The following is a 55,629-nucleotide window of genomic DNA, read 5'->3' on the forward strand; positions in this document are numbered from 1 at the left end:
GAACGACCAGCAGGACGACGACGCCGCGGACGAGAACGACGAGGAAGCGACTGAAACCGTCTCACAGGCCTCGGCGTTAGCGATGTCGATCGACGAGGCAAACGCCGACACCGTGACGATCGGTGATGCACAGGACCTCGAAGCGATCGCTGAGGACGATGAAGATGTCGACGACAACGGCGCCGACGACGAAAACGATCAGCAGGACGACACCGACGAGAACGACACAGAAAATAACGACGACCAGCAGTCGATCGCCGTCCTGGGTTGATCCTCACGGACTGGCGCTGATCGACAGTTGAAAGTCGTTTCCCTCGAGCGACGCTCGGCCGCTCCCCTCGGAGGCGGCGACTGTGTCCGGACGACCGACGACAGTCCGGATGGCCGAACACTGTCTTCTTTTTGACTCGGCCGACGACGTCCAGTTCGTGTCCGTTTCGAAAGCGGTCACTCGTTGCTCAGCCGATAGTACGAGAGCGCGAGGACCGTCCGGGCGTCGCGAATCTCGCCCTCGAGAACCGACGCGGTCAGCTCCTCGAGTTCGATCGTCTTCACGCGAATGCTCTCGTCGTGGTCGAGTTGCTGTTCGGCGGTCGGCAGACAGCCGCGAGCGACGAAGACGTGCATGAGCGAGTTGGCGATTCCGTTGGCCGGTTCGACGGTGACCAGCGCCTCGAGTCGATCTGCTTCGTGGCCCGTCTCCTCGGCGAGTTCGCGACGAGCGGCCGCCTCGAGGTCGTCGTCGTCCGGCTCGGTGCCGCCGACGGGGAGTCCGCGATTGATCCGGTCGACGGCCTGTCGCCACTCTTCGATGCAGACGACGTCGCCGTCGGGGGTAAACGGGAGCACGCAGACACTCGGCGGCTCCGAGACGTAATCGAACTCGGTCTCGGTGCCGTCGGGAAGCTGAACGGATTCGTTAACGATATCGAAGCCCGGACAACTGTACGCTACCCGGCTGTCGAGGGTCTCCCAGGCGAGCGGATCTGCCGTCATACGCGCCCGTACGCCGATGATCGTCAAAAGCGTCCCGTTACGCGGTCGGGGAGAAGACGGGCCGACTCTCGCCGGAGAAAGCGGCGGTGTACGTTTCGACGGCACCCGTTTCGGCCACGCTCGGCGCTGTACCTGCTCTATAACAAAACCACAGATCGGTGAACGTCGGTATTCAGAGGATGATCCATGGATCAGTTAACTGGATTTCAGCGTGACTTGCTGTACGTGATCGCAGGAAAAGACCGGCCGTCAGGCCAGGAGATTCTCGACGATATCAACCACTATATCGACCAGCCGGTCACGCACGGCCGACTGTATCCGAACCTCGACACGCTCGTCGAGAAGGAACTCGTCGAGAAGGGACAGCTCGACCGCCGGACGAACTACTACGCGTTGACGCCGAAGGGCCAGCGGGTCTTACAGCGCAGACAGGAGTGGGTCGACCAGTACGTCGACGTCTCGAGTAGCCACTAATCGTCACTGTACACCTGATCGCACGATTGCTGTGCGATCAGTGTGCAAATCGTTACAGTTGTTGGACGCCTAGGGGAGTTATCGCGTTCTCTTTAGACTTTGTTGTGAACGTACGTCCTGGCGGTCCCTGTGACAGTTGGTGCAGTGACTCAATTCGGTTTTCGGGCGAACAGTATTTCTGCGGCGTGTTGGTGGGGTTCCCCACTCGAATCGTCATCGAAGATGAGTTCTTCTCTCTCGAGAATCTCCCACTCACCGTAACACTCCGACAACTCCCCCTTTTCGTAGAAGTACTCGTTGTCTGTCCAGTCCGGTGGCGTCGGTATCTCGGGGTGGTCGACGAACGCGAACAGAGCGTGTATCCCCTCGGTGACCGTTTGCTCTTTGAAATGCGTAAACTGCCGGTCGCGGTTCTCGGGTCGAATGTACTGAATCGTGCCGGCTGAGTAGACGACGTCGATCGGTTCGGGGAGAGTAACGTCGTTCGCATCCGCTTCAATTGTCCTGAGCGTTACGCCCCTGCGTTCGGCGAGCCGTTTCGCTTTCGCCAGCCCGTTGGGCGAGACGTCCAATGCATACACGTCCCATCCTCGCTCGGCGAAAAAGACCGCATCTCGGCCTTCTCCGGCACCGATATCGACGATTTCGGGGTTGGGTCCCACGTCCCGTGCCAGTTCGGTCGTTCTCCTGGCCATCTCGTTCGGTTCTGTTCCCCAGTAATATTCCTCTCGACCGTACACACGTTCTCGCTCTCCGTCTCGCATGATCAAGAGCTACTTTCTTCAATAGTTATACTGTACGGTCTGTTTGCGGACCGACTCATCGGCTGGTTCAATCAGAGAGTATCGACAAACGACCGTCTCGGGATCACTTGCGGCCGTAACCGTGTACGTTCCCAGCGGAATCTCGAGGCACGGGAACCGACCCCATACTCGACGTCTGCGAGAACGACGTCGTCGTCCGCGTAGATGTCGACGTTCGATGTGTCCGGGGAGACGTGAGCAACTCGGATCGCCTCGACGTCGTCAGAATACGTGTCGGCTCGCCCGTCGCCCTCGTGTTCATCGACGGCGAGTACCGTTGCATAGATCACCGCTTTACCGCTTCGGTGTTTTCGACACTGGAACCGACCGCTGATAGGCGTTCCGTACTGGGTCGCAACCGAACCCTACAGGCATCCCGCGACGGCGTCTCTGGCTCCGAGACTGCTCACGAAAACTGTCTGCCCCGCTTCACTCGAATGCGACGGTCGAGAGATCGGCCTCGAGGTCCTCGACGTGCTCGTTGAAGGCGTCGACGAACGCCGGGACGTCGTCGACGAGTCGCCGAAGCTCCGTCGCCGACGGCGGGCCGTACTGCGAGAGGAGATAAACGCCGTCCGAGCCGCCGACGCGCAGATATGAGACGGCGTCACCGTCCCACTTGAGCTCCCAGCGCGTGCCGCTGATCGTCGTCGCGTACGTGCCGTATTCGCCGTCGTAGCGGTGGAGTTCGCCCGCCATGGTGGTTGCCACCCCGCGAATCCGGTCGACGATCCGATCCCGTTCGGCCGTCAGTTCGGCCGTCGAGGAGACGGCTGGAAAGTCGGCCGACACGTCGTCGAACAGCCCCTCGAAGGACGCGACGTACTCGTCGTAGGCGGCGACGAACGCATCGTAGTCGTCCATCGCCGTCTCGAGTTCGCCGGGGTCGGGCGGCTGTTTGCTCGAGACGACGTAAATCTCCGAGCCGGATTTCGGGTCGAACCGAAGGTACTGGACGTCACCCGCCTCGTACTTGAGCGTCCAGCGGCCGGCGTCGGTCTCGAACGTCTCGCTTCCGTAGTCGCCACCCTGAAAGAGCGCGAGCTCTCGAGCGATCTCGCCGGCGTGGGTTCGGACGCGCGTCGCGAGTTCGTCCCGCCGCGTTGCGACGTCGCCGAGCCCGTCAACGTCGTCCCCGAGGTCGTCAGTCATCGTCGTCTCCGAGGGGACAGAGGCGGGTAACGGTTGCGTTCTGGTGATAAGAAGTGTCCGTCGGTTCGACGCCGATCAACCGCCGCCCGGTTCGTCTTCGTCGTCCATTTCCTGTCCGTTTCCAGTTCCTTCTTCGGCGTCTGGGCCGTTTTCGTCGGGTGCTTCCTCGCCGGGTTCCTCCTCGCCGGCTGGTTCGTCCGGGTCGGCCTCGTCTTCTTCCTCGCCGGGGCCGCCACAGCCGGCGAGAGCCATCGTCGATACCGCGGCGGCCGCAGTTCCGAGCAGTCTGCGACGCGTCTGTCGAGTGTTCGAGTCCATACCACGCCCTTCCGCGGCCACCGGATTAAGAAACGAGCAGACATGTGCGTGGTCGGCTGGGACGTTTTGCGGTGTGATCCTCGGCGCGTTCGAACCCGTACTGACTTATGCTCGGCTTCCCAGAACGGGGTATGGAATTCGCAGTATCGCGCGACGGACGAGCCCTGGTGACGCTTCACGAAGGAACCGATACGACCGCTCGTGACGAAGCGAGAGCGACGTTCGTCGACGCCCTCGAGGCGCTCGAGGCCGAGGGGCCGATCGCCGAGTGGGAGATCACGGACGTCGAGATCCACGAGCCACCGACCGCACCGTTCGAACCGTACACCGTCGAACTCGCGTTCGTGGCGACTGCCGCCGTCGAGGCCGACGACACCGATCGTGCGGCCGAGATTGGTGCGACCGCGATCGACGAGGCCCTCGAGACCGCCGACGTCGGCGCAATTTCGTACACCGCTTCGCCGACAGCGTCTGCTGACTGAGACGGACTGCCGTGAATCGTTACCGGTCGATCGCAAAACGGCGGGCGATCGGACCGGCAAATCGGTACAGCAAACCGTACCACCGGAACTGACCGACAGTGAACCGTATCAATCATCGCGGACCGTACGAGCCGTCCGTTGGCACTGACTGACGGCCGACTGCCCGGCCCGCGACCGATCGCCCGGACTTATGTCCTCCCGGGACGACCACCGCGTATGGAGATCGACCTTCGTTTTTTCGCGACGTTTCGCGATGCGGTCGGCGAGAAAGAGCGAACGCAGACGTTCGACGAGGACGCGACGGTCGGTGACGTCCTCGCCACCCTCGAAACCGAGTACGACGGTCTCGAGGGCCAGTTGCTCGCAGACGGGACGATCCGTGATCAGCTGAGCGTGTTGAAAAACGGCCGCGACGTCGTGCACATGAACGACGCGGGAACGGCGCTCGAAGACGGCGACGTGCTGTCGGTGTTCCCGCCGGTCGCCGGCGGCTGATACGGATTCTTGTAACGATGTATCGGCGGTGAGTCGAACCGTGTGAGACGAGTCTCGGTGGAGGAGTGCAGCGAGTCCACCGTTGCAACCGCCGGCCTGGATCGCGGTTGTGCCGGAGATGACTGACAGTAAACCGTATGACGGCGACCGGCTGACCCGTACGTTTTTATCGGTGACGGAACATCTGTCGGCAATGGTATTCCAGTTGGTCGAAGAGTTGTTGTTCGGAACGCTCCTCGATCGAACCGACCGAAGCGGGCCCCGGTGGGCGGGACTGTTCCTCGGCGTTCTGTGTCTCCTGTTCTCGGCCGTCGTCGGGCTGTGGATCGGACCGCACTACGGGATCGCACTGGCGGTCGTCGGATTCACGTTGACCGTCTTCTGCGTTTGATACCGTCGGACAGACCGGCTTCTCGGGAATCTCCGCCCGACAGCACGAGTGAGGGAGTCTCCCGGACCCGCCGCTGTGACCTGCGTTCCGGCGGTACCCCGTCCTCCCGCGACGGATCGTTTACGAGACCCATTTACGCGTCGTCTTCCTGGGACCGTCCATGGGTCCCGAAGGCGACGTCGGCGAACGCGATATCGATCGCACTCGAGCCGACGGTACGGACGAAACGGGCGCCCGATCGGTCGACGAACGATCCGACGAGAGCGACGACGCCCCGCGACGCGTGACGTTCTCTCGCGAGGGGATCCGAACCGGGTTCGCCACGACGGTTCCGATCGCTCTCGGCGTCGGGGGATACGGGATCGCCTTCGGCGTGCTGGCGAATCAGGCTGGGCTGAGCGTCGCCGAGGCGGCGCTGATGAGTGCGACCGTCCTGGCCGGGGCCTCACAGATCGTCGCCGTCGAACTCTGGGCGGATCCGATTCCCGTCGCGGCGGTGCTGTTTACCGTCTTCGCGATCAACCTGCGGTACTCGCTGATGGGGGCGGCCCTCGAGCCGTGGTTTCGCCAGCTCTCGCCGAAACAGATCTACGGCAGTCTCTACTTCATGGCCGACGAGAACTGGGCGCTGACGATGCGCGATCTCACGTCGGGGAGCGGTCGCGGCGCGTTCTTGCTCGGTAGCGGCATCGCGATGTGGGTGTTCTGGGTCGGCTCGACGATCGTCGGGGCGGTCGCCGGCGGCGTCGTCGGCGATCCGACGCGGTACGGCTTCGATTTCATCCTCGCGGCCGTCTTCGTCGCGCTCGCGGCCGAACTCTGGGAGGGGCGCTCGTCGCTTCTCCCCTGGCTCGTCGCACTCGGCGTCGCCGTCGCCGCCGCCGAACTCGTCCCCGGCCGGTGGTACATCCTCCTCGGCGGCCTCGCCGCCGCCGTCGTCGAGGTGATCCGCTATGACGGGTAACGGCCTGCTCGAGTGGGAGATGCTTGCACTCGAGCCGATCGTGGTCGGCGTCGTCCTGGCGATGGCCGTCGTGACCTACCTCACGAAAGTCGGCGGCATGTGGCTCGTCCGCCACGTCGATCTGAGCGAGCGCCTCGAGGCCGGCCTCTCGGTGTTGCCCGGCGCGATCGTGATCGCCATCCTGGCGCCGGAACTCGCGGCCGGCGGGCCGGCGGAGTGGGGTGCCGCGGGCGTCGTGTTGCTCGTGATGTGGCGCACCGACAGCATTCTGCTGGCGCTGTGTGCGGGGGTTGCCGGCGTGGTGTTCTTGCGCGCGCTGGTGTGACTGCGAGCGCTTCGGCAATCGGTCGCCTTTCGACTCCGACCGGGCGATACTATATCCGTTCGACGGTCGAACGTGAGGTATGCCAGAGCGAACGCGGATCGAACGCTCCTTTCGCGGCATCTCTGAGCGACTCGCGATCCGGTACCTGCGGAACCTCGAGGGCGAGCGAATCGACGAGGATACCGTCGCCGGCGAGGGGTGGACGGCGACGATCTCGGCCGAGCAGGTCGGCGTCGGGCCGACGCTGTCGCTGACCGAGGTGACGGTCGTCTTCGAAGGCGACGAGGAATCCCTCGAGTCGCTCGTCGAGGAGTTCGCCCGGAAGGCGATGCGTGCGGGTGGATAGATGGCTGACGTTCCGATCGACGGGCAGGTGCTCTTGCTTACGGCCGCGAAGGCGAGCGTCCCGCCCGCTCGACTGCCGGCGCTCGTCGAGCGTACACAGGCGTTGCTCGAGGCTGACCTGGAGCGCTACCGCCGAACCCACGAGCGCGTCTACGCCGGCGAGAACTGCGAGGCGTTCCTGGTCGCCGAGGGCCACTGGGAGCGACTCGGCGACCGTCTGGGGGTTAACGATCGCGCTCGTGGAGCGATCCGCAGGGCTCACGAAGAGCAGTTGCGCCGAATTGGACGGCGCACCGGCCGCGAGGCGGAGTTCGAATCGGCGCTCGAAATTCGCGAGCCGGTGCTCGTCGGCGTCGGGACGACCGAACGCGTCGACGAATAGCGCTCTGCGCGTTCGATGGCAACTATAAAGAGCGTGTTTCCCCTCTTCTCGGCCATCGAGACGATGGCCATCGACCACGAGACCGAAATGACCGACGCGGAGGTGGACGCGTTTCTCGCTCGTCACGAGACGGGAGTGCTCTCGCTCGCACGGACCGACGAGCCGTACGCGATTCCGATCTCCTACGGCTACGACGGCGACGACCGTCTCTTCTACATGCGAATGGTGTCGACGCCCGAAAGCGAGAAGCGAACGTTCCTCGAGTCCGACCCCGGCGCACGGTTGGTCGTCTACGACGAACGGGAGTCGACGTACCGAAGCGTCATCGCGACGGGAACCCTCGAGAACATCCCGCCGTCGGAGCTAACGCCGGACCAGATCGCCCAGTACGGCGATGCGAAGCGACCGCTGTTCGAAATCTGGGCGGAAGGAAAGCGGGACCTCGACATCGAACTGTACCGATTGACCCCGGAATCGGTAAACGGCCGTCGAACCGAGGTCGACCGAGCGGAGAGTGCCTGACGGCGCCGATCACGCCCCGACGACTAGTGGCGTTCCAAGCCTGAACTGATGAGCGAAATCACGCGGTGGACGTCGATTTCGCCCATCAGTCGACGCTTGGGAGGGTCCTAGTTGGTCGACTGCTTTGGCGCGAACGCGGCTCCCGTGACGCTGGATCCACAGACTGGACAGCCGTGGGTCAGCGTCGCCTCGCGCATCTCCTCGTTGACCTCGATCGCTTGTCCGCAGTCGGGGCAGGTGAATTCGTATCTGCTCATGAGGGGGAGTCGAGTGGCGTCCGGTACGTTACTAGCTCCGCGTCGGTATATATAGGATTGCGGTTCAGTTCCGCACTCCAGTAGTTCCCGAAGCGTTCTTACGTCTGTTCGATTCGCGTCCGCTCTCATCTCGAGCGAGTCCGTTCGAACGCCGGCCGCTCGTGAGTCGTTACCGCGTTTCGTCGTCGAGGATCGCATTGAGGAGCTTCGTCTGGGCCGCCGCGACGTGTTCGGCGAACGTCGTTCCCGTGATCTCGAGTTCCTCGGCGACCTCCCCGGCGTTGGCCCGTTTCGGGTGGTCGAAGTAGCCCATTCGGTGGGCGGTCTCGAGGACTTCGCGCTGACGGTCGGTTAGTGCGCTCCGGTCGACGAAGACGAGGTTTCGATCGCCGCCGTCCTGTTGGGACTGGAGGAGTCGCTGGACGTCGAGGTTCGAACACAGACGCGTTAGTTCGCCGATGATCGACTGGAGCGCCTCCATATCCGCCGCGTGAAAGGTGAGGTACAGCGACGAGCCGCGGCTTCGGACGTCGGTTACGGGGGAGTCGAACCGTTCGACGGCCTCGCACGGACACCCTCTGTGGAGGTCGCGTTCGAACCGGTAGACGGAGCCGGAACCGTACTCGAAGATCGCCGAGAGGTCGACGTCTGCGTCGGCCAGTTCGCGGGACTCGTCGAGATCGCCGTCGGACTCGAGAACGAACTCCTCGGTGACGCGGTCGGGATCGTCCGGGTTAGCGCTTTTCGACACGGAGTGTGCCCGTCCGTCGACCGCCTCGGAGGCGCGGGTGACGACACACTCCGGCGGATCGTCAATTTTCACCTCCGCGCGAATCCCCGTCGCCATCTACGGTTCGATGATCGCTCCGTTCAAGTAAACCCTCCGTCCCGTGGGGCGAACTACCGCCGCCTAACTGAGGATATCCGACCCGATATAAAGTGCCCTGTATTTAGTGGGACTCATTTGGAGGGTCCTCCCCCGCTACGACGAAGTAACGATGCCCGCTTCCAACGCCGATGTCGCTCGAGGATGGCCGACCGAACGCGAAGAAACCGACGCTCAGGCGGTGCTCACCGCGCTCGAGGACGACGCCTGTCGAGCCATCCTCGAGGCGACGGATCACGAATCGTTGACGGCGACCGAACTCTCCGAACGCTGTGAGATTCCGATGTCGACGGCCTACCGCAAGGTGGAGATGCTCGCCGACGCCGACCTCGTCGAGGAGCGCGTTCGGATCAACACCTCCGGCAAGCACGCCACGGAGTATCACACCTGTTTCGACGACGTGGTCGTCTCCGTCGCCGACGGCGGATCGGTCGAGGTCGAGCTCACGAAGCCAACGCCCGACTCCGAGTCCCCACACGCCGTCGCGGGCGACTGATCGTCCGTCTGTCGAGTCGATTCGACGGTCCCGTATCAGTTCGTCTACGCCGGAGCGTCCGCTTCCAGTGGCTCGAACGCGGTCGCCTCGCTCTTGTACCGTCGGAAGAGTCCGTCGGCCCACGCGAGCGCTTCGGGGTCGTCGGTCGCGGCGGTCACGGCCGGGTAGACGGTCCCGTCGTCGAACCCCACGAGTACGAGGACGTCGTCGTCGAAGATACTCATCGTGAACGGGAGGTCGGAGTGCGTGTATATGGCGGATCCGTCGGCCCCGACGACCGTCTCGAACGCCTCGTCGGTCGCGTTCCTGTCGGCCTGAAGCGCCAGCGGCGTACAGACCAGTTCCATCTCGAACCCGCCGCCGGCGTTCTCGGCTCCCTCTTGAGAGACGACGGGCGGACACCCGTTGGCCACGAATCCGCGGAAGCGGTCGGCCGCGCTGAACCGCTCGACCCAGTTGTCAGTCGGCCGATTCGGATGATCGGGTGTCGCGACCGCGAGGTCGGCGTCGGCGAAGTAGTCGACGTGCCGGGTGAATTCGGTGGCCGTGACCCGCTCGAGCAGCGGCTCGAGGCGATCGACGGCTTCGATCGTGCGCTCGAAGCGCTCGACGGCGTCGGCGACGGCGCGTCCGGGGCCGGTCGTCAGGTATCCCCGCGGCGTCTGCTCGAGTAGATTTCGATCGACGAGCCCGGTCGTCCGTCGGTACGCCGTCGCACGCGAGATGTCGAGTTCTTCCTGCAGTCGCGACCGATCAGTCGGCCGATCGCGAGCGGCGGCGAGCAACGGCGCCTGATTGAGCAATCGGCTGTACTCCCCGTCGTACTGATTCATAGCGCTAGCTATGGGTTAAATTCCCTAAGTGTTTCGGTCGGTAGAATGAGCGTCTGAGAACGTCGAATTGCCCCCTCGCGGCCCGCGGCGACGTCGGCGAAATCTCACGGCGTGAAACATCGTCTCACCCAATGACTATATTCTGTCATGACTACTACGTCGAAAAAATGAACGACGGGGGACCCTCGAGAGCGTCGCGGCGATGGACCGCGGTCGGTCTCGCGGTCGTGGTGGGGTGTGTGATACTCGGGATCGGACTGACCGGCGCGGCGGCGGCCGAGTCGACGAGCCAGGACGACCTCGAGGCGATGGACGGGACCGGGACGAGCGACGACCCGTACGTCATCACGAACGCGAGGCAGTTGCAGGCGATGGAACAGGACCTGGGCGCGCACTACGAACTGGGTGACGACGTCGACGCCTCGGACACCGCCGAGTGGAACGAGGGAGCGGGCTTCGATCCGGTCGGCAACGAGTCACAGCCGTTCACCGGCGATTTCGACGGGAATGGGTACGCGATCGACGGCCTGACCATCGACCGGCCCGACGAGAGTTACGTCGGGCTGTTCGGCTATCTCAGCGCCCACGCTGACGACGTCGCGCTGACGAACGTGTCGGTCGACGGCGACACGCGGGTCGGCGCGCTGGCCGGGCACTTCAGGGGAACGGAGACCGACATGTCCGTGTCGGGTGCCTCGGTGACCGGGACGGTCGACGGATCGAGCGACGTCGGCGGACTCGTCGGCCGAACGGCAGCAACTGACGGGGTCGCGGGGGCCGCAGGCGTCGTGGAACGATCGTCGGCGCACGTGACGGTCGACGGAACGACGGCGGTCGGCGGCCTGGTCGGCAATCTCTCGACGACCGGGACCTCTGTGGACCACGCGTCGACGCACGGCACTGTCACCGGGGAGATGGACGTCGGTGGCGTCGTCGGGCGCGCCCCCGGCGTCAGTATGGAGAATTTGACGTCGACCGCGAGCGTGGACGGGACCGAGCGGGTCGGCGGACTGATCGGTACGTACGACGTTCCCGGAACTGCGGTCGCTTTGTGGTCTTCCAACGCGTCGGGCGACGTCGCGGGGAACGAATTCGTGGGCGGCCTGATCGGGAAAGCCGAGGTCAATCTGGACCCGGACTACGCTTACGATAGGAGCGACAGCCATATATTGGACGTCGAAGCGACCGGCAACGTGAGTGGAGACCGTCACGTCGGTGGATTGATCGGGAAAAACGGCATCAAAGTGTTCGACTCACGTTCGATGGGGACCGTCGTCGGCTCGGAGCGCGTCGGTGGCCTGGTCGGAACGAACGCCGGCTACGCCAAGCTGAATAACGTGACGGCAACCGGTGACGTACACGGAACCGCGGCCACCGGAGGGCTGGTCGGCCACTTCCACGGTGGCGACCAGGACGACCCAACATACGCAACCGACGCCACCGACCCGTTGGAATCGGACGACAAATTCAACGGTGTCGATACGGGTGAGCCGCTGTACGTCGCCGACGCCACCGCGACCGGTGACGTTTCCCTCCCGCCGGAGGAGGACTACGGTTCGGAGTCGGGTGGCTTGATCGGCACACAGAACGGTGGTTCGGTGTGGAACGCGGTGGCGACCGGTGACGTGGCTCACAGCAACGACGCCGGTGGTCTCGTCGGATACGCCGAGGGTGGCCTCGTCGCGCGATCGCTCGCGACCGGAGACACCCGGGAGGTGCGGCTTCAGGATGGAAACCTCGTGGGCAGCAACAACGGTGGTCTCGTTGGCTACACGACTGGTAACGTGACGAAATCCCGGTCGACAGGTGACGCGTCTGCCGACTCGATGGTCGGTGGCCTCGTCGGACAGACGGCAGGCGTCGTCGCGGACTCGACGGCGAGTGGAAACGTTACCGGCATTGGAACGTACTATGTCGGCGGAGTAACCGGCGGGTACGGTAGGATCGTCGACTCCTTCGCGACCGGTACGGTAACTCCGGAGACATATACACAGTCGAGGTTTGGTGGGCTGGCCGGAGGCAACTTCACGCAAGAAGGCGCACCCTCGGAGATTCGCGACTCCTACTGGGACCGGAACTCGACGAACCAGACCACCGGGGTCGGCTACGGATCGGAAGACGGCGCGACGGGACTCACGACCGCTGAAATGACCGGCGCCGCTGCCGAGTCGAATATGGGACTCGAGTTCGCAAGCACCTGGCGAACCACGAACCGCTACCCACAGCTCTCGTGGCAACCCGATTTCGACGTTGCGATAACCGAGACGAACGAACCGGTGACCGGCGGCGATAATCTGACCGTCACCGCCGAGGTCACCAACACCGGTGACCGGATCGACGAACAGACGGTCTGGCTCACCGACTCCGGATTCGAGGAAGAAGAGCGCGATTCGGTCGACGTCCTGCTCGAGTCCGGTGAAACGAAAACCGTGACCCTCGAGTGGGAAACCGACGTCCGCGAGGAGGGAACCGGCGACGTGACGGTTGCGAGCCCCGACGCGACAGCGACCGAGACCGTCACCGTCGAAGCGGTGGAGTTCGGCCCTGGAGGGATGCTCGGCAGCGGCACCAGCGACGATCCGTACGTGATCACGAACGCGACGCAGTTGCAGGCGATGGAGCAGGACCTGGGCGCGCACTACGAACTGGGCAAGGACGTCGACGCCTCGGACACCGCCGAGTGGAACGACGGCAAGGGCTTCGATCCGGTGGGCACCGAGTCCGAGCCATTTACCGGGCACTTCGACGGGAAGGGCCACACGATCGACGGCCTGACGATCGACCGGCCGGACGAGAGCGACGTCGGCCTGCTCGGCCAGGTCGACCAGACGGCCGAGTCGGTCAGTGAACCGGAGTTTTCCAACGTGACGCTCACGAACGTCTCCGTCGTCGGTGACGAACGCGTCGGCGGGGCCGTCGGGCGAGGCCTCGAACTGAACGTCGAGGACGTACACGTTCAGGGGGCCGTCACCGGTACCGAGAGCGTTGGCGGCTTGGTGGGAAAATTGGATCGGGATAGGGTGACCGACTCCTCGACGACCACGGACGTAAGCGGGGAGAACGCGGTTGGCGGAATCGTCGGAAACATCTCAGACGGCGGAGTCGAGTATTCTTGGGCGTCCGGGAACGTGACAGGCGGTGACCGGGTCGGCGGCGTCGTCGGTTCGCTCGTCGGCGACGATCCGGTGACGTTGGGGGTAGGGTGGTCGAACGCGTCGGGGGAGGTGACCGGTGAGGAGTTCGTCGGTGGCCTGGTCGGCGTAGCCAAGGATGGAGATGAAGCCGGGAATAATGGTGTGGTGCTGGAATCGGAGTCGACCGCGCGGGTGAGTGGGCAGCGCCACGTCGGCGGCCTTATCGGCTTCAATCAGGTCCGCCTGTACGACTCGACGGCTCGCGGGACCGTCGACGGGCGAACGCAGGTCGGCGGACTGATCGGAACGAGCGAGGGACGAAACACCGGTTGGTACGTCGAGAACGTGACGGCGACCGGCGACGTGAGCGGTCATAGCGACGTCGGCGGGCTGATCGGGGTCTTCCGGTCGACGAGCCCGTCCTACCCGGCGTACGTCGAGGACGGGGTGGCGACGGGGGACGTTCGCATCGACGACCAGTACTCCGCCCCCTACGAACGCTTCGGCGGGCTGATCGGCACGCAGTACGGCGGCGAGGTGCGCGACTCGACGGCGACCGGCGACGTGACCGGCCAGAACTTCATGGGCGGCCTGATCGGCCAGGCCGAGGGCGGGAGTGTGACGAGATCGCTGGCGACCGGAGACCTCGAGGGGAACGCCTTCTCCGGCGGACTGGTGGGCAACGGGACCGGCGTGGTGACCCACTCGCGGTCGACCGGCGACGTCGACGGAACCGGCGTCCTCGGTGGGTTCATCGGCCAGTCGGGCGGGACCGTCGAGAACTCGCTCGCATCCGGTGACGTCACGTCCAGCACGTCCGGAAGCGGGGGACTGGCGGCCACTCGTGGAACGTACGTCGACTCCTTCGCCACCGGCGAACTGTCCGGTGACGGCATCGAGGGCGGACTGATCGGGAGAAACGAATCCCATTACGGCGTCTCGACGCCGTTCGTCCTCGACGACGCCTACTGGGACGTCAATACGTCCGGGACGACGACCGGCATCGGGGACGGCGGCGGAGCGCCGACTCCCGAGGAAGGCGAGGCCATCGGACTCACGACCGCCGAGATGACGGGAACGGCCGCCGAGACGAACATGGGTCTCGAGTTCGGGAGTACGTGGCGGACCACGAACCGCTACCCACAGCTCTCGTGGCAACCCGATTTCGACGTTACGATCGCGGACACGAACGAACCCGTGACCGGCGGCGAGAACCTGACGGTGACCGCCGAGGTCACCAACACCGGCGACCGGACCGACGAACAGCCCGTCTGGCTCACCGACACCGGGTTCGAGGATACGGAGCGGGATTCGGTCGACGTGCTGCTCGAGCCCGGCGAGTCGAAAACGGTGACCCTCGAGTGGGCAACCGACATCTACGAGGAGGGTGACGGTGACGTGACGGTCTCGAGTCCGGACGCGACTGCCACGCAGAGCGTCACCGTCGAGGCGCAGGACTTCGGTCCGGCGGGGATGATCGGCAGCGGCACATCGGACGACCCGTACGTCATCACCAACGCGACGCAGTTGCAGGCGATGGCACAGGACCTCGGAGCGTCCTACGAACTGGGCAACGACATTAATGCCTCGAACACCGCTGAGTGGAACAGCGAGCAGGGGTTCGATCCCGTGGGCAACGAGTCCCACCCGTTCACCGGCGAGTTCGACGGGAAGGGCCACACGATTGACGGCCTGACGGTCGACCGGCCAACGGAGAGTTACGTCGGGCTGTTCGGATATTTTGAGACGGACGGGAGCGAACGCGTCAGCGACGTGATGCTGACGAACGTGTCGGTCGACGGCGACACCTACGTCGGCGGGCTGGCCGGACGGGTCCTCGCTTCAGAAGTATCAGCAACGCCAGTGGCGGAGGTATCGATACACGGTACGGTCAACGGCTCGACCCACGTCGGTGGGCTGGTCGGTTATGCCGCGGAGAGTCAGGTCACGCTGGAACAGGTGGCTTCAGACGTGAGCGTGACCGGCACGACTGAAGTCGGGGGATTGATCGGCACGCTCGACGGGCCGATCATCGAGTATGCGACTGCGAGCGGCGACGTAAGCGGGACGGACGACGTTGGCGGCCTCATTGGGTACATGCCCAGCGGCGCGCCGTATTATTCCTCGGCGAGCGGCGACGTGACCGGCCGCGACCGGGTCGGCGGCTTGGTGGGTAGGCTCGAAGGCCCGGGTGCAGTGGTGGATTCGGACGCCTCGGCCACTGTACAGGGCACTGATTACGTCGGTGGTCTGATCGGCCAGACCGACAGTAACTATTACCAAAGTGCTGCCGCAGTGCAGGAGAGTCGTGCGACCAGCACGGTGAGCGGACAGCGTCACGTTGGTGGGTTGATCGGGTCGAACACCGTCGGGGTGAGCGATTCGATAGCGAGTGGAACCGTCGAGGGGCGAATGCGCGTCGGCGGTCTTGTAGGGACGAACGACGCAACGAGCGAGTCGGGTGAAGCACCGTACGCCCCACTAACCAACGTGACCGCACACGGTGACGTGAGTGGTCAGGGCGACACCGGCGGCCTCGTCGGCGTCTTCAAAGTGGTCTATCCGACCGATCCGGAGTATTCGTACGTTGAAGACGGGACGGCAACCGGCGATGTCAGTGTCGACCTCGATGCGACCGTGGGCTCGAAAGAACAGGTCGGTGGGCTAATCGGTGCGCAGTACGGCGGTGCGGTACGCGATTCGTCGGCGACCGGTAACGTGACTGGTCGCTCAGAGACAGGCGGGCTGGTCGGCTACGCCGAGGGCGGTACCGTGACGAGAGGACTGGCGACAGGCACCGTCGAGGGAACCATATTTACTGGTGGACTGGTCGGCAACACGACGGGAGTGGTGACCCACTCTCGGTCGACCAGTGATGTCTCCGGTTCGTCTGTCAAGGGTGGGTTAATCGGACAGTCGAGTGGCGTCGTAGAAAATTCCTCTGCATCAGGCGACATTACAGGTAGATTGGGTGGGGGTCTAGGCGGTGCTGTCGGAACCTACGTCGACTCTTTCGCCACGGGCGAGGTGTCCGAAGCAGATCCCGGCGGTGGACTGATCGGGGTCAATAGCTCCTATTTCGTCGATCCGTCGTTTATCCTCCGTAACACCTACTGGGACGTCAACACGTCCGGGATGACCGACGGAATCGGAGATGGGGCGGGAGAAAAAGTACCAGAAGAGGGCGAGGCCATCGGACTCACGACCGCCGAAATGACAGGAACGGCAGCCGAGTCGAACATGGGACTCGACTTCGGGAGTACGTGGCGGACCACGAACCGCTATCCACAGCTCTCGTGGCAACCGGACTTCGACGTCTCGATCACCGAGACGAGCGCACCCGTCACTGGCGGCGAGAACCTGACCGTCACCGCCGAAGTCACCAACACCGGCGACCGAACGGACGAGCAGACCGTCTGGCTCACCGACACCGGATTCGGGGATACGGAACGGGATTCGGTCGACGTGCTGCTCGAGCCCGGCCAGTCGAAGACCGTGACCCTCGAGTGGGAAACCGACGTCTACGAGGAGGGAACCGGCGACGTGACGGTCTCGAGTCCGGACGCGACTGCCACCGAGACCGTCACCGTCGAGGCGCAGAATTTCGGCCCGGCGGGGATGGTCGGTAGCGGCACCAGCGACGATCCCTACGTCATCACGAACGCCACGCAGTTGCAGGCAATGGAACAGGACCCCGAGGCCTCCTACGCGCTCGGGAACGACATCGATGCCTCGAACACCGCCGAGTGGAACGACGGGAAGGGCTTCGATCCGGTCGGCAACGAGTCCGAGCCGTTCATCGGCGATCTCGACGGGCGTGGGCACACGATAGACGGGCTGACCATCGACAGACCGACCGAGAGCGACGTCGGGCTCATCGGCTACACGGAAAACCTCGGTTCCGCTTCCGGCATGGAGATCAGCGACGCCACGATGACGAACGCGACGGTCGACGGCGACGATCACGTCGGGATTCTCGTCGGAAATGCGAATCCCGGTCCGGACATCTCGAACGTCCACGTGCAGGGGGCCGTCATCGGGACAGACCGGGTCGGCGGCGTGGTCGGCCAGATGTACCTCGGGGACCTGACTGACGTGTCGGTCAACACGACTGTGACTGGCAGGAACAACGTCGGTGGCCTCGGTGGGTTCGTCAGGGTCGACAGTCAGCACATCTCGGTCGAAAGCACCGTCGACGGCGAGCATCGCGTCGGTGGCGCCTTCGGGACGAAGGAGTACGACACGTCGAACGTTTCGGTGACGACCGACGTCACCGGAGCCAGCGGCGTCGGCGGACTCGCAGGCGTCACGCCGGAATTTTTCAGAGACGTTCGGCAATCCTCGGCCAGTGGCACCGTCACCGGGACCACGAACGTCGGGGGGCTGATCGGTGAGACCACGGTCGTGGACGTCGTGGATTCGTCGTCCAGTGCGACCGTCGACGGCGGGCAGAACGTCGGCGGGCTCGTCGGCAACGTTAGCGACGCCGACCGGCACTCGGCACTCCGGGCGACGGTACGGAACTCGACGGCCTCCGGCGACGTCTACGGCGAGCAATACGTCGGCGGCCTCGTCGGCGTGATCAACGGTGGCGACTACTCCAATGGCGTGTGGAGACACGGACTGGTCACCGACAGTTCCGCGACCGGCGACGTGTACGCATACAACGAGAACTACGATGGGGACGAATACGTCGGTGGACTCGTCGGGATCATGCGCGACAGCCCCGACGCCGACGACTCGCCCCGCATTCAGGACTCCTGGGCGAGTGGCACGGTCGGCGGCGTCGACACACGGCCGATTATGGCTGGCGGCCTCGTCGGCTCGGTCGACGCTGGCACCGTCGCCCGCTCCTCGGCGACCGGCGACGTCGACGGCATTATTGAGGTGGGCGGACTGGTCGGCAGCAACTCCGGGACGATCACCACGTCGAGGGCCAGCGGCCACGTCGACGGGAACGAAATTGTGGGCGGACTCGTTCCGGTAAACATGGGGACCGGAACCGTCGAGCACTCGTCGTCGACGGCACAGGTCGATGGTGGCCCCCAATGGGATACTGGCGGGGTCGTCGGGTTGAACTTTGGCGGCGAGGTGAGCGACTCCTGGGCGGCTGGTCCAGTGTCCGGTGGCGGCGATCTTGGAGGCGTGGTAGGAGACAACCAGGGAACGGTCAGTGACTCCTACTGGGACATCAACGCGACCGGCCGGTCGGGCGGCGTCGACGGCGATCCCGACTACCCCGGCGTGACCGGGCTCACGACCGACCAGATGACCGGCCCCGCCGCCGAGGGCAACATGCCGGCCCTCGACTTCGCGAGCACGTGGGAGACGACCAACCGCTACCCACACCTCGAGTGGCAGCCGGCCTTCGACGTCGCCATCGAGGACACCAACGCGCCGGTCTCCGCCGGTGAGAACGTCACGGTCACCGCCGAGGTCACCAACACCGGCGAGATGGCCGACGGACAGACGATCTGGCTCACCGACACCGGATTCGGGGACACAGAGCAGGACTCGAGGACGGTCGCGCTCGAGCCCGGCGAGTCGAAAACCGTGACCCTCGAGTGGCAAACCGACGCCGGCGACGTGGGCGACGGAGCCGTGACCGTCTCGAGTCCGGACGCGACGGCCACCGAGACGGTCGAGGTCACCGAGCCGGTCGTCGACGCCGATGCCTCGAGCGTCGCGGCCACCTCCCCGCACGTCGCCGACGGGAGCGACGCCGCGACGGTCACGGCGACGGTCGTCGACGACAACGGCGATCCGATCACCGGGCTCGCGGCGAGCGATCTCGACGTCACGATCGGCGGCGACGCGACGGTCGCAGCCGACCCCACCGAGACGGAGCCGGGCGTCTACGAGTTCACCGTCACCGACGAGATGGTCGAATCGGTGACCGTCTCGATCACGGCCGACGGCGTCGCGCTCGCCGACGAGCCGACGATCGAGTTCGTCGACCCCCCCGAAGCGGCCTTCGACGTGGCGATCACGGACACCACCGCGCCCCTCACGGCGGGCGAGGAGCTGACCGTCACCGCGAACGTCACCAATACCGGCGACGTCGCGGACACCCAGACCGTGACGTTGACCGACACCGGCTTCGACGACGCCGAGCGGGACTCGGTCGACGTCACACTCGAGGCCGGGGAGTCCAACGACTCGGTCACGCTCGCGTGGCAGACCGACGCGGCGGACGTCGGCGACGGGCTGGTGACGGTCGCGACCGCGAATGCAACTGACACCGAATCGGTCTCCGTCGTCGCCCCGGAACCCGACGAGGCGGTACTCGCGATCGGCGACCTCGACGCCCAGTTCACCGACGCCACAGCGGGCGAAGCGTACGGCATCGTCGAGATTCCAATCGAGGAGATTGCCGGGATCGAAACCGAGAATCTCTCCGTCTCCCTCGAGATCACCGGCGACCAGTCGGGTGTCGTCTTCGAGGAGACGAACGAGAGCCTCACACTCGAGGGGAGCCAGCAATTGGCAACGTTCGACGTCGGAACGCTCGAGGCGGCCGACGAGTACACGGCGACCGTGAGCGCCGACGCCGACAACGCGGACGAATCGACCGAGTCGACGGCGTTTACGGTCGAACCGACTCCCGAGTCGGCGTTCTTCGACGTCGAGGTCGTCGAGACGAACGCGCCCGTCACGGCGGGGGAGGAACTGACCGTCACCGCGACCGTGACGAACACCGGCGACGCCGTGGATGCACAGTCGATCGCGCTGGTCGACGCTGGCTTCACGAATGCCGAGCAGGATGCGCTCGACGTGAACCTCGAACCCGGCGCGTCGAACGACTCGGTGGTGCTCACGTGGCCCACCACAGCCAAAGACGTCGGGACGGGAGCGCTGACGGTCCAGAGCGCCGACGACTCGTCGTCGGTCGGCGTGACCGTCGAGGAACCCGCCCCCGACGAAGCGACCCTCGAGATCGGCGAGTTCGCCGACCAGTTCCCCGACGGAACGGCCGGCGACGACTACGGGGTGGTCACCGTTTCGGTCGACGAAACGGCCGGCGTCGAAACCGACTCGCTTACCGTCACGCTCGAGGTGAGCGGCGAGAGTGAGGCCGAACTCGTCGCCGAGACGATCGCCGACCGGGAACTCGAGGGCCAGTCCGGGGAGTTCGCGTTCGACGTCGGAACCCTGCCCGAATCCGACGAGTACACCGCGACGGTCACGGCCGACGCCGACAACGCCGGCGACGTCACTCGGGAAGCGACGTTCGCACTCGCGGAGCCGTACGCACCGTCCGCGTTCGACGTGGGCGACCTCGAGCCCGACGTGGCCACGCTCGAGCGGGGCGAGACGTTCGACGTGTCGGCCACCGTCACCAACACCGGTGAGACCCACGCCGAACAGGTCGTGGAACTTCGCCTCGACGGCGACGGCGTCGCCACCGAGACGGTCGCTCTCGCGAGCGAGGGGGCCGAAACGGTCGAGTTCACCGACGTCGAGACGGCCGATCTCGAGCCGGGTACCTACGAATACGGCGTCTTCAGCGAGGACGATAGCCGGACCGGATCGCTCACCGTCGAGGCGGCCGCTCCGAACGAGGCCGTCCTCGCGATCGGCGAGTTCGGCGACGAACTCCCCGTCCAGCGGGCCGGATACGAGTACGGAACCGTCGCGGTGCCGGTCGAAGAGACCGGCGGAGTGGCGACCGAGAACCTCACCGTCACCCTCGAGATCGTCGGAGAGCACGACGGCGTGACCTACGAGGAGACGCTTGACAGACGCGAACTCGCGGACGAGGACGACGAGTTCGTCTTCGACGTCGACCGGATCGAGTCGCCCGACACCTACACGGCGACGGTCACCGCCGCCGCCGACAACGCGGATACCGTCACTCGCACCGTCACCTTCGACGTGCTGGCGCCGGCTACACCCGAGTTATCTGGCCTCGACGTCGCCGGACAGGGTGACGCGGCGACGATCGAACCGGGTTCGTCCGGCGACGTGACCGTGACGGTGACCAACGCGGGCGAGGTGGCCGGCCAGTTCCCGATCCTGCTCGAGATCGGCGAGGACGGCGACCCGATCGTCGAGGAAACGCCGTTCGTCGCGCCGGGCGATCACGCGACGGTCGTCTTCGAGAACGTCACGGACTCGCTCCCGGTCGGCACGTACGACGTCTCCGTGTCGGCGTCCGGGGCCGAGGCGGTGACGGGGACGCTGGCGGTCGAGGAACGGGCGGATTCGGCGTCGTTCGACGTCGAAATCGTCGAGACGAACGCGCCCGTGACCGCGGGCGACTCCGTCAGCGTCACGGCGAGTGTGACCAACGTTGGCGAGTCGGCCGGCACGCGAACGTTGACGGCTGCCGACTTCGAGGGAGGACAGCGCGACGCGGTCGACGTGACCCTCGAGCCGGGCGAGTCGACCACGGTCGCCCTCGAGTGGCCGACTGACGCCGGCGACGTCGGGACCGGAACGCTGACCGTCGCGAGCGGGGACGACACCGATTCGGCGACCGTCACCGTCGAGGAGGCCGAGCCGTCGTCGGCTCTCGCGATCGGCGACTTCGACGACGCATTCCCGAACGAAACGGCAGGTCACGACTACGGGACGGTCGAGATCCCGATCGAGGAGACTGCCGGGGTCGAGACGACGAACCTCTCCGTCTCACTCGAGATCACGGGCGAAGAGCGAGGCGTCGTCTCGGCGGCGACGAACCGTTCCGTGTCGCTCGCCGGCGACGAACGATCGGCCGCGTTCGACGTGGGGTCGATCGACGAGTCGGACGAGTACACCGCCGCCGTGACCGCCGACGCCGACAACGCCGACGAGGTAATCGAGCACGTCGTCTTCTCCGTCGAGGCCGACCAGTCGGATGGGTCGTCGGGTTCAAGCGGGTCGTCGGGGTCGGGTGGGTCGTCCGGCTCGAGTTCGGGTTCGTCGTCCGGGCCGAGCTCTTCTTCCGATCCGGCTCCGACGCTCGCCGTCGATCGAGACGCCGAGGAAACCACGGTAACTGCCGGGGAATCCGCCGCCATCACCGTGACCGTCGTCACCGACGCCGGACGGAACGAACCGGTGGATCTGAGGGTCGTCGTCGATCCGGCCGAACTCGACGATGAAGCACGACCCCACTTTGACGATGCCTACCCCCTCGAGGACGACGGGTTCGTCCTCGCGACCGAGCGGGTCGTCCCCGGTGGCGACGAGACGACGGTCACACTCGAGATCGACTCCACCGAAGGAGTTCCACCGGGAGAGTACGAGTACAGCGTTCGAACCGACGCCGACGCGAGGAACGGGACGTTACGAGTCCTCGAGTCGCCGACACCGAAGTGGGACGTCGACGCCGACCTCCGCGGATCGGTCGACGACGGCGAGGCGCTCACGGTCGAGGCGACAGTTACCAACGTCGGCGACGCGTCGGGAACCATCTCCGTCGAGTTCGCCGCCGGGAACGCCTCGGACGCCGAACGGATCACGCTCGAGCCCGGTGAGTCGAAGACCGTCGAGTTCGATTTCGTCCGGGAATCACCACGCGATGGTCTCGAGTGGGTCGTGTCCGCGGGTGAGGCTACCGAATCCGGTACCATCAACCTCGGCGATCGCTCGGACGAGGACGCGGCCGATCGCGGTACCGGGGACGACGACGTTCCCGGATTCGGTCCGCTCGCGGCGATCGTCGCCCTTGCGGCGATCGTCTCCGTGATCGCCCGACGTGGCGTCCGATAACTCCTTCCCACCGGCTCCCGCCGGACTCGAGGTCGATCACGAATCCGCCTTGTTCGGTGTCGAATCCGTTTCACGCCAGGCTCACAGCGGCCGGTCGGCCAGCACTCGGAGCCGTCCGTCGATGGTTTCGACGGTCGCCTCGACTCCGAATACGTCCGCCAGCAGTTCTTCGGTCAACACCTCCGTCGGCGGCCCGCGAGCGTAGATCGTGCCCTCCCGGAGTGCGATCACGTGTTCGGCGTGTCGTGCGGCCTGTCCGATGTCGTGTACGACGAGCACGATCGTCGTCGCCGACTCCTCGTTCAGCCGCTCGACGACGTCCATCACCATCAACTGGTGGCGGAGATCGAGAAACGTCGTCGGCTCGTCGAGCAAGAGCACGTCCGTCTCCTGGGCCAGCGCCATCGCGATCCAGGCGAGCTGTCGCTGGCCGCCGCTGAGCGCCCCCACCTCGCGGTCTCTGAGATCCTCGACGCCCGCTAACTCGATCGCCCGCTCGACGGCGTCCCGATCGTCGTCGCCGACCGGCTCGAAGAAACCGCGGTGGGGGTACCGACCGTGGTAGATCAGTTCCTCGACGGTGACGCTGTCGGGCGAGACGCTCTCCTGTGAGAGCATCCCCAGAGCCCGGGCGAACGCCTTGTCCCCGAACTCCGTGACGTCCCGTCCGTCGAGAACGACCGTCCCAGCATCGGGCTCGAGTTGGCGTGCGAGCGCGCGAAGGAGCGTGCTCTTGCCGCTACCGTTCGGGCCGACGATCGCGGTGATCTCCCCCGCCGGCACCCGGAGGGATTCGCCGTCGACGATCGGCTCGTCGCCGTAGCCGACGACGAGGTCCTCCCCACGGAGTGCGGTTCGACCCTCGACCGACGGCTCGTCGGCGTCGAGCACGTCAGATTCACGCTCCCGACGGTCGGAATGCTCGAGTTCAGTCATCACTCGGGTCGTCGGGCGTGCCGACGTGCTCGGCGAGGAGGTCGCGTCCGTCGGCGATCCGCCGCCTCCGTTCCTCCTCGGAGATCTGTCGCTCGAGCCGGCGTTCTTTGACGTCGGCGCGCACCCGTTCGACCCGTTCGGGATCGAACGAGGCGTCCTCGGGGATCGTTCCGTCGACCCACTCGTCGACGTGGGCTTCCCACTCCTCGCCGCCGTAGCGGCCGTCGGGGACGACCCAGTCGCGGTAGTCGGCGATCTCGTCCCAGTAGCCCCGGTCGCGGTGGACGTCCCGGACGACCGCGAGACCGACGCGGGCGCCGTTTCCGGCAGCGACGATCGCCTGGTGTGCGACGTCGGTGAGCCTGCCGGCGGCGTAGAGGCCGTCGATCGGGGTCCGACCGCCGCGGTCCGTCTCGACGAACCGCTCGTCCTCGTCGAATATCGTGCCGGCGTCGAGTTCGGGCAGGTACTCCGAATCGTACACCGAGGCAGCGACGACGCGCGTCGCGTCGACGACCCGCCCCTCCGCGGTCTCGACGCGAAACCCGTCCTCGAGCGGATCGACGTCCTCGACGAGTTCCGACTCGACGCAACACCCCTCGTAGCGGGCGTGTTCTCGGCCGAGTTCGAGGAACGTGGCCGGATCGATCCCGCCCGGAAAGCCGAGGTAGTTCTCGAGGAGCCCACACTGATCGATTGCGGATCGACCCCGAGCGAGGACGATCGTCTCGAGGCCCGCGCGGGCGGTGAAGATGCCGGCGGAGAGGCCGGCCGCGCCGCCGCCGACGACCGCGACGTCGTATCGCTCCGGGTCCAGGTTCGCCACTGTCGCGTCCGTCTTCGACTCGTTTCCACGGCGTTCCGTCTCGTTCGTGTCGTGTTCGTGATCGTTCATGGTCAGATCTCACCGAGGTTTCGTTTCTTGCGCATCAGATAGAGGAAGTACGGCCCGCCGACGAGCCCCGTGATGATGCCGACCGGAAGCTGTGTGGGGCTCAGGGCGAGTCGAGCGCCGACGTCGGCGACGACCATCAACGCGGGACCGACGAACAGACAGCCGACGATCACCCGTTTGTAGTCGCTCCCGACGACGCTTCGGACCACGTGCGGGACGATCAGGCCGACGAAGCTGACGATGCCGGCGACCGCGACGCTCGCGGCCGCGGCGAGGACGGCCACGCTCGCGAGCGCAAAGCGGACGCGCTCGACGCTCATCCCCAGCGCGCTCGCCGTCTGTTCTCCCAACAGGAGAACGTTCAACTGTCTCGAGGCAACGAGCGAGATTCCGACCGCGACGACCGTCCACGGGAGGACGAGTCGGACCTGTTCCCAGTCTGCGCCGACGAGCGACCCGGTCGTCCACTGGATCGCGTTCTGGACGACGCCGACATCGGGTGCGAACAGGAACAGGGCGGTCTGGATCGAACTGAAGACGGTGCCGACGATGACGCCAGCGAGCACGAGCCGAACCGGCGACGTCCCGCCCTTCCAGGCGATCGCGTAGACGAGCAGGAACGCAGCCATCCCGCCGATCGCGGCGAAAAGCGGCAGGTAGACCGCGAGACTCGCAAAGACGACGAGCGTCAGCAAGATCGCCAGCCCCGCACCGGAGGAGACGCCGAGGATGAACGGACTGGCGAGTTCGTTGCGCGTAACCGCCTGGAAGATCGCCCCCGAGATCGCGAGGTTCATTCCGACGAAGACCGCGACCAACACCCGCGGGAGCCTGACGTCCCAGACGATGATCTGTTCGGTCGCCTCGAGACTCTCCGTGAAGCCGGTGACGGCGGTCCACGGGGTAATCTCGCCGGCGAGCACTCGTTGGACCTGTCCCGTCGCTGGCTCGACCAGCGCGAGCCAGGCCTCGCCGATGGTCATGCTGTAGGAGCCGAGCGAGACCTGGATCAGTCCCGCGACGATCGTCACGAGCAGGCTCGAGACGACGAGCTTTCCGAGCGAGTAGTCGACCCAGCCGAGCCACTTGCCGGAGGTCTCCGGGGCTGGCTCGGAACTCGAGCGGACGCTGTCGGCCATCTACGCGTCGCCAGTGATGATCGCGGCGAGTTCCTCGCGGTCGAAGAGCTCGTCCTCGGTGAACTCCTCGGGATACACCTGTTTCGCCGCCATCTCGGTCTGAAAGAGGAGCGTAATCGGCCCCTCGTAGTTGATGCCGCCGGGGTAGATCTGTCCCTCGCGGACGGCGGTGATGGACTCGCCGAGCGGGTGGGACTCCATGTGCGAGACGAGGACGTCCTCGAAACGCTGCTCGTCGAGCGTGATGTCGTCGTCGTGTTGGCCTTCGGCGACGATGATCTCCGGGTCCAGTTCGGCGAGCGTCTCGTAATCCAGGCGGGTTCCCCACTCCGGAATGCCCGACCCCTCGAGGTTGTCCTGGACGTTCAGGTCACGCCACCGTTTGACGAAGTTCGCCTCGTCGTCGATGTACCGCGGGAAGAACTCCTCCGGTTCGTCGCCGATCGCCCGAACGATCAACACCTCCGGCCCCTCGTCGGGAATCCGGGATTGGACGTTCTCGAGGAACTCGTCGTAGAACGTCCGGAACTGCTCGAAGCGTTCCTGGCGCTGGAAGACCTCGGCCATTCGCTCGAACCCCTCGAACAGGTCGTAGTACTCGTAGTCCTGTTGCCAGTCGTCGTTGCGATGGCGCATGTAGCTCGCGAAGAACGGAGCGACGTTCTCCTCGAGTTCCTCGACGTCGTCCTCGTCGAGCCCGAAGGTGTGTTCCATGCGTTTGGGGTCGATGACGTGGAGATCGACGTCGAGTTCGTAGAACAGTTCCCTGTCCGCGCTCCGGTCGGGCGAGAGTTCCGGGAGCGTCTCCTTCTCGAGGGAGACGCCTGGCAGTTCGTCGTAGTAGCCGGTGTAGTACCGGTGGGGCTCACCGAGCCCCTCGAGGCCGTCGGCGACGTCCAGTGCGACGCCGATGTCGGCGTAGATGCCGTCGTTCGTGACCCACGTCTCGGGAACGGCGTCGAACTCGTGACACCCCATCGGGTCCATGCAGACTTCGTACGGCGTGTCGACGGCTGACTCGGTCTCGGCAACCGGTTCGTCGTCACCGTTGGCGTTCCCACCGTCGTCCCCTGCCTCGGTGCCGTTGCCCGCTTCGTCCGATTCGTCAGTTCCGCCTGTACACCCTGCAAGTACTCCGATACCCGCGGCGCTCACTAGCGACAGTGCTCTTCGCCTCGAGAGTCGTTCTCCGTTCACGGTATGAATAGAAGAATGAATATTAATAAGACTTACTAATAGATATTGTATTTGTATTAAAATAGTCGGCGGTGGGCCGTACGGTCGATCCGACCGTCCGACAGATCGACGACCGCCTACGGCCGTCGTGGTCGACCGACCGCCCACGGCCGCCGTGGTACCCCGGATCGCCGCCAGTGTCTTCGAACGCTCGGCGACGGATCAGCCGCCCTGACCGATCGACTCGTCGTCGACGGCCGACGGCTTCCGGGCAACGAGTCGTACCCCGGTCTCCTCGTCGTCCAGCCGAAACGGCTCCACGTAGCGGACGATCCGGAGGTCCAGAGACGATCGAAGGAGGTCGTTCGGGTAGAATCCGAAGCGATCCGTCTCGTCACCGGGCGATCGAAGATCGTGTTCGTACAGCAACGTCCCGCCCGGCGCGAGCGCTCGCGTCGCCTTCGCGAGCGTCTCGAGGCTGTAGTAGTGAGACACCGAGATCACGTCGTACCGGTCGACGCCGAACGAGTGCGCCTCGGCGTCAGCGCGGACGAACTCGACGTCGACGCCGCGTTCGGCGGCGCGCTCGCGTGCGATCTCGAGGCCCGCCTCGGCGACGTCGATCGCCTCGACCGCGAAGCCGTCTTCGGCCAGCGCGATGGCGTTTCGCCCACCGCCCGTCGCCACGTCGAGAGCGGTCTCCCCCTCGAGTCGGTCCCGGTACTGCTCGACCAGCGGCGTGGGTTCGGTCGGCGGGTCGGCGTCGCGATACCGCTCGTTCCAGCGTTCGCGTGGATCGTCGGCTGACATCGGTATTGTTAAAGTAGGGGGAAGATATAATAATTCTTGCTAACGAACGATGATGACGCGCCAGTCGAACGTCGGATTCGCTCGGATCGACTCGAGTCCAGTTCGACCGGGCCGGTTCGGTCCACGGCGGACGGACGACGGCTTCGAGAGCGGTATCTCGGGCGACGTGGCGACGGTGACGACCGACGGACGGTGGCGACGCAACGGTGACCGAGGGCGAACCTGGCGGTGGAACCGGTGACGGTCGATGGATCGTGACGAGACGACGGTGACGGTCGTCGGCGGCGGCGTCCACGGCGTCCACCTCGCGATCCGACTGCTCGAGGCCGAACTCCTCGAGGCGGATCGGCTTCGGATCGTCGAACCCGACGGACTGCTCGGCGGCTTCCGACGGAAGTGCGCTCAGTGTGGGACCGACGAACTCCGCTCTCCGTACGTCCACCACGTCAGTCCCGATCCGTTCTCGCTCAGAAACTTCGCACGGAGGCGGGGCCGCGTCGACGAGTTGGTCCCGAGCGACGTCGGCTCGGATCGACCGACGGTCTCGCTGTTTTTCGATCACGCTGCATGGGTCTGCGAGCGATACGATCTCGAGTCGACCGTCGTCCGCGCCGCCGCGACGGATATCGAAGCGGTCGGGGACCATCTCGTCGTGGAGACGACCGCCGGCCCGCTCTCGACGGAGTGGTGTGTGCTCGCGGTCGGCCACGGTCGGTCCTACGCCGTTCCCGAGTGGGCCGAGACCCTGCCGCCGGAGGCGCCGGTGTGTCACGTCTGGGACCCCGCGTTCGACCCCGACGCCGTCGGCGAGACCGAGTCGGTGGGGATCGTCGGCGGCGGGATCACGGCCGCCCAGCTCGCGCCGACGCTCGCCCAGCCGGGTCGCGAGCCGACGATGTTCGCACGGAGTCCGTTTCGCGTCGAGTCCCTCGAGGCGGGAACCGACTGGATGCACTTCGGCGGCGTCGTCGACGAACTCCACGGCCTGCCCTCGGCCTCGAGAGAACGGGCGCGGGCCGTCGTCGAGGCCCGTTACGACGGCGCAATGCCGCCACACGTCTTCGCTCGCTTGCGTCGCGCCCTCGAGCGTGATCGCCTCTCGCTCGAGCGCACGGAGATCGAGGTCGCGACCGAAGCCGGGGGAACGGTCGTCGTCACCTGCCGCGACGGAACCGCGCGCTGTCTCGATCGGCTCGTCTGTGCGACCGGCTTCGACTCTCCGTACGACGGATCGTTGCTCCGTCGCATTCGGGCGGAATCGAGGCTCGCCACCGGCTACCGCGGCGCGCCGGTACTCGACGACGAAACGCTTCGCTGGCGGCGCCGAGACGGATCTCCGTCGCGGCTGTTCGTGACCGGTGTCGCCGCACAGCAGGTCCTCGGCCCGTTCGCTCGCAACGTCATCGGCGCACGGCGGGCCGGCGATCTCGTCGTCGCCGCCCTCGGGTCCGCGCTCGAGCGCGACCGGTCGCCCAAGCCACGGTGAACGCGGCTGTTTCGGGACACGTTTCCCGAGGGTTGTTAATATTGGTGCTGAAGTTAGCAACACATTTCCGTCCGGAGGCCGTCGTCCAACGCGATGCGGAACACTCGAGTGCGGAACGAACGCGGTCTCGAATCGAGCGGTGATCGGCGGTGAGCGCGTCGGACGAGTCGACGACAGGTGACGACGAGTCGGCGACCGACGAGGAAACCGGCGAAGACGCCGAACGGACCGGCCACACGCACGTCTGTCGTGCGACCGGTCGGGAGGACGGACTCGTCGGAAAGTACGACATCTGGCTGAGTCGGCAGTCGTTCAGGGAGATGGCCCGCGATATGGGGTTTCGAAAGTACAAGTGATACGGTTTACTGTCAGTCGTGTCCGGCGCAACCGCAGGATTGGACGTGGTTGGACCAGTAAACCGTTACAGTAATCGGTATCAGTCGACGAATCGCTCTGCGCCCGCGGCGACGGCCTTTCGCATCGCCGCGTAGCCGATCGAGACGACGAGCATCCCGACGACGACCGTTCGGACGAACCCGTCGAAGACGAACAGCGCGGGCAAGGCGAGCACCGACGCCGCCGCGAGATCACCAGGCGAGCCGTCGTAACCGATCCACCGGCGGGGCTCGAGCCACCGGCCGTGATAGTGGCTGTAGACGGCTCGAGGCGACTGCCCCTCCCAGGGGCGCAACTCGTGGCCGCCCCCGAGGGCGTCCGAGACGGAGTGGGCGGCCGCCGCGAGGAGGAAGACGGCGACGGCGACCGTCGTCCCGGACGGTGCCACGAGCGCAAGCCCCGACGCGGGTACGGCGAGCGCCGCGTAGTAGACCGGAAAGTGGAGCGTCTTCCGGTGGGTCGCGACCACGTCGAGGTCCGGAAATAGCCCGCCGACGATCGCCGCGATGCCCGCCTCGAGTGCGACCGTCGGCTCGACGAGCGCGACGGCGGAGGCGACGAGGAGGCCCGCGAAGACGTGGGTCGTGGCCATCATGCGCGGCGGTACGCAGGGCCCCAGCATATGTCCGTCGCCTTGGACGTTTCGATGGACGAGGGCGTCTCGACGGTAAGGGCATGTCGACAGTGAACTCGTGTCGGCGGAGAGGGCGTTCGATGAAAGGCAGTAGACGCCTCGAGAGTGGGGTATCAGGGCTAATTTCTCGGAATCGAAGCGAGTCGTTTCCTCTCGACGGTGGATCAGGCGGCCGATCCACCGAGATCCATCACGAACGCCAGGAGTATCGGGAGGACCAGAATGAGGCCCACAAAGACGATCGGAAGCACGACGACGGGGACGATTAGTACGGCAACTGCGGCTTTCCCCGTCGAGATGTCGTGAAACGACGACAGGGCTTTGATCTGGAGGTAGAGCCCGTAGAAGGCGAGCATAATATTGACGAGCGGGAACCAAAAGAGGCCGTACCGGACGAGCGAGGGGAACGCGTACGCCTCGAGGGTGCGCGTGAGTCCGCTCGCGCCGAACAGCGAGGCGACCGCGTGTGCAACCACCGCCTCGAGGACGACGCCGATCCACATCATCAGGCCCAGGACGACGACGAACGCGCCGATCAGGGCCGCATCCATCGGGGAGGTGATGTTGAGCACGACCCCGATCAGCAGAATCGGTGATATCGCGACAGCGAACGTGACCAGCAGGAACTGGAGCGGGTAGCCGATCCCGTGGTCCTCGTCGTACGCCGAGAAGAACGTGCTCGGCTTCTTGATCATGTACCCGTTAACGCCTTTCCACTGTTTTGCCAACCCCATACTCGCCGATACGTTTCGGATTATATTAACGCATCGAACGAGAAAAACACCGATCTACTGTGGGCCGAACTCGGCCGGTCTCGGGGTGTGAATCGATCGAACGCGGACGATTCGCGTTCGGTCAAACTCGCCTCGAGTACGTGTCGATCAGTCGTCGCTCGCTGCGGCCGTTCCGCCGCTGTCGCCGCTGATACCCGTTCCCGGTCCGATCTCGATCTCGAGTTCCTCGAGTTTCTCGTCGGGGACGACGCCGTCGACCCAGCCGCGGTGGTCGTAGTACTCGGCTTTCATCTCCTCGAGTTCGCAATACTCGCCCTCGCTTGCACCCTGTCCGGGGATGCCGTCTTCGAGGAACCGCTCGGGTAGCGAGTCGTCGGCGCCGTCGAAGCCGGCGAGGTTGTTGTAGTAGCGCTCTAAGTTGTAGACGCGCTCGCCGGCCTCGAGGAGATCCTCCTCGGTGACGTCCAGCCCGGTCATGCCGTTGTACTGGAGGACGTACTCCTCGATGCCCTCGGCGAAGGCGTTGAACTTGCAGATGTCGAAGGAGTCGCTGATGGCGTGGAGATCCTGGAAGGCGGCGGTGAGTTCGCCTTTGCCTTCCCACTCGTACGGATCGACCTTCTCGGGAATGCCGAGAATTTCGGCCGCGGGCGTGTAGCCACGGAGGTGGCAGGCGCCGCGGTTCGATGTGGCGTAGCCGATGCCCATCCCCTTCATACAGCGCGGGTCGTAGGCGGGGATCGTCTGGCCCTTGACGGCCAGCGAGTTGTCCGTGGCGTCTCGCATCTCGGCGACGCGGTCGGCGCCCTCGGCGAGCAGGTCCGCGAGGTCGTCCTCCCGGCGACCGATTCGCTCGATCATGTCGACCATCGTCTCGGAGTCGCCCCAGTCGAGCGAGCCGACGTCCTCGAGTTTGCCCTCCTCGGTCATCTCCATAGCCATCGCCATCATGTTGCCCGTTTCGATGGTGTCGATTCCCACGTCGTTACAGCGGTCGATCATCAGGGCGATGTCGTCACGGTCGGTGTGTCCGGAGTTCGGACCCAGGGCGAACGCCGACTCGTACTCGTAGGACTCCATCCGGACGTTCATCTCCTCGCCTTTGTGCATCGTCTGCACCTCGACTTCCTTCTTACACGCCACCGGACAGGAGTGACAGGTCGGCTCGTCGACGAGGATGTTCTCGCGGACGTTCTCCCCGGAGACGCGCTCGGCGTCGATGTCGGCGTCTTCGTCCTCGCGCATGCTCCGCGTCGAGGTGTACTTCGCGTTTCGGGTCGGCAGGCCGTCCATCTCCTCGGTGATGTTCATCAGGACGTTCGTCCCGAACTGGGAGAGTCCGCCCTCGTTCGGCGCGGTGACGTCGGACTCCTGGATCGCCTGCATCGCCTGCTGGTGGCCTTCGCGGAACGTCTCCGAGTCCGCCGGCTGAGGCATCTTCGTGTTCGACTTGACGACGATCGCCTTGAGGTTCTTCGACCCCATCACACAACCCGTCCCGCCCCGTCCGGAGGCCCGGTCGTCCTCGTTGATGATACAGGCGTACCGGACCTCGTTCTCGCCGCCCGGTCCGATCGCCATCAACGAGAGGTTCTTTCCGTAGGAGCCGTCGACCTCCTCCTCAAGTCGGTCGCGAGTCTCGTGGACGCCCGATCCCCAGAGGTGGGAGGCGTCCCGGAGTTCCACCTCGCCGTCTTCGATGTACGCGTAGACGGGTTCGTCTGCTTCGCCTTCGAACAGCAGGCCGTCGAAGCCGGCCCACTTCAGTCGGGCGCCGGACCAGCCCCCGTGGTGGCTGTCCGTGACCGTTCCCGTCAGGGGTGATTTGGTACAGACCGCGATCCGGCCGCTCATCGTCACTTGCGTGCCCGACAGCGGACCGTTCATGAACGCGAGCAGGTTCTCCGGCTCGAGCGGATCGACGTCCGGCCCCTGCTCGAAGACGTACTTTACTCCGAGGCCGCGCGCACCGATGTACTTCCGGGCGTCCTCGTCGTCGATCGGCTCGTATGCGATCGACTCCTCGGACAGGTCGATGCGGGCGACTCTGTCTTGGAATCCGCCGAGTTCTGTCATGGTAAACCGCTAGCCATTATATAAGACGCCAACGTTGTTAGTCGTTCTCAATGGGATGTAACTGGTTGTGGTTACGGGAACGACGAACGGGACCGAGAACGGCATTCTCGGCGTCCGCTCGTTCGTAACCGGTGACGAACGTAGTCTCTTTCCCGGTACACCGGTACAGCAAACCGTTTCACTATAGTAACAACTGCAACGATGTACACACCCATCGCCGAGCTCACGGGTCACTGCGTTCCCCGTTCGCCGTTCCGCGGTTCTCGTTCACTCCGTTCACTCCGAACCGCGCACACTCCGAACCGCGCTCGTCTGGCGATCAGGTGTGCAAGACCTGCAGTGGCTATTATAGGACTTCGATAGCTGACCGCCGGTCAGAGCAACAGCGCGACGATCGCGAGGATGATGAAGATCAACACGAAGATCCGAGCGATCTCCATCGAGATTCCGGCGACGCCTCGGGCGCCGACGGCCGCGGCGATGATCGCGAGCACGAAGAAGACGATCGCCCAGTACAGAAACCCACCCTCACCGATCTGGAGCGGCGTTGCGAACTCGAGCATATCCCCGGCTATCACGACGGGGTACATAAACGTCGGCGACCGTCTGGCACAGTTCGCGGTCCTAGCCTCGGACTACAGGTCGGATCCGCGGAGAGTCATCCCGACTGCTCGTCGAACACCGCCCGACAGAGCTTCTGTTCGGCCGTCCGAAGGTGTTCGTGGAACGTCGGCCGCGAGACGTCCATCGATTGGGCGAGTTCCTCGCCGGTAACGGGGCGAGGCCACTCGAAGTAACCACCGAGATAGGCGCGGCGTAAGACCGCGAACTGGCGGTCGGTGAGTTCGTCCTCGAGCCGATCGATAAACTCCTCGCGGGTATCGCCGACCTCGCGTTGCTGGATCGAGAGCACGCTCGTTCCCTCGTACCGATCCTCGAGGGTCTCGACGACCGACCGAACGTCCCCCGACTGGGGAACCTCGAGTTCGAATCGGGCGCGACCGTCCTGGCACTCGATCGTTCGAGCGCGAGCACCGCGTTCCGAGAGCCGGGTGATGGGGTCGTCACCGCCGACGAATTCGACGAGACACTCGTCGTCCCGTTCGACGACGATTCGGCAGTCGACGCCGTCGACGGTCTCGGCGCCACGTCGAACCTCGTTCGCGTTCGCCCCGGTGACGGTGAACAGCGCGGCCGTTCCGTCCTCTCGGTGGGTGGATCGTCGATACTCGAGGCGACAGTCGGCCGCCGCGGAGACCGCGATCGGTGCGATCGAATCGTCGACGAGTTCGAGTTCGACCGCGACGATGGCGTCGGTCTCGAGGATTCGACTGGTTTCGCGGGCGTTGATCCCGCTTGCAAGCGCACGTGCGAGCGCCGAGAGGATCACCGCTTCGCGGTCGTCGACGGGCCGATTCTCAGCCATCCGAACGGTCAGAACGCCGTACTCGATCTCGTTGTAGGCCAGCGAGAACGTCGCGTGGGTGTGTCCGTCGACCGTCTCGACCGAGACGCTCTCGTTCGCCATCGCCTCCGGCGCCGACCGGTCGACGGGTACTCGATCGTGGGTGGACGACTCGCCCGCACTCGCACGGACGTCGACGGCGCCCGTCGTCTGGTTTCGTTCGCCGATCCAGGCGCCGTCGTAGGCCGGCTCTGCGACGATTCGCTCACAGACTTCCGCCTCGAGTTCGGACCGGGTAGTCGAACCGGCCACGGCCGCGGTAACGTCCTGGACGAGTCCCTCGACCCGATCGAGGACGTACTCCAGTTCCTCGGTCCGGCGCTCGAGTTCGAGTTCGGCCTGCTTGCGCGCCGTCACGTCGTTCTGGAACCCGACGAAGTGCGTGAGTTCCCCGCGGTCGTTTCTGACGGGCGCGACCGTCACCTCGTTCCAGAACTCGGTGCCGTCTTTCCGGTAGTTTTTCAACTCGACGGTGACGGGTCGTCGTTGGTCGATCCCCGTTCGCAACTCGTCGACGGCTTCCTCGTCGGTATCTTCGCCCTGGAGGAACCGACAGTTGCGTCCGATAACGTCGTCCAGGTCGTATCCCGTAATCTCCTGATACGCTTCGTTTGCGTAAACCAGCGGGTTATCCTCGCGGGCCGGATCGGAGATAACGACGCCGACCGGCGTTTCGTTGATCGCGCGATCCTTGACGACGCGATCGCGTTCCCCCGGTCGGTTTCCGTCGTCGGATTCGAACGTGATCGTCGCGCCCTCGAGTCCGCGGTGAACCTCCGTACCGGTCCACTCGCCCTCGAGGTCGACGTGTCTTGCCGTCCCTGCCGTCGCCTCGTCGATCGCACCCGCGAGACGATCCCAGGTTTCGAGAGAGGCCGCCTCGTCGTCATCGGAAATCTCGAACGTCTCTCTCGCCGCGCGATTGGCGTAGGTGATCGTCCCGTCGGCGACGGCGACGACCGGATCGTCGATGCGTTCGAGTGCGGCCCTCGCCGGATCGACGTCATTCTCGCCACCGTCTGCTGACTCGACGTCGGTCATACTCCTAAATAAGCGCGACACCGCAAAGAACCATCGTGATCCGGGCGACAGTTCGGCTCCCGAACCGGTACCCACGACCCTTATGATTGTTCACGGTATATCATTACCCATGTCACTAGGTAACACACCGTTCGAACGGCTTCGGCGAAAGTTCGAGAGATCCGAACTCGAGTGTCGCCAGTGTGGGTTCCGGGATACCGACGGTGGATGGCGGGTTACGACGACTGGAAGTCGGGTCCAGTACCAGTTCGTTTGCCCCTCCTGTTTCGCCGTCGAGACCCGAGAGATGCGACTGTAGCCGGCACCGCGCTCTCGGTACGGACTTCCGTCCTCGTGAGCGGCCGCGAAGCGATCCGAGGGGGCCGTCGTGCCGGTGGTCACGCCCGGTTCAGCTGCGGGAGAGCGGCCACAGACGAAGCCGCTTTACGCCTCGGCCCGCTTTTCCCGCCAATGAGTAAACCCACGCCCGACGTCTACGAGCAGGGCAAGGGCATGGACGCCCACAACCAGGTGATGCGCGAGATTCGCTCGCGCAAGGAGGCGAGCTACGATCCCCACGAGCCGACCCGGGTCTGGCTCGACGAGGACAACACCCCCAACGGCGTCAAACAGAGCCTGACGATCATCCTCAATACCGGCGGCTGTCGCTGGGCCCGCGCCGGCGGCTGTACGATGTGTGGCTACGTCGCCGAGAGCGTCGACGGCGGCTCCGTCTCCCACGAGGCCCTGATGGACCAAATTCAGGTCTGTCTCGACCACGAGGCCGACAACGCCGACGAGCCTGCCGATCTGATCAAGATCTACACCTCCGGCTCCTTTCTCGACGAGCGCGAGGTCGGCGCCGAGACGCGACGAGCGATCGCAGACACCTTCGCCGACCGCGATCGTATGGTCGTCGAGTCTCTGCCCGACTTCGTCGACCGCGAGAAGATCGGCGACTTCACCCAGCACGGCGTCGACACCGACGTCGCGATCGGCCTCGAGACGGCCACGGACCGCGTCCGTCACGACTGCGTGAACAAGTACTTCGACTTCGCGGACTTCGAGGACGCCTGCGCCGAGGCGGCGGTCGCCGACGAAGCGGTGGGAGACGCGGCGAACGCCGGTATCAAGGCCTACCTCCTGATGAAGCCGCCCTTCCTCACGGAATCGGAGGCCATCGAGGACATGATCTCCTCGATCGAACGCTGTGCGGACGTCTCGGGCTGTCACACCGTCTCGATGAACCCCTGTAACGTCCAGCGGTACACCATGGTCGACGAACTCTACTTCAACGACGGCTACCGCCCGCCGTGGCTCTGGTCGGTCGCCCACGTCCTCGAGGAAACCGCCGCCGTAGACGCCATCGTCGTCTCCGACCCCGTCGGCCACGGCTCCGACCGCGGCCCCCACAACTGCGGCGAGTGCGACGACCTCGTCCAAAAGGCCATCAAGGACTTCGACCTCCGCCAGGACCCGTCGGTGTTCGAGCAGGTTTCCTGTGAGTGCAAGCTGACATGGGAGGCCGTCTACGAGCGCGAGCGCGGGTTCAACCAACCGCTGACCCGGTAACGACGGTTTTCCTTTCCCGAGAACGATACCGACGCTTTGCCGCTTCCGAGAACGAGCCACCGTGGCACACCTCTTTGTACTCGCTTGATGTCGTCGGAACGAGCCGTGACCGAGGACCACTCTCGAGCGAGTCGCGATTCGCCAGAGGCAGAATCCGACCCGTGCTCGAGCGAGGTTGAACCGGATCTGCGTTCGACCGGGGCGGAGTCGAATCTACGTTCGAGCGAGGTGGAGTTCGATCCCGACTCGACCGATTCACCGTCGGATGAACCGACCCCGCCGGACGCCGACTCGAGTGACGCGATTCCGAACGGGCTCGCGTCGGACGCTCTCGTTCCGGTCTCGAGGACGGAACGGGTACCCTCTCCGATCCTGCGAACACTCCTCGAGGACTGCTCGGAGGGCCGCGCGCTCGACGTCGCGACCGGTCTCGGCCGGAACGCGATTGCCCTCGCCGAGGCCGGGTTGCGCGTCGACGCGCTCGACGTCTCGAGGGCCCAACTCGAACGCGCCCGCGAACGCGCGGTGTCGCGGTCGGTTTCCATCGAGTGGATCCTGGCCGACGTCGACAGCTACGTTTTTCTCGAGGAGACGTACGACGTCGTAACGATCGGCTTCTTCGACGCCCGTGACCGACTTCCTGGGATACTATCGGCGCTCTCTCCGGGCGGTCTCCTGTTTTACGAACACTACCTCGAGTCGGCCGACGGAAACGGGCCAGGCGATCGCTACCGGTTCGCGTCGAACGAACTCCTGGCGGCGTGTGCTAACCTGACGGTGCTGTATTACGCCGAGTACCGCGTCGACGGTGAGCCTCGGGTTACGCTCGTAGCATACAAACCGAGCGACGAGTCGACTCGAGCGGTGGCGAACAGCGAGTCGTGATTCGGGATTCGATCGGGAACGATGGTAGCCACTCTACGTCACGGGACGTGCAGTTGAGCAAGTCAGTGGTAGTAACTGGCGTCGCTGTGTTGGATTTCCGAACGAAAGAATCTAAGCCTAGGCCGGGATTTGAACCCGGGCTCTCGTCCTTACCAAGGACGCGCTTTACCGCTAAGCTACCCAGGCGCGCAACTGTTGGTTGACTCGAGTCGTCTTTATGGGTTTCGATTCGCCGCCGGGCGTGGGGACGGTTCGCTCGCTCGAGTCGGTTACGGATCCGTCGCCGAGGTCGCCCTGTCGGTGGTGTCGAGCGACCGGTCCGAAGGCGAGCGCGCGAACGCGCTGTGACACTCCTCGACCGGCGGGAACGACGGCGCGAAGTCGTCGGCCAGATCGTCGGCGATCGCGAGCAGTCGCGGCGAAGGTGTCTCACCGACACCGGCCGCGCCGGTGAGCACGGCGAGTTCGAGGACGTCACGTTCTAAGTTCGCGTCGAGTGCGGCGGGATCGCCGCCGGTTTCCTCGCCACGGCGGAGGTCGTCACGCCGGGTTTGATCCCGGCCGAACGCCTGGACCGTCCGGACGGCTTTCCCGGCGGCTTCGGTACGGGCGAGCAGGTAGAACCCGCGGGCGACGAGGATGTCGGCGGCGAGAATCTCGAGGTCGCCGTTTTCACCCTCGTGAGGATTGCCGTCTTCGTGCCAGGGTTCCTCGTGAGCGAGCGTTCGCGTCAGTCGCAGTCCTTCGTAGATGAGTTGGACGCCGGCGGCGTGCGTGAGCACTCCCTCCGCGCCCGGATCGGTGCCGACGGAATCCTCGCCGTCCGACCCCGTCTCGACTCCGGGGGTTGCGTCGCGAGCGGCGACGCTCGCGCTCTCGATCGTGAGTGCACCGGGAACCATCGACGCGTCCTCTAAGACGGATTCGACGAGATCGTGCAACCGCGGTGGTTCGACGTCCGCAACGGCTTCGACGGCGGCGCGCCGACAGTCGTCGGCCTCTTCCATTATCGAGGTCTTACGAGGGGGGAAGCAAAGACCTTTGGAAACGCTCGATCGACTCGCGTCATGATCGACGTCGAAGTCGACGCCGACCGTTCGATTCGCACCGTTAGGCTCGATCGCCCGGCGGTCAGAAACGCCCTCACCGTGGACGGACTCGAGGCGCTCGAGCGGGCGATCGTCGACGCCGACGAGTCGGTGATCGTCCTCCGCGGACGCGGCCCGGCGTTCTGTGCGGGCGCGGACCTCGAGGCCGTCGCCGCCCTGGAGGGCGACCGGGAGGCCGCGATCGAGTTCGCCCGCCTGGGCCAGCGCGTCGCCCGCGCGATCGAGGAGTCGTCGGCGGTCGTCGTCGCGGCGATCGACGGCCCCGTCCGCGGCGGCGGACTCGAACTCGCACTCGCCTGTGACGTTCGGGTCGGGACGCCCGACTCGACCTACGGCGAACCCGGCGTCACCTTCGGGCTGTTCGGTGCCTGGGGCGGCACCGTCCGCCTCCCTCGACTGGTCGGCGAGGGCCACGCCCTCGAGTTCGCGCTTACGGGCCGCGTCGTCGACGCCGAAGAGGCCCTTCGGCTTGGGTTGATCTCGCGACTCGAGGACGATCCCCGGACCGTCGCACGCGAGATCGCCGGCAACGCCTCCGATGCCTGTGAGGTTCTGAAACGCCGAATCCGGGACGACGCCGACCGCGAAACGCGGGAACGACGCGAGGCCGAGGCATTCGGTGACCTCGTGGCGGCTCACGCGGACGATATCGACGCGATGCTCGAGTGAGACGGTCTGCTGTGACTGGCCTGGAGTTCTCCCCCAAGCCAGCGCAGGGTGGGCTGGTGTGTCCGCTGGAACGACCGTCATCCCCTCGGAGCGGAGCCGATCTTGTCGGCTGGTGCCATAGCACACGAAACCTCTTGTACGACTCGAGGAATGGACGATTATGACCACACCCGCGTTTCTCTCCGGCGACCGCGTCACGCTCCGTCCGATCGAGGAAGAGGACCTCGAGTTCCTCCAGGAGTGGATCAACGATCCGCGAATCTGGCGGGCGATCGGCCGACAGACGCCGGTCAATCAGGCACAAGAACGGGAGTTCTTCGAGGAGGTCGTCTGCGGGGACGAGACGATCGACTTCCTCATCGACGTCAAGGGAACGCGCGTCGGAATCGTCGGCTTCAATTCGATCGTCTGGCGGGCACGGCGCGCGGAGATCGGCTACTGGCTCGCGCCCGACCACCACGACCAGGGCTACGGGACGGAGGCGGCCGAACTGGTCGTCGCCTACGGCTTCGACCAGCTGGGATTTCACCGGATCGAGGCTCGCGTCTTCGAGTTCAACGAGGCCTCACAGCGACTGCTCGAGTCGATCGGCTTCTCGAGAGAGGGCGTCCACCGCGACGCGTGGTTCGCCGACGGCGAACATCAGGATACGTACTGGTACGGCTTACTCGCCGACGAGTGGCGGGACGGGCGGGAGTAGCGGTCGTCGACGCCTTTCGGATCGGTTCGACTTTCCCTCTCGACCGCATCGGTTGGGGAACCCGACTCACTCGAGCGGTTCGGGCGCTGGCGGCGCGTTGCGCTTGTGCTCGCTCCGCTCGTAGAGGCCACGGACCATCTCGACGGTCTCGGTGTCGACCTCGAGTTCGCGGGCGGTGGCGGCGACCGACAGCGGGCCATCGACGTGGGTCGCGAGGATAGCATCGAGGGTGTCGTACGCGATGCCAAGTTCGTCCTCGTCGGTCTGGTCGGCCCAGAGTTCGGCGGTGGCGGTCTTCGCGGCCAGTTCCTCCGGGACGCCGACGTGGCGGGCGAGTTGGCGAACTTGCTGTTTGTACAGATTCCCGATCGGGTGGCAGTCGACGGCGCCGTCGCCGTACTTGGTGAAGTAGCCGACGGCGGCCTCGCTTCGGTTGCCGGTGCCGACGACGAGGCGGTTCTCGTGGTTGGCGACGAGGTAGTTCAGTACGCCGCGGATGCGGGCTCTCGCGTTGCCGGTGGCCACGTGGTCGCCCTCGGCGTCGGGGTAGACCGAGAGAAGCGAGTCGACGATCGGCTCGATCTCGATTACGTCGTAGCCGATCTCGAGGTCCCTGGCGACCCGTTCGGCGTCGCTCATGTTCTCGTCGCTACTGACCGTTGCCGGGAGGACGAGACCGTGGACGTTCTCCGGACCGAGCGCCTCGACGGTCAGGTAGCCCGTAAGCGTGCTGTCGATTCCTCCTGAGAGCCCGAGCACGGCCCCATCGGCACCCGCGGCGTCGACGGTGTCGCGGACGAACTCGAGGATGTGTTCGTGTCGTCGTTCCAGTTCCTCCTCCGAGAAGCGAAGGTCGATCATCGACCGTCGATACGGGTTCCCCGTCCTAATAGGCTCGTGTTTCCGGAAAAAACTGGACGAACGTGAATCGATTTCCTCGATCCGTACAGGAACCGCTCGAGGACACGACGGTGAAGTGTTCCGAGCGGGTAGACTCGAGTACTGCAAGCGCCGGTGGTGAGCAAACCCGTCGGATTTGCGATCCTCGCCGCGAGTGAACGGAGTGAACGAGCGCCGGTGGTGAGCCGAGCAAAGCGAGGCGAAGGTCGATAGACGAATGGAGGGAGTCTATCGGAAGTCTAATGGTAGGACATGAGCTTCCCAGGCTCATAGCCCGGGTTCAATTCCCGGTCGGCGCATGTTCTGACGAACGTCTTCTTTCTCGAGTGAGTTTCCGGCGTCGCCTCGAGCGTCCGAATCGCTGAACCCCGGCCCGTAGTCGATGGCACCGCCGTCCGCGTGGATCAATGGACTGACGTTGACTCCGAATAATGCGATTTCAACAGTCGAAGTTGCCTGTCGACGATATCGTCGATCGTCTCGGGGTCGATCCGCTGGTACTCTGGGCTGACGATCGCACTGATCGGCTCGTCACGGTACGTGCCGATCGGTTTCTTGGACGTCGTCTCGACCGCTACGAACGGGCTATCGAAGATGGTTTCACGGTCCGCGTAGCGATCCGGGAGATCGGACTTCCGGGCGCCCAGAAGCATGTGGTCGGGCATCAACACGAGCGCCGTTCCGTACCCGAACGGTGGGTGAGACAGGAGCCCGGCGAGCAAGTACGTCCCGTCCTTACAGTCGCACGCGCCGTCGACCAGGGTTTCCTCGACCATCCGATGGTAATCGAACGCTCCCGCGGCCTCCATGTCGGAGACGTACTCGAACGACTGGACGAACCGGACCGTTCGGTCGAGCCACTGGGCCTCGGTCGTGGATCGATCGTCGTCGGCCGGCTCCGGTCGAACGGCGTCGGAAACGAGCCGCTCGCCCAGATGTCCTGCGTACGGATTGGTTCGGGAGTCGAGAAACGTCCGTGCGTATCCTCGAGGGCGGGCTCGTGCCCGTTCGAAGGCTGATTTGCTGAGTGAGTGTTCGAGCGTCCACGTCGCGTTTTCGCCGTCGGTCCACCGAAACTCGAGGTCGTATCGTCCTTCGCGATTCCGGCGGCGGTATCCGGTCTCGGACCGCGATAGCTCGAGAGGCTCGGCGCCTGCGGTCGCCGCGTTTCGCTTCGATCCAACGAACGGATTGGACTCGCAGAGATATCTGTTGGCCGTCTCGCCACGTTTCGCTTCGATCACGTACAGCCACGGAACCGAGCTCGAGTCGCGGGGAAACTCGTCGACGGCGACGCTAACGCGCCGATCGAGAGGTACGTTCGCCTCGATCAGCGGTCCCTCGACCGTCGCGAACGTTCGACCGGTCGGATACGCCCGTTTGGAGACGCAAAGTGAAAACGGCTCGAGTGGCGTCGACGAGCAAAGTTCGACCGTAACTGATGTGGTCGATCCGGCGACAACCGTCGCGTTGACGCCGGTCCGGTTGATCCAGGCGTCCTGTTCCCGGTCGCGGCGGGTCGTTCGGTCCACGGGTGCTGTCGAACGCTCGGAGCGGCGACGCGTCAGGGCAACGGCCGGGATCGTCCCCGTCCCGACTATCGCCGAGAGCAGTTCTCGTCGGTTCATGGTGTACGGAAACCGGCGGTGGTGCCGGCTTTCATCCGAGACTTTTCCGTACCCGCCTTCAATATATCGTATTTTTTATAATTTGGCGCCAGTCGTCACGGGTATTGCTATAGATCAGTACGTAGTTGGTGTGGCGAAATCTCCCGGTGTGTGACCGGGTCAGGAGGCGACGATCGATTTCCCGTCGATCGTATCGCCGGTGACGACTCGCGCGGCCGACGCGACCGATTACAAATAACCCAACAGCGTCCCGACCAGGACGAGCGTCCACATCGCGACGCCGGCGACGACCATGTCGTTCAGCCTCGAGTCGCGGGTCGCGCGTTTGGCCGCGCCGCCGGCGATCAGTCCGAGTGCGACGACGACGAGTGCCCGCTGGAAGATGACGTCGATCGGGAGGACGTCGACGCCGAGGAGGCCGTAGTCGAGCCAGATCGCGACCGCGAGCGAGGCCGACGCCGCCAGTGCGGCATCGAGTCGGCGCTCGAGCCCGCCGGCGATCGCATAGGTTGCGATCGGGAGTCCGAGGGCGATGAGCGGGTACAACAACGCCGCGATCGCGTGGACGGAGAGGAAGCCGGCGGAGCGATCGAGGGCGATCCCGGCGATTCGAACGCCGAGGACGATCGTCAGGATCGTGCCCGCGAGGATCAGGTGTCGCGCCTCGAGGCGGGCGTAGGCGGCCCCGAGGCGGGCGCGATCGGACTCGCTCAGCTTCCCGTCGACCTCGTGTTCGGCTCGTTCGAGGACGCCGGCTCGCTCGGTTCGCAGTGGGCCCACCACCCGCTCGGCCCGGGAGTCGCGTCTCCGACGCGCGGCGAGTCCCACCGCGACCGGTGTGAGCGCCATGGCGGTGAGGTCGACTTTCGTGGCCCAGCCGTCGGCGTCGGCGGGGCCGGCGTTGTCGAGGTAGATCCGCTGGACGTCCTCCTGGATGTCCACGCTCGGGATCGCCATCAGGTCGGCCTCGAGACGCGACTGAGCGTCTTCGACGCCGTCGACGCGGTGGCGAAGGGTAAACCAGTCGAAGTGTTCCGAGTGGGTCTGCATGACGACCCACTGATCGTCGGGGTTCGGACTGTCGTAGAGCCGAATGTGATATCGGTAGCCGTAGTACTCGCCGTCCTCGAGTTGCGTGGTTTCGGTCGTCCAGTAAGCGTCCTCATCGGGGCCGGGATCGACGTAGGCGTAGCGGGTCGTTCCGTCCGCCTCGGACCAGGGAATGTCGGTCGGGGAGACGGGGCGAATGTCGTCGACGGTCGTCTCGGATTCTCCGTCGCTGTCGGGATCCATCGCGGAGCCGTTTTCGAGTTCGCCGGGCTCTAAGAGCTCCTCAGCTTCGAAGTGATCGTGTTCGGCTTCTTCCCAGTCGCCCTCGCCATGTCGTGCCAACAGGCGGACGACGCGGTCGGTGTCGCCGCGGACGACGACGTTGAGCGGGCTTCGTTTCTCGTGGGTCTCCTGGGAGTTGAGATACGGCCAGAACCCTCCGTCGCTGTCCTCGAACGAGACGATCTCCGGTTCCGGTCGCTCTTCTTGTTCCGGTGCGATGTCTTCCGTCGACGGCGAGAAAAACAGCGAGGGACCGCCGACGAACAGAAACGCGACCGCCAACAGTGCTGTCGCGATCACGATCGAGCGGCGCATGAAATCGTACTACCGACGCCGCACATATCAATTTGACCGAATCGATTCCGTCTCGCCCGTCGTCGTCTCGCTCGCTCGAGCGGTCCGTCTCGTACGGTTTCCTGTCAGTCAGTTCCGGGGCAACCGCCGCACGGGTCGCGGTTGCAACGGTGGACTCGCTGCACTCCTCCACAGTGACTCGTCTCACACGGTTCGACTCACCGCCGATACATCGGTACAGGAGCCCGTATCAGGCGTCGACGTCCGGACCGACGGTCGTGACCGGGACCGGCGCGGTTCGGACGACGCGCTGGGAGACGCTACCGACGACGTTGTTTTCGTAGTCGTCGCCGCTCGTTCCCATAACGATCAGGTCGGCACCGATATCCTCCGCGTAGTCGACGATACACTCCGCGGGGTGGCCGGTGTCGATCGCCGTCGCCACGTCGAGACCCGCCTCGTCGGCGCGCGTCGCGGCCTCGTCGGTCGCCTCGAGCGCGTTCGCGCGAAGCTCCCCGCGAATGGCTTCGACGCGGTCGTCGCCCAGGACGAGAAACGCGCGATCGTCGACGATGGAGAGGACGTGTAGCGTCGCGTCTCGAGTCGTCGCGGCGTCGATCGCGTGGGTTGCGACGGTTTCGGCGTGATCGCTCCCGTCCGTAGCAAAGAGGATCGTGTCGTACATCTATATGAAACTACTCGCGCGAAGGGACAAGAACTTCGCTATCGATTCGACTCGGTGGGAACGAGATTCGGGCCACTCGAGGGGTGGACGAACCAACAGAAACCGGTTCGCCGCGTGCTGGCGATTCGCATCAGGGTTTCCAGCTCAGTTCGATCGAGACGCTCTCGCGTTTCCCGCGAAACATCGTCGAGCGTTCGATCACGTCGACGGAGAGGTCGACGCCATCCGGCGGCTCGAGGTCGACCGTCTTGTTGCCGACTCTAACGCGGACGGTTTCTTCGTTCTCGTCGAAGGCCTCCGAGAGGTGCTCGAAGTACGTCGCAACCTCCTCGCGCGTGAGCGTTTCGTCGGCCGTCGTCCGTTGGGCCATGGTGTGGTGTGGCGAACGGCCCGGCAAAAGTATGGGGAGCGAACGGCGACCAATCGATAGTTACCGCCCGCTCGAGCCAGCCCTTCGGTCAGAACAGGTTCCCCTGTTGATAGACGGAGATCCCTTCGCCGGTGATCTCGTAGGGTTTTTTCTCCCGCGAGTGGTTCGCGTCGCGGATCTTCTGGATCTCGATCGCGAGTCGCGTCTCTCGGAAGTCGTCCGGGCGGACGTACTGCAGGACGAAGACGCCGTCCGTGAGGTACTCGACGATGCCGTGTCTCGAGGCGTAGGGGTTGTCGTCCGACGCCTCGCTCGTCAACAGCGACGTGACGCCCGCGTCTTTCAGGCTCCTTGCGAAGGTGTAGATCTCGTTTCGCCGTTGTGACTGATCGTCGTACATCATCTCGAGCAACGACACCGAGTCGAGGACGAGCCGTGAGGCGCCGAACTCCTCGATGAGCGTCGGCAGTTCGGACCTGATCGACGCGAGGCTGTTGGCCAACTCGACGGGGTCTAAATCGACGATCGCGAGTCGGCCGTCCGCAACGTGTTCGTCGAAGGCGAACCCCTTCTCCGTCGCGCTGTTGATCACGCGTTCTCGGCTCTCCTCTAGGGCGATGAACACCGCCCGTTCGCCCTGCTGGAGTCCGCACTCGAGAAACTGGAGTCCGAGCGTCGTTTTCCCGGTGCCGGCGCTCCCGACGGCCACCATGAGCGAGCGTTCCGGAACGCCGCCCTGGATCATCCGATCGAGGCCGTCGACGCCGAGATCGACCCTGGGGAGTTCCGTGTCGGGATCTTCCTCGAAGTCGGGGTCGTCGGCGCCGATTTCGAAGTCGACATCCGAAAAGCTGGAGGGCCCACCGCCCTGGTCGTCGGTCGTGACGTCCGGGGCGTTCTCGAGCGCCGACCCGAAGTCCTCGTCGAACAGGGAACCGCTGTCGCTCTCGCCACCGTCGGCTTCGTCGTCAGTCGCCCTGTCCGCCGGATCGTCGCAATCTACCCTGCCCGTCGGAGCGTCTTCATGCGCCTCGCCCGTCGGACCACCGTCCTCGTTCGACGTCTCACCGCGAACTTCACCGTTGCTCTCGCGGCCGTCACCGCGGTCCCCGTCGACGAACTCGAGATCGATCTCGTTGCCCGCTCCCTCTTGGTCGGCCTGGCGGCTGGCTTCGTCGGTCGGACACGCACGCTCGTCGGTCTCCCCGCCGGTGGTGGCGTCGAACTCGCCGGACGCTTCGTCTTCGTCGGCCGCTTCGGCGAGCGCCCGCTCGAACCAGTCGTCGCTCATGTGTGTTCACCCTCGGTTTCCGTCCGAACGAGGTGTGCGGCGCAAACGCGGTTCTCGGCGGCTCTCGACCCCGCCTCGAGCGTGGCCGTCGAGGCGTCTGTCTTCCCAGAGACGACGACCGACCGTCGCGAATCGTTCACTCGCGTAGAGTGTGTTCAGCGGGCGTAATGTCGCTTCCGGCCGTCGCGGACGAGAGGCGTGGCTTTTTGACCCCGGAACGGGTATCCGCCGACGATGGACGTCGACGTCGGAATCGTCGCCCAACGTGGCAACGAGCGGGCACGGAAGCTCACTGAAGCGCTCCTCGACGCACTCGAGTGCGAGGCGGTCGCGGTGGTCGTCGACGAGGAAACCGGCGGGACGATCGACGCGGCGTCCGTTCCCGTCGCCGAGATGGCCGACCGCGACCTCGTCGTGAGCATCGGCGGTGACGGCACGCTGTTGTTCGTCGCCCGAGCGGTCGGATCGACGCCGATCCTCGGGGTGAACCTCGGTGAGGTTGGCTTTCTGAACGCCGTTTCGCCCGCCGATGCCGTCGACGTCGTCACCGACCTCGTCGATCGACGCCGAGGCGGAGACACGCTCGAGGGGCAAACGCTCGAGCGCCTTCGGGCCCGTGGCGATGGGTGGACGCTCGAGCCCGCGCTCAACGAGATCGTCGTCCACGGGCCTCGCAGAGGCCACGGCGGCGGCGCGACGATCGAGATTCGTGTCGATGGCGAGCGGTACGCGGACGGCCACGCCGACGGCGTCCTCGTCGCGACGCCGACGGGATCGACGGCGTACAACCTGAGCGAGGGCGGGCCGCTCGTCCACCCGACGGCTGACGCGCTCGTCGTCACACAGATGGCAGCCGACGAGGCGATGCCGCCGCTGGTCGTCGATCCTGACTCGGCGCTCGAACTCACCGTTTCGGACACCGAGACGGCGTACGCGATCAGCGACGGGCGAAACCGCCACCGTCTCGAGGCGCCTACCACGGTCTCGGTCTCGCTCGCGGCGGATCCCGTCACGCTTGTCGGCCCCAAAACGAACTTCTTCGGCGGCCTCGAGAAACTCGAGTGACCGAGTCGATCCTCGAGTCAGCGATTCGACCGGTCGGCCCGGAACAATCCACGAATCAGGAACTGCGTTCGTCGTCACCGCCCCTCGAGTCGATCGAATCGGTTTCGGTCGAGGATTCGCCCCTCGAGTCGGTCGAATCGGGCAGGTTAGGATCGCGATACGGGTTCCGGCCGTAGGCGGGTAGCTCGTCGGCGAGTTGATTCTTCAACACTCGTCGGAGACGGTTGAGACTCGTCTTGTCGAGGCCGTACTGGGCGGCGAGCCGAGTGAACGCCGGCTCGTCGGTGATGTCGTGTGCGCGGTAGCGCCCGAACAACTCGTCCATCCGTTCGGTCGACAGCGCGCCGACGTCGACGTCGTCGAGCCCGAAGTAGGCCCGCCGGTCGACGTCGACGACGTGTCTGATCACCACAAGCGCGACTTTCGGAATCGCGCGCTGGCTCCCGAACTCCGTGAGGTCGATTTCGTCCATCACGCCGAGGGCGAGATCGCGTTGCCACGGCGTCAACTCGAGGGCGTTACACAGCGCCTGTGTCGTGCGCAGGCGATCGAGGTGATGTGCGCGCTCGCTGTAACCCGGCGTCGCCGCGTGCTGTTCGTCGTGCAGGCGGCGAACGCTCTCCGAGAGGTCGCCGTCGGGCGACTCCGCGCGGCCGATGACGGTCGCACTCGGCGTGACGACGCCCCATCGCCGGACCGTCGAGTCACGCTGGACGTCCGCCCGCGACAGCGATCCGGAACCGGGACGCGTCTCGAGGCGGCGCTCGCGTTCGGGCGTTCGAGGGCGCTCGAGTGCGACGCCCCCCTCCGGGGTGGATCGGGGATCGGCACCGTCGTCTCTCATCTCGTCGATGGTTCGGCGGGGGAGACTGAAAAATGCTCGCTCGTTTCGCGCCGGATGGGACGTCGACTGTCGACTCTCAGAGACGATCTACGGGGCGAAGCCGGTGACTACCCGACGCCAGCGGTCGGAAAACGCGGTGATCGGTGGCGGTCAGTGACTCGGAAAGCGCCATGGCTCGCCCGCCAGGGATCGGAGAACGCTATCGCTTCCGGTGCGTGAGGAGTCGCGAAAAGCCCTTCGTAGCTTCACCTTGTCACCAGAAGCACTTAAAGGATCGAGCGATCGTCGCCGACTCGAGCCGCCGCGATCATCTTGTCGACGAAGGCGTCGAGTCGCTCGGCGTCCGGTCCGCCGCGGGCGTGGATTTCGGGGTCGATCTCGACGGGCGGACGTGCGAACTCCGGCCCGACTGCGTCGCCGACCGTCTCCGAACCCTCGCCGCGGCGCTTTCGCTCGAGCAACGTGCGGGCGCGCTCGATCCGTTCTGGCTCGAACACCGCGGGGGCTTGCTCGGTCAGAAAGCGCTCGAACTCGAGTGCGGGGAGGTCGTGCTCGCCGCGTTCGCCGGTCGCCCGAAGGTAGCGGGCGTACATCGACCCACGACAGATCGTCAGGTTTCGTTTGACGGTCGCACGCGTCTGCGTCTCGGCGTAGCGCTCGTCGTCGGCCGGAATCGTCGCCGTTCCCTCGTCGGTTTCGACCAGGTACGCGTCGTCCGTCGTCTCGAGGATCGGGAACGTCTCGTCGTCGGTTCGGACGAGGTGGTGGGAGACGTACTTCCGGTAGTTGTTCGTCGCGACGCCGCGCCAGGCGTGATAGAGGTCCATCGGATTGTACGTCCGCTCGACGTACGCCAGGAGGTCGGTCGCGTCGTACGCACTCCGGTAGCGGATCGGACTCCGGAGTAAATCGATCGCGCCGTCGTTCGAGTCGGCGAGCAACCGGGCGAACGTCCGAACGTCCCACCCTTGAAACTCGAGGTCGACGTCGGATCGTTCGGGTTCCGCCGTTATCGTCGTCGGTGGCTCGCGAACGTGGGCGTATCCCCGGAGGTCCGACTGGACGTAGACGAAGCCGACGTCGTGGTCGCTTTCGGGCCCGGACGCACCCCACGCGTGACTGCCTCGTGCGGCCGCCAACACGACGTCGACGCCGTGGTCGGACTCGAGGACGGTGATCTCCTCGTCGACGGCGTCGAAGACGGTGGCTGAAACGGTCGTCATTGCGAGAACGAAAGCGAAACGCCGCGGTTTCCGCAAACGGCGTTTCCCTGCTATATCTCTACCTTGTGACCAGAGGCACTTAAAGGACCGACGAAGAGGAAGAGAGGCGGAATCGGCGTTCACTGCGGGCGCGACGCCGGGTAGTCGTGTCCGACGACGAGCGCGAGGGCGTGGACCGCGAGCAATCCGAGAAACAGCGACAGCCTCCCGATGGAGTCGATACCGACGATGAAGATGGGAAAGTACGCGACGGGAAGGAGCGTGCTGATCCAGAAGCCGGCGGCGGTCGTGGAGGCACCGAGACGCATGCGTCGCCCTAGCGCATCGACTCGAGCGAGACGAACGAGTCCCCGTGAGCCGTAAGCCAGTTGGTCAACAGTCGGTCCTCGCTCGCCCCCTGTGGAAAGATGGCACATTCGTTCGCCGCGTCGTCGTTTTCGACGACGACGTGATCGAGGGCTTCGTTCGGGTCGTCGATTTCTGTGGTCTGTGATTCGACGTCGTATGTCATATGGTAACAGGCGAGGTGCGCGCCAACTGAATCTAACCGATTGGACCCCATTGTTATCGATCGGTTACCGTGTCGAACGTCGAGGAAACTCGAGCAACGGACCGGCATTCGAGATTGTCGTTCCCGTCGAGGTGATCTCGTCTCCCCGTCGCGTGTACGGTGGTGTTACAGGTCGACGACGGCAGAAGTTTCCTCTTACCGTCGGGTAAGCTCGTATTTACGACCCGCGCTCGCCGAAAAATCGATCGCGTGGCGCAAACGGTTCTCCGCCGACGTCCCGCAGGTGTGCGGGACGTGAGTCGGTGTCCTCATACGGTCTGCTGTCAGCCATTTCCGGTGCGACCGCGACCCGTCCTGCGGTCACACCGGTAAATCGTTACGGCAAACCGTATCAGTCACTCTCACGTCGACGCGAGCAACGACTACTCCGGACGGGCCGCGAGCGTCATCGTCTCGACCGTCTCGGAGTCGTTCCGTCGGAGCAACAACTCGAGTTCGTCGCCGGGGCTGGTCTCGAGGGCGAGAAACGTCGAGAGCGCGTGGCGATCCGGGATCGGCTCGCCGTTCATCTCGAGGATGACGTCGCCGCCGACCGGGATCTCCTCGTTTCGACGGGTCGTCGTCCGATCCGCGCCCTCGAGGACCCCGGTGGCCGGGCCGTCGGGGAGGACGTCGACGACGATGACGCCCCCCGCCTCCGAGAGGTCGTTCTCCTCGGCGATGAGCCGATCGACCGTCGACAGGGTGATCCCCATGAAGGGGTGTTCGAACTCGCCGTCCTCGATGAGCGCCGGCACCACGCGATCGGCCAGGGCGGCCGAGATGGCGAAGCCGATGTTGTTGCCGCCGGGGGCGGTGGCGTTGACGACGCCAACGACGTTCCCCTCGAGGTCGACGAGCGGGCCGCCGCTGTTGCCCGGGTTGACGGCCGCGTCGGTCTGGACCACGTTCGGGAACGAAAAGCGCCGACCCGGGTGGTCGACCGACCGGTTGACGCCGCTGACGACGCCCGCCGACATCGATCCCTCGAGGCCGTAGGGGTTGCCGATCGCGAGCACTTCCTGGCCGACGACGGGCCGTTGCTCGGTCAGCGAAAGCGCCGTCGCGGCGTCGGGGACGTGGTCGGCCTCGAGGACGGCCAGGTCGCTAAATCGGTCGACGCCGACGAGTTTCGTCGCCGTCCAGTCGCCGTTGATGTACTGGAGGTCGACCTCCTCGCCGTCGGCGACGACGTGTTCGTTGGTGACGATGTGGCGGTCGTCGTAGAGAAAGCCCGACCCCTGGCCGCGACCCTCGGTTTCGGTGAGCGGGTCCTCGACGCCGAAGACGCGGACCTGCGTGACGGAGTCGATGATCGCGTCGTAGACGTCGGTGTACGCCGATCCCTCGGCGCGATTGTCGTGATCGATCTCCGCCGAGACGCCGCCTTCGACGGCGCTGTCGCGCTGGGGCTCCGCACAGCCGGCGAGGGAGCCGGCTAAACCGCCGCCAGCGGCGGCGAGGAGGTGGCGGCGACTCAATTCGGGACCTTGCATACGCCACGGGTAGGACTACACCCATTTGAACACCCGGGAAACGGAACACTCGCTCGATTGACCCGGAACTGATCGAAACGCACACTCGACGGCCACGGAACAGAAAACGTGTTAGGCGCGGCCCCCCACGCTCGGGACATGATCACCGACGACGCCCGCGAACTGCTGGCGACGGGAGCGGTCTGTGACTCCTGTCTCGGTCGCCCGTTCGCCGACAGGAGTTTCGGGCTGACCAACGCCGAGCGCGGCCGGGCGCTCCGGACGACGATCGCGCTCGCCGACGACGAGGATTTCGAACCGACCGACCCCGAGGATTGCTGGGTCTGTGAGGGCTACTGTGGGACGTTCGATGCCATCGCCGAGACGGTCGTCGACGCTATCGGCGACGTCGAGTTCGAGACCTATCAGGTAGGGTCACAGGTCCCCCCACTCGTCGAGGAGAACGAACGCCTCCTCCGCGAGGACGCCGGCCTCGAGCCGGACGTCGGCGAGTCGATGAAACGCGAGGTCAACCGGGAGGTCGGTCGCCGCGTCGGCGCGATGACGGGAACCGACGTCGACTTCGACCGTCCAGACGTCCTCGCCGTCATCGACCTCGCGGGCTTCGACCCGCTCGAGGCCACAGAGTCGGGCGAAGTGACGAGCCACACGGTCGACGTCCAGGTGAACCCGGCGTTCGTCTACGGACGCTACCGTAAACTCGAGCGGGATATTCCACAGACGGAGTGGCCCTGCCGGGAGTGTGGCGGAAGCGGGATCCAGCTCGGTGACGACGGCGAGGAACCCTGTGAACACTGTGGCGGCTCGGGGTATCTGTACGACACCAGCGTCGAGCAGGTCGTCCGCCCGCACGTCGTCTGCGCGATGGACGGCGACGAGGGAACCTTCCACGGCGCCGGCCGCGAGGACGTCGACGCCCGGATGCTCGAAGAGGGTCGGCCGTTCGTCCTCGAGGTGAAACGCCCGAAGACGCGCGATCCCGATCCCGCGACACTCGAGGCCGAGATCAACGAGGCCGCCGAGGGGGCAGTCGAGGTCGAGGGGCTTCGGCTGGCGACCTACGAGATGGTCGAACGCGTCAAAGAACACGACGCGAGCAAGCGCTACCGGGCGGACGTCGCCTTCGGCGATCCGGTCGAGGCCGACGACTTCGAGGCCGCACTCGCCGAACTCTCGGGGACGACGGTCGAGCAGTACACGCCCCAGCGGGTCGACCACCGGCGGGCGAACCTCACGCGCGAGCGAACGGTCTACGAGATCGGCGGCGAGTTACTAGAGCCGACCCGAGCCGAGGTTCGCATCCACGGCGCTGGCGGCCTCTACGTCAAAGAACTCATCAGTAGCGACGACGGCCGGACGGAGCCGAGTCTCGCCGGCTTACTCGAGACCGACGCAGAAGTGACCGCACTCGACGTGACCGGCGTCTCCGGCGAGGAGGAGCCGTTCGAACTCGAGGCGTACTTCCGGGACGAGCCGCGCGAGGACCGACCCGAGTCGACGCCCGACGACGAGTAGCGGCGAGTCACAACGAATTTGATAGCGGCCGCCGAGAATCGGCGTATGCCATTCGGCGTCGACGAGGCCGGAAAGGGCCCTGCCCTGGGGTCGATGTTCGCGGCGGCGGTGTTCCTCGAAGAGTCCGCCGTCCTCCCCGACGGAATCGCGGACTCGAAGCGACTCGCACCCGCTCGCCGCGAAGAACTCGCGGCGACGCTTCGGGCGGACGACCGGATCCGCGTCGGCGTCGCCGAGATCACGACGGCGACGATCGACGACCCGGAGACGAACATGAACGCCCTCGCCGTCAGCGCACACGCGACAGCGATCGCCGACGCCCTCGATCCAGTGGACTCCAACTCGAGCGAACCGCTCGAGGGGCTGTGTGACGCCTGTGATACCGACGCCGACCGGTTCGCCCGGCGGGTGGCCGAGGCGTGTGCGCCCGAGATCGATCGCTCACTCGAGATCGACGCCCGCCACGGCGCTGACGAGGAGTCGCGGCTCGTGGGGGCGGCGAGCGTGATCGCCAAGGTCGAACGCGACGCTCACGTCGCCGCAATCGCCGAGGAGTACGGCGAGGTGGGAAGCGGCTACCCGAGCGATCCGACGACCCGCGAGTTTCTCGAGTCCTACGTCGCCGACCGCGGCGAACTGCCGCCGTTCGCCCGCGCGTCGTGGTCGACCTGCGCGGACGTGCTCGCGGCCGCAGAACAGACGGGACTCGGCCGGTTCCAGTAGCGAACCGGTCGTCGTCTCCGAACACCGACCGCTATGCGAGTGCGCGACGAAGATTTATGCGGCCACCCGATGCAGGGCCGAAGCGTGCTCGAGGTCCTGTCGCTTCTTGTACTCGCCGCCGTCGCGACGGCCGTCGTCTGGAAGGGAAGCGAGTGGCTCGAGCGCGCGGCAAACGACCTCGCGGCCGGCTACGGCGTTCCGGGCGTCGTCCAGGGTGCGGTGATCGCCGCCGTCGGCTCGAGTATGCCCGAACTGGCGAGCGTCCTCCTCGCGACGCTGCGTCACGGCGAGTTCGAACTCGGCATCGGCGCGATCGTCGGTTCCGCGGTGTTCAACCTGCTCGTGATTCCCGGCGCGGCGGTGTTGGTCGGCGGTCGAATGGACACGAACCGCGATCTGGTGTACAAGGAGGCGCTGTTCTACATGCTCGCGGTCGCCGTCCTCCTGTTGACGTTCTCGCTCGCGGTCATCTACTCCCCCGGATCCGGGAACGGGCTCGCGGGAACGATGACCCGGCCGCTCGCGTTGCTCCCGCTCGGACTGTACGCGCTGTATCTGTTCGTCCAGTTTCTGGACGTCGCCGAACACGACGCCGTCCGGACGGATGTCGGCCTGGGAACCTGGGGGTGGTTCGCCGTCGGGCTGGTCGTTATCGTCGTCGGCGTCGAGGGACTGGTCCTGGCCGCGATCGGGCTCGGTGACGCGTTCGCCACCCCCGCGTTCCTCTGGGGGATGATCGTCGTCGCCGCCGGCTCGAGCGTCCCCGACGCGTTCGTCAGCGTCGTCGCCGCCCGGGAGGGTCGTGCGAGCGTGAGCCTCGCGAACGTCCTCGGGAGTAACGTATTCGACCTCCTGGTGGCGATTCCCGCGGGCGTTCTCGTCGCCGGCTCGCTCGAGATCTCCTTCCCGCACGTCGTCCCGATGATGGGGTTTCTAATCCTCGCGACGGTCGTCTTCTTCGCCATCGTACGAACCGACATGCTCCTCACGAGACGCGAGGCCTGGACGTTGCTCGTCCTCTACGGCGTTTTCGTCGGCTGGCTGATCCTCGAGAGCGTCG

At 65.3% G+C, this 55,629-nt stretch carries 54 protein-coding genes and 2 tRNA genes (2 of these 56 only partly in view); 25 read left to right on the forward strand and 31 right to left on the reverse strand.

Annotation, left to right across the window (positions count from 1 at the left end):
- A protein-coding gene (locus AB7C87_RS15255; RefSeq protein WP_369730345.1) for a hypothetical protein crosses the window boundary here: on the forward strand, positions 1–271 show its final stretch. Its footprint begins 1,052 nt before the window's first position; the window shows 271 of its 1,323 coding nt (coding positions 1,053–1,323); its start codon lies off the left edge, out of view; it ends in the stop codon at positions 269–271.
- A gap of 176 nt (positions 272–447) precedes the next feature.
- Here the strand turns inward: AB7C87_RS15255 and AB7C87_RS15260 are convergent, their stop codons facing one another.
- Positions 448–996, reverse strand: coding sequence for an NUDIX hydrolase (locus tag AB7C87_RS15260; protein WP_369730346.1), 549 nt, complete (start codon positions 994–996; stop codon positions 448–450).
- A 186-nt stretch (positions 997–1,182) separates the two neighbouring features.
- Here AB7C87_RS15260 and AB7C87_RS15265 point away from each other — a divergent pair, with 186 nt between their 5' ends.
- Complete coding sequence (locus AB7C87_RS15265; protein WP_369730347.1) at positions 1,183–1,470, forward strand: PadR family transcriptional regulator; 288 nt, start codon at positions 1,183–1,185, stop codon at positions 1,468–1,470.
- Positions 1,471–1,619: 149 nt separating this feature from the next.
- Here the strand turns inward: AB7C87_RS15265 and AB7C87_RS15270 are convergent, their stop codons facing one another.
- The 3 genes from AB7C87_RS15270 to AB7C87_RS15280 all read right to left on the reverse strand — a co-directional run bounded on the left by AB7C87_RS15270 (position 1,620) and on the right by AB7C87_RS15280 (position 3,743).
- Positions 1,620–2,234, reverse strand: coding sequence for a methyltransferase domain-containing protein (locus tag AB7C87_RS15270; protein ID WP_369730348.1), 615 nt, complete (start codon positions 2,232–2,234; stop codon positions 1,620–1,622).
- A gap of 468 nt (positions 2,235–2,702) precedes the next feature.
- A complete protein-coding gene (locus AB7C87_RS15275; RefSeq protein WP_369730349.1) occupies positions 2,703–3,425 on the reverse strand; it encodes a profilin-fold protein in 723 nt (240 codons plus the stop codon).
- 75 nt (positions 3,426–3,500) lie between these two features.
- Positions 3,501–3,743, reverse strand: coding sequence for a twin-arginine translocation signal domain-containing protein (locus AB7C87_RS15280; RefSeq protein ID WP_369730350.1), 243 nt, complete (start codon positions 3,741–3,743; stop codon positions 3,501–3,503).
- A gap of 131 nt (positions 3,744–3,874) precedes the next feature.
- Between AB7C87_RS15280 and AB7C87_RS15285 the strand changes: the two genes are divergently transcribed.
- The 8 genes from AB7C87_RS15285 (at position 3,875) to AB7C87_RS15320 (ending at position 7,649) form a co-directional block, all read left to right on the forward strand.
- Positions 3,875–4,225 (forward strand): hypothetical protein, encoded by a 351-nt coding sequence (locus tag AB7C87_RS15285; RefSeq protein WP_369730351.1) that lies wholly within the window; start codon positions 3,875–3,877, stop codon positions 4,223–4,225.
- Positions 4,226–4,441: 216 nt separating this feature from the next.
- The gene (locus tag AB7C87_RS15290) at positions 4,442–4,720 is read left to right on the forward strand and encodes a ubiquitin-like small modifier protein 1 (RefSeq protein ID WP_369730352.1); all 279 of its coding nucleotides are present in this window, start codon (positions 4,442–4,444) and stop codon (positions 4,718–4,720) included.
- A 193-nt stretch (positions 4,721–4,913) separates the two neighbouring features.
- Positions 4,914–5,111, forward strand: a complete 198-nt coding sequence (locus AB7C87_RS15295; RefSeq protein WP_369730353.1) for a hypothetical protein — start codon at positions 4,914–4,916, stop codon at positions 5,109–5,111.
- A 160-nt stretch (positions 5,112–5,271) separates the two neighbouring features.
- The gene (locus AB7C87_RS15300) at positions 5,272–6,075 is read left to right on the forward strand and encodes an AzlC family ABC transporter permease (RefSeq protein ID WP_369730354.1); all 804 of its coding nucleotides are present in this window, start codon (positions 5,272–5,274) and stop codon (positions 6,073–6,075) included.
- Complete coding sequence (locus tag AB7C87_RS15305; RefSeq protein ID WP_369730355.1) at positions 6,065–6,400, forward strand: AzlD family protein; 336 nt, start codon at positions 6,065–6,067, stop codon at positions 6,398–6,400. The genes AB7C87_RS15300 and AB7C87_RS15305 overlap by 11 nt, the downstream gene beginning before the upstream one ends.
- Before the next feature lie 79 nt (positions 6,401–6,479).
- On the forward strand, positions 6,480–6,746 hold the full coding sequence (locus tag AB7C87_RS15310) for a MoaD-like domain-containing protein (RefSeq protein ID WP_369730356.1): 267 nt from the start codon (positions 6,480–6,482) through the stop codon (positions 6,744–6,746).
- Entirely contained in the window at positions 6,747–7,127 is a 381-nt protein-coding gene (locus tag AB7C87_RS15315) for a DUF8048 family protein (protein WP_369730357.1), read from the forward strand. It abuts the gene before it with no gap.
- A gap of 63 nt (positions 7,128–7,190) precedes the next feature.
- A complete protein-coding gene (locus AB7C87_RS15320) occupies positions 7,191–7,649 on the forward strand; it encodes a pyridoxamine 5'-phosphate oxidase family protein (protein ID WP_369730407.1) in 459 nt (152 codons plus the stop codon).
- Positions 7,650–7,756: 107 nt separating this feature from the next.
- On the opposite strand, the gene AB7C87_RS15325 is transcribed toward AB7C87_RS15320, so the two are convergent.
- Positions 7,757–7,906 carry a DUF7560 family zinc ribbon protein gene (locus AB7C87_RS15325; RefSeq protein WP_369730358.1) on the reverse strand — a complete coding sequence of 50 codons (150 nt, stop codon included), beginning with the start codon at positions 7,904–7,906 and terminating at the stop codon, positions 7,757–7,759.
- Between the two features lie 169 nt (positions 7,907–8,075).
- Positions 8,076–8,753 (reverse strand): helix-turn-helix domain-containing protein, encoded by a 678-nt coding sequence (locus tag AB7C87_RS15330; RefSeq protein ID WP_369730359.1) that lies wholly within the window; start codon positions 8,751–8,753, stop codon positions 8,076–8,078.
- Between the two features lie 151 nt (positions 8,754–8,904).
- Here AB7C87_RS15330 and AB7C87_RS15335 point away from each other — a divergent pair, with 151 nt between their 5' ends.
- Positions 8,905–9,288 (forward strand): helix-turn-helix domain-containing protein, encoded by a 384-nt coding sequence (locus AB7C87_RS15335; protein ID WP_369730360.1) that lies wholly within the window; start codon positions 8,905–8,907, stop codon positions 9,286–9,288.
- A 44-nt stretch (positions 9,289–9,332) separates the two neighbouring features.
- On the opposite strand, the gene AB7C87_RS15340 is transcribed toward AB7C87_RS15335, so the two are convergent.
- The gene (locus tag AB7C87_RS15340; protein ID WP_369730361.1) at positions 9,333–10,121 is read right to left on the reverse strand and encodes a helix-turn-helix transcriptional regulator; all 789 of its coding nucleotides are present in this window, start codon (positions 10,119–10,121) and stop codon (positions 9,333–9,335) included.
- A gap of 167 nt (positions 10,122–10,288) precedes the next feature.
- On the opposite strand from AB7C87_RS15340, the gene AB7C87_RS15345 reads away from it, so the two are divergent.
- On the forward strand, positions 10,289–22,951 hold the full coding sequence (locus AB7C87_RS15345; protein WP_369730362.1) for a GLUG motif-containing protein: 12,663 nt from the start codon (positions 10,289–10,291) through the stop codon (positions 22,949–22,951).
- 81 nt (positions 22,952–23,032) lie between these two features.
- Here AB7C87_RS15345 and AB7C87_RS15350 read toward each other — a convergent pair whose 3' ends face one another.
- The 5 genes from AB7C87_RS15350 to AB7C87_RS15370 form a co-directional block, all read right to left on the reverse strand.
- Positions 23,033–23,887, reverse strand: coding sequence for an ABC transporter ATP-binding protein (locus AB7C87_RS15350; protein ID WP_369730363.1), 855 nt, complete (start codon positions 23,885–23,887; stop codon positions 23,033–23,035).
- On the reverse strand, positions 23,880–24,782 hold the full coding sequence (locus tag AB7C87_RS15355) for an FAD-binding protein (protein WP_369730364.1): 903 nt from the start codon (positions 24,780–24,782) through the stop codon (positions 23,880–23,882). The genes AB7C87_RS15350 and AB7C87_RS15355 overlap by 8 nt, the downstream gene beginning before the upstream one ends.
- A gap of 2 nt (positions 24,783–24,784) precedes the next feature.
- A complete protein-coding gene (locus AB7C87_RS15360) occupies positions 24,785–25,921 on the reverse strand; it encodes a FecCD family ABC transporter permease (protein WP_369730365.1) in 1,137 nt (378 codons plus the stop codon).
- Positions 25,922–27,118 (reverse strand): ABC transporter substrate-binding protein, encoded by a 1,197-nt coding sequence (locus tag AB7C87_RS15365; protein WP_369730366.1) that lies wholly within the window; start codon positions 27,116–27,118, stop codon positions 25,922–25,924.
- Positions 27,119–27,319: 201 nt separating this feature from the next.
- Positions 27,320–27,907 carry a class I SAM-dependent methyltransferase gene (locus AB7C87_RS15370; protein ID WP_369730367.1) on the reverse strand — a complete coding sequence of 196 codons (588 nt, stop codon included), beginning with the start codon at positions 27,905–27,907 and terminating at the stop codon, positions 27,320–27,322.
- A gap of 49 nt (positions 27,908–27,956) precedes the next feature.
- Between AB7C87_RS15370 and AB7C87_RS15375 the strand changes: the two genes are divergently transcribed.
- The 3 genes from AB7C87_RS15375 (at position 27,957) to AB7C87_RS15385 (ending at position 29,749) form a co-directional block, all read left to right on the forward strand.
- Positions 27,957–28,148 (forward strand): hypothetical protein, encoded by a 192-nt coding sequence (locus AB7C87_RS15375; protein WP_369730368.1) that lies wholly within the window; start codon positions 27,957–27,959, stop codon positions 28,146–28,148.
- A gap of 6 nt (positions 28,149–28,154) precedes the next feature.
- A complete protein-coding gene (locus tag AB7C87_RS15380) occupies positions 28,155–29,393 on the forward strand; it encodes an FAD/NAD(P)-binding protein (RefSeq protein ID WP_369730369.1) in 1,239 nt (412 codons plus the stop codon).
- Positions 29,394–29,542: 149 nt separating this feature from the next.
- Entirely contained in the window at positions 29,543–29,749 is a 207-nt protein-coding gene (locus AB7C87_RS15385) for a 30S ribosomal protein S14 (protein ID WP_369730370.1), read from the forward strand.
- A gap of 80 nt (positions 29,750–29,829) precedes the next feature.
- On the opposite strand, the gene AB7C87_RS15390 is transcribed toward AB7C87_RS15385, so the two are convergent.
- The 5 genes from AB7C87_RS15390 to AB7C87_RS15410 form a co-directional block, all read right to left on the reverse strand.
- Entirely contained in the window at positions 29,830–30,384 is a 555-nt protein-coding gene (locus AB7C87_RS15390) for a metal-dependent hydrolase (RefSeq protein WP_369730371.1), read from the reverse strand.
- Between the two features lie 203 nt (positions 30,385–30,587).
- The gene (locus AB7C87_RS15395; protein WP_369730372.1) at positions 30,588–31,157 is read right to left on the reverse strand and encodes a YIP1 family protein; all 570 of its coding nucleotides are present in this window, start codon (positions 31,155–31,157) and stop codon (positions 30,588–30,590) included.
- 147 nt (positions 31,158–31,304) lie between these two features.
- Positions 31,305–33,233 carry an aldehyde ferredoxin oxidoreductase family protein gene (locus AB7C87_RS15400; RefSeq protein ID WP_369730373.1) on the reverse strand — a complete coding sequence of 643 codons (1,929 nt, stop codon included), beginning with the start codon at positions 33,231–33,233 and terminating at the stop codon, positions 31,305–31,307.
- Between the two features lie 374 nt (positions 33,234–33,607).
- Entirely contained in the window at positions 33,608–33,796 is a 189-nt protein-coding gene (locus AB7C87_RS15405) for a DUF1328 family protein (protein ID WP_149082709.1), read from the reverse strand.
- Between the two features lie 95 nt (positions 33,797–33,891).
- A complete protein-coding gene (locus AB7C87_RS15410) occupies positions 33,892–35,739 on the reverse strand; it encodes a bacterio-opsin activator domain-containing protein (protein WP_369730374.1) in 1,848 nt (615 codons plus the stop codon).
- Positions 35,740–35,848: 109 nt separating this feature from the next.
- Here AB7C87_RS15410 and AB7C87_RS15415 point away from each other — a divergent pair, with 109 nt between their 5' ends.
- The 3 genes from AB7C87_RS15415 (at position 35,849) to AB7C87_RS15425 (ending at position 38,175) form a co-directional block, all read left to right on the forward strand.
- Positions 35,849–36,037 (forward strand): HVO_0649 family zinc finger protein, encoded by a 189-nt coding sequence (locus tag AB7C87_RS15415; protein WP_369730375.1) that lies wholly within the window; start codon positions 35,849–35,851, stop codon positions 36,035–36,037.
- A 152-nt stretch (positions 36,038–36,189) separates the two neighbouring features.
- Positions 36,190–37,290 (forward strand): archaeosine biosynthesis radical SAM protein RaSEA, encoded by a 1,101-nt coding sequence (locus AB7C87_RS15420; protein WP_369730376.1) that lies wholly within the window; start codon positions 36,190–36,192, stop codon positions 37,288–37,290.
- Positions 37,291–37,395: 105 nt separating this feature from the next.
- Positions 37,396–38,175 carry a class I SAM-dependent methyltransferase gene (locus AB7C87_RS15425; RefSeq protein WP_369730377.1) on the forward strand — a complete coding sequence of 260 codons (780 nt, stop codon included), beginning with the start codon at positions 37,396–37,398 and terminating at the stop codon, positions 38,173–38,175.
- A gap of 114 nt (positions 38,176–38,289) precedes the next feature.
- On the opposite strand, the gene AB7C87_RS15430 is transcribed toward AB7C87_RS15425, so the two are convergent.
- A tRNA-Thr gene (locus tag AB7C87_RS15430) sits at positions 38,290–38,361 on the reverse strand.
- 83 nt (positions 38,362–38,444) lie between these two features.
- On the reverse strand, positions 38,445–39,182 hold the full coding sequence (locus AB7C87_RS15435) for a DUF7114 family protein (protein WP_369730378.1): 738 nt from the start codon (positions 39,180–39,182) through the stop codon (positions 38,445–38,447).
- A gap of 60 nt (positions 39,183–39,242) precedes the next feature.
- Between AB7C87_RS15435 and AB7C87_RS15440 the strand changes: the two genes are divergently transcribed.
- Positions 39,243–39,953 (forward strand): enoyl-CoA hydratase/isomerase family protein, encoded by a 711-nt coding sequence (locus AB7C87_RS15440; protein ID WP_369730379.1) that lies wholly within the window; start codon positions 39,243–39,245, stop codon positions 39,951–39,953.
- A gap of 160 nt (positions 39,954–40,113) precedes the next feature.
- A complete protein-coding gene (locus AB7C87_RS15445; RefSeq protein WP_369730380.1) occupies positions 40,114–40,653 on the forward strand; it encodes a GNAT family N-acetyltransferase in 540 nt (179 codons plus the stop codon).
- Between the two features lie 66 nt (positions 40,654–40,719).
- On the opposite strand, the gene AB7C87_RS15450 is transcribed toward AB7C87_RS15445, so the two are convergent.
- Complete coding sequence (locus tag AB7C87_RS15450) at positions 40,720–41,514, reverse strand: NAD+ synthase (protein ID WP_369730381.1); 795 nt, start codon at positions 41,512–41,514, stop codon at positions 40,720–40,722.
- A gap of 210 nt (positions 41,515–41,724) precedes the next feature.
- On the opposite strand from AB7C87_RS15450, the gene AB7C87_RS15455 reads away from it, so the two are divergent.
- Positions 41,725–41,852: transfer RNA gene (locus AB7C87_RS15455), tRNA-Gly, on the forward strand.
- Here AB7C87_RS15455 and AB7C87_RS15460 read toward each other — a convergent pair.
- From AB7C87_RS15460 to AB7C87_RS15485, 6 genes are all read right to left on the reverse strand, one after another.
- The gene (locus tag AB7C87_RS15460; RefSeq protein ID WP_369730382.1) at positions 41,821–41,961 is read right to left on the reverse strand and encodes a hypothetical protein; all 141 of its coding nucleotides are present in this window, start codon (positions 41,959–41,961) and stop codon (positions 41,821–41,823) included. The genes AB7C87_RS15455 and AB7C87_RS15460 overlap by 32 nt on opposite strands.
- Entirely contained in the window at positions 41,958–43,181 is a 1,224-nt protein-coding gene (locus AB7C87_RS15465; RefSeq protein ID WP_369730383.1) for a hypothetical protein, read from the reverse strand. Before AB7C87_RS15465 ends, AB7C87_RS15460 begins: the two co-directional genes overlap by 4 nt.
- A gap of 228 nt (positions 43,182–43,409) precedes the next feature.
- Positions 43,410–44,828 carry a hypothetical protein gene (locus tag AB7C87_RS15470; RefSeq protein ID WP_369730384.1) on the reverse strand — a complete coding sequence of 473 codons (1,419 nt, stop codon included), beginning with the start codon at positions 44,826–44,828 and terminating at the stop codon, positions 43,410–43,412.
- A gap of 229 nt (positions 44,829–45,057) precedes the next feature.
- Positions 45,058–45,492 (reverse strand): universal stress protein, encoded by a 435-nt coding sequence (locus tag AB7C87_RS15475; RefSeq protein WP_369730385.1) that lies wholly within the window; start codon positions 45,490–45,492, stop codon positions 45,058–45,060.
- Between the two features lie 130 nt (positions 45,493–45,622).
- Positions 45,623–45,862, reverse strand: a complete 240-nt coding sequence (locus AB7C87_RS15480; protein ID WP_369730386.1) for an amphi-Trp domain-containing protein — start codon at positions 45,860–45,862, stop codon at positions 45,623–45,625.
- An 88-nt stretch (positions 45,863–45,950) separates the two neighbouring features.
- The gene (locus AB7C87_RS15485) at positions 45,951–47,153 is read right to left on the reverse strand and encodes a KaiC domain-containing protein (protein ID WP_369730387.1); all 1,203 of its coding nucleotides are present in this window, start codon (positions 47,151–47,153) and stop codon (positions 45,951–45,953) included.
- A gap of 234 nt (positions 47,154–47,387) precedes the next feature.
- Between AB7C87_RS15485 and AB7C87_RS15490 the strand changes: the two genes are divergently transcribed.
- Positions 47,388–48,218 carry an NAD(+)/NADH kinase gene (locus AB7C87_RS15490; protein WP_369730388.1) on the forward strand — a complete coding sequence of 277 codons (831 nt, stop codon included), beginning with the start codon at positions 47,388–47,390 and terminating at the stop codon, positions 48,216–48,218.
- A gap of 55 nt (positions 48,219–48,273) precedes the next feature.
- On the opposite strand, the gene AB7C87_RS15495 is transcribed toward AB7C87_RS15490, so the two are convergent.
- The 5 genes from AB7C87_RS15495 to AB7C87_RS15515 all read right to left on the reverse strand — a co-directional run bounded on the left by AB7C87_RS15495 (position 48,274) and on the right by AB7C87_RS15515 (position 52,331).
- The gene (locus tag AB7C87_RS15495) at positions 48,274–49,062 is read right to left on the reverse strand and encodes a DNA-directed RNA polymerase subunit epsilon (protein WP_369730389.1); all 789 of its coding nucleotides are present in this window, start codon (positions 49,060–49,062) and stop codon (positions 48,274–48,276) included.
- A 266-nt stretch (positions 49,063–49,328) separates the two neighbouring features.
- The gene (locus AB7C87_RS15500; protein WP_369730390.1) at positions 49,329–50,285 is read right to left on the reverse strand and encodes a nucleotidyltransferase domain-containing protein; all 957 of its coding nucleotides are present in this window, start codon (positions 50,283–50,285) and stop codon (positions 49,329–49,331) included.
- Between the two features lie 119 nt (positions 50,286–50,404).
- On the reverse strand, positions 50,405–50,593 hold the full coding sequence (locus tag AB7C87_RS15505) for a DUF8028 family protein (RefSeq protein ID WP_369730391.1): 189 nt from the start codon (positions 50,591–50,593) through the stop codon (positions 50,405–50,407).
- A gap of 8 nt (positions 50,594–50,601) precedes the next feature.
- Positions 50,602–50,796, reverse strand: a complete 195-nt coding sequence (locus tag AB7C87_RS15510) for a DUF7511 domain-containing protein (protein WP_369730392.1) — start codon at positions 50,794–50,796, stop codon at positions 50,602–50,604.
- Positions 50,797–51,218: 422 nt separating this feature from the next.
- Positions 51,219–52,331, reverse strand: coding sequence for a S1C family serine protease (locus tag AB7C87_RS15515; RefSeq protein WP_369730393.1), 1,113 nt, complete (start codon positions 52,329–52,331; stop codon positions 51,219–51,221).
- A gap of 138 nt (positions 52,332–52,469) precedes the next feature.
- Between AB7C87_RS15515 and AB7C87_RS15520 the strand changes: the two genes are divergently transcribed.
- From AB7C87_RS15520 to AB7C87_RS15530, 3 genes are all read left to right on the forward strand, one after another.
- On the forward strand, positions 52,470–53,846 hold the full coding sequence (locus AB7C87_RS15520) for a tRNA pseudouridine(54/55) synthase Pus10 (RefSeq protein ID WP_369730394.1): 1,377 nt from the start codon (positions 52,470–52,472) through the stop codon (positions 53,844–53,846).
- A gap of 45 nt (positions 53,847–53,891) precedes the next feature.
- Positions 53,892–54,569 (forward strand): ribonuclease HII, encoded by a 678-nt coding sequence (gene rnhB / locus AB7C87_RS15525; protein ID WP_369730395.1) that lies wholly within the window; start codon positions 53,892–53,894, stop codon positions 54,567–54,569.
- Positions 54,570–54,653: 84 nt separating this feature from the next.
- Positions 54,654–55,629: the 5' portion of a sodium:calcium antiporter gene (locus AB7C87_RS15530; protein WP_369730408.1), read on the forward strand. It continues 26 nt past the right edge of the window; the window shows 976 of its 1,002 coding nt (coding positions 1–976); the start codon lies at positions 54,654–54,656; the stop codon falls past the right edge of the window.

It is taken from the genome of Natrarchaeobius versutus (assembly GCF_041205745.1).
Classification (GTDB): domain Archaea; phylum Halobacteriota; class Halobacteria; order Halobacteriales; family Natrialbaceae; genus Natrarchaeobius; species Natrarchaeobius versutus.

Excerpts from the sequence above, each read along its gene's own strand:
- AB7C87_RS15340 (WP_369730361.1), bottom strand. The coding sequence starts at position 10,121 with ATGAATCAGTACGACGGGGAGTACAGCCGATTGCTCAATCAGGCGCCG.
- AB7C87_RS15300 (WP_369730354.1), top strand. The coding sequence starts at position 5,272 with ATGGGTCCCGAAGGCGACGTCGGCGAACGCGATATCGATCGCACTCGA.
- AB7C87_RS15305 (WP_369730355.1), top strand. The coding sequence starts at position 6,065 with ATGACGGGTAACGGCCTGCTCGAGTGGGAGATGCTTGCACTCGAGCCG.
- AB7C87_RS15475 (WP_369730385.1), bottom strand. The coding sequence starts at position 45,492 with ATGTACGACACGATCCTCTTTGCTACGGACGGGAGCGATCACGCCGAA.
- AB7C87_RS15400 (WP_369730373.1), bottom strand. The coding sequence starts at position 33,233 with ATGACAGAACTCGGCGGATTCCAAGACAGAGTCGCCCGCATCGACCTG.
- AB7C87_RS15275 (WP_369730349.1), bottom strand. The coding sequence starts at position 3,425 with ATGACTGACGACCTCGGGGACGACGTTGACGGGCTCGGCGACGTCGCA.
- AB7C87_RS15325 (WP_369730358.1), bottom strand. The coding sequence starts at position 7,906 with ATGAGCAGATACGAATTCACCTGCCCCGACTGCGGACAAGCGATCGAG.
- AB7C87_RS15260 (WP_369730346.1), bottom strand. The coding sequence starts at position 996 with ATGACGGCAGATCCGCTCGCCTGGGAGACCCTCGACAGCCGGGTAGCG.
- AB7C87_RS15310 (WP_369730356.1), top strand. The coding sequence starts at position 6,480 with ATGCCAGAGCGAACGCGGATCGAACGCTCCTTTCGCGGCATCTCTGAG.
- AB7C87_RS15375 (WP_369730368.1), top strand. The coding sequence starts at position 27,957 with ATGATGACGCGCCAGTCGAACGTCGGATTCGCTCGGATCGACTCGAGT.
- AB7C87_RS15500 (WP_369730390.1), bottom strand. The coding sequence starts at position 50,285 with ATGACGACCGTTTCAGCCACCGTCTTCGACGCCGTCGACGAGGAGATC.
- AB7C87_RS15280 (WP_369730350.1), bottom strand. The coding sequence starts at position 3,743 with ATGGACTCGAACACTCGACAGACGCGTCGCAGACTGCTCGGAACTGCG.
- AB7C87_RS15395 (WP_369730372.1), bottom strand. The coding sequence starts at position 31,157 with ATGGGGTTGGCAAAACAGTGGAAAGGCGTTAACGGGTACATGATCAAG.
- AB7C87_RS15450 (WP_369730381.1), bottom strand. The coding sequence starts at position 41,514 with ATGATCGACCTTCGCTTCTCGGAGGAGGAACTGGAACGACGACACGAA.
- AB7C87_RS15440 (WP_369730379.1), top strand. The coding sequence starts at position 39,243 with ATGATCGACGTCGAAGTCGACGCCGACCGTTCGATTCGCACCGTTAGG.
- AB7C87_RS15415 (WP_369730375.1), top strand. The coding sequence starts at position 35,849 with ATGTCACTAGGTAACACACCGTTCGAACGGCTTCGGCGAAAGTTCGAG.
- AB7C87_RS15515 (WP_369730393.1), bottom strand. The coding sequence starts at position 52,331 with ATGCAAGGTCCCGAATTGAGTCGCCGCCACCTCCTCGCCGCCGCTGGC.
- AB7C87_RS15435 (WP_369730378.1), bottom strand. The coding sequence starts at position 39,182 with ATGGAAGAGGCCGACGACTGTCGGCGCGCCGCCGTCGAAGCCGTTGCG.
- AB7C87_RS15270 (WP_369730348.1), bottom strand. The coding sequence starts at position 2,234 with ATGCGAGACGGAGAGCGAGAACGTGTGTACGGTCGAGAGGAATATTAC.
- AB7C87_RS15290 (WP_369730352.1), top strand. The coding sequence starts at position 4,442 with ATGGAGATCGACCTTCGTTTTTTCGCGACGTTTCGCGATGCGGTCGGC.
- AB7C87_RS15510 (WP_369730392.1), bottom strand. The coding sequence starts at position 50,796 with ATGACATACGACGTCGAATCACAGACCACAGAAATCGACGACCCGAAC.
- AB7C87_RS15335 (WP_369730360.1), top strand. The coding sequence starts at position 8,905 with ATGCCCGCTTCCAACGCCGATGTCGCTCGAGGATGGCCGACCGAACGC.
- AB7C87_RS15465 (WP_369730383.1), bottom strand. The coding sequence starts at position 43,181 with ATGAACCGACGAGAACTGCTCTCGGCGATAGTCGGGACGGGGACGATC.
- AB7C87_RS15380 (WP_369730369.1), top strand. The coding sequence starts at position 28,155 with ATGGATCGTGACGAGACGACGGTGACGGTCGTCGGCGGCGGCGTCCAC.
- AB7C87_RS15445 (WP_369730380.1), top strand. The coding sequence starts at position 40,114 with ATGACCACACCCGCGTTTCTCTCCGGCGACCGCGTCACGCTCCGTCCG.
- AB7C87_RS15520 (WP_369730394.1), top strand. The coding sequence starts at position 52,470 with ATGATCACCGACGACGCCCGCGAACTGCTGGCGACGGGAGCGGTCTGT.
- AB7C87_RS15420 (WP_369730376.1), top strand. The coding sequence starts at position 36,190 with ATGAGTAAACCCACGCCCGACGTCTACGAGCAGGGCAAGGGCATGGAC.
- AB7C87_RS15480 (WP_369730386.1), bottom strand. The coding sequence starts at position 45,862 with ATGGCCCAACGGACGACGGCCGACGAAACGCTCACGCGCGAGGAGGTT.
- AB7C87_RS15320 (WP_369730407.1), top strand. The coding sequence starts at position 7,191 with ATGGCCATCGACCACGAGACCGAAATGACCGACGCGGAGGTGGACGCG.
- AB7C87_RS15330 (WP_369730359.1), bottom strand. The coding sequence starts at position 8,753 with ATGGCGACGGGGATTCGCGCGGAGGTGAAAATTGACGATCCGCCGGAG.
- AB7C87_RS15505 (WP_369730391.1), bottom strand. The coding sequence starts at position 50,593 with ATGCGTCTCGGTGCCTCCACGACCGCCGCCGGCTTCTGGATCAGCACG.
- AB7C87_RS15285 (WP_369730351.1), top strand. The coding sequence starts at position 3,875 with ATGGAATTCGCAGTATCGCGCGACGGACGAGCCCTGGTGACGCTTCAC.
- rnhB (WP_369730395.1), top strand. The coding sequence starts at position 53,892 with ATGCCATTCGGCGTCGACGAGGCCGGAAAGGGCCCTGCCCTGGGGTCG.
- AB7C87_RS15345 (WP_369730362.1), top strand. The coding sequence starts at position 10,289 with ATGAACGACGGGGGACCCTCGAGAGCGTCGCGGCGATGGACCGCGGTC.
- AB7C87_RS15485 (WP_369730387.1), bottom strand. The coding sequence starts at position 47,153 with ATGAGCGACGACTGGTTCGAGCGGGCGCTCGCCGAAGCGGCCGACGAA.
- AB7C87_RS15470 (WP_369730384.1), bottom strand. The coding sequence starts at position 44,828 with ATGCGCCGCTCGATCGTGATCGCGACAGCACTGTTGGCGGTCGCGTTT.
- AB7C87_RS15495 (WP_369730389.1), bottom strand. The coding sequence starts at position 49,062 with ATGAGAGACGACGGTGCCGATCCCCGATCCACCCCGGAGGGGGGCGTC.
- AB7C87_RS15360 (WP_369730365.1), bottom strand. The coding sequence starts at position 25,921 with ATGGCCGACAGCGTCCGCTCGAGTTCCGAGCCAGCCCCGGAGACCTCC.
- AB7C87_RS15370 (WP_369730367.1), bottom strand. The coding sequence starts at position 27,907 with ATGTCAGCCGACGATCCACGCGAACGCTGGAACGAGCGGTATCGCGAC.
- AB7C87_RS15405 (WP_149082709.1), bottom strand. The coding sequence starts at position 33,796 with ATGCTCGAGTTCGCAACGCCGCTCCAGATCGGTGAGGGTGGGTTTCTG.
- AB7C87_RS15410 (WP_369730374.1), bottom strand. The coding sequence starts at position 35,739 with ATGACCGACGTCGAGTCAGCAGACGGTGGCGAGAATGACGTCGATCCG.
- AB7C87_RS15355 (WP_369730364.1), bottom strand. The coding sequence starts at position 24,782 with ATGAACGATCACGAACACGACACGAACGAGACGGAACGCCGTGGAAAC.
- AB7C87_RS15295 (WP_369730353.1), top strand. The coding sequence starts at position 4,914 with ATGGTATTCCAGTTGGTCGAAGAGTTGTTGTTCGGAACGCTCCTCGAT.
- AB7C87_RS15390 (WP_369730371.1), bottom strand. The coding sequence starts at position 30,384 with ATGATGGCCACGACCCACGTCTTCGCGGGCCTCCTCGTCGCCTCCGCC.
- AB7C87_RS15490 (WP_369730388.1), top strand. The coding sequence starts at position 47,388 with ATGGACGTCGACGTCGGAATCGTCGCCCAACGTGGCAACGAGCGGGCA.
- AB7C87_RS15350 (WP_369730363.1), bottom strand. The coding sequence starts at position 23,887 with ATGACTGAACTCGAGCATTCCGACCGTCGGGAGCGTGAATCTGACGTG.
- AB7C87_RS15315 (WP_369730357.1), top strand. The coding sequence starts at position 6,747 with ATGGCTGACGTTCCGATCGACGGGCAGGTGCTCTTGCTTACGGCCGCG.
- AB7C87_RS15265 (WP_369730347.1), top strand. The coding sequence starts at position 1,183 with ATGGATCAGTTAACTGGATTTCAGCGTGACTTGCTGTACGTGATCGCA.